Consider the following 56,023-nt stretch of genomic DNA (forward strand, 5'->3'; position numbering starts at 1 on the left):
GCACCTGGGAGGTGCGCCGGGGCCGCGGCCGGGATGTGGGTGCTCAGCCCATCATCGAGCCGGTGGCACCGCTCGCCAGGGCGGCCAGACCGGTCGGGTCCTGGCAGTCGTCCGTCGGCGGGACGTGCGGCGGCGGGGGCAGCTCCGGCGGGCAGTCGTCGACCGGCGGGGCCGGCGGCGGACAGTCATCGGTCGGCGGGACCTGGTGCGGCTGCGGGGCCTGGTGGCCCGGGTGACCCGGCTTCGGCAGCTCCACTCCGTCACCGTTCACGCAGGTGTTGCCGAACGTCGGGTTGATCGCCGCGATGACGTTCACGGTGTTGCCACAGACGTTGACCGGCACGTGCACCGGCACCTGGATGTTGTTGCCGGAGAGCACGCCGGGCGAGTCGACGGCGGCGCCGTCCGCCTGGGCGGACGCGAACGCCTGGCCCCCAACCGAAACCGAACCGCCGAGAATGGCGGCGGTGACGACCGCACCCTTGGTGAGCTTGTTCACTGGTAGTTATTCCCATCGATCGATAGACAGTGGAACCGGGGTTCCACGACGTCCAACGCGCGAGGGGGATACCGGTGACGGGGGGCGCGCGGTCTTCCCTCATAAGTAGCAAGCCGCGCAGGCGAGAACGCCGGACCGCACCGACACGGGGACCGCGGACGTCCGCGGTCGGTTCAACGAGCCGGACGGCGATCGATCACGCGATCACGCGCCCGCGATCGCCTTGTGGTGGTGAATCACCTCGGCGACCAGGAAGTTGAGGAACTTCTCCGCGAAGTCCGGGTCGAGCTTGGCGCTCTCGGCCAGCGCGCGCAGCCGGCGGATCTGTACCGCCTCGCGCGCCGGGTCGGCCGGCGGCAGCCGGTGCTCGGCCTTGAGCACGCCGACCCGCTGGGTGCACTTGAACCGCTCGGCCAGCAGGTGGATCAGGGCCGCGTCGATGTTGTCGATGCTGTCCCGCAGGTCCAGCAGCTCGGCGGGCTTGTCGGGCGCCTCGCCCGACCTTTCGTCAGTGGTTCCGTTGGCCATAACGGGTGACCCTACCCGGCGGCCTCGCGCGTGCGGAGGCACGCACGCCGACGGGCCCGCGCCGGCTCCCCGACACCCCGTCCCCGGGCCCACCGAGCGATCCGAGGAAAATGTCACCACCTGTCATCTCTCGTTCTGCCAGGTGTCACATCGCCACCTGCGGGGGACCCTTTGAGTACGGTCCGCGCCGTCGGCTGTCCCTGCCGTGTCGCGACGACCGTTCGGCCGTACTCGTGGGATGCGGGCGGAACTGCGGTAGGGGGCGAACGACATGATGGAGGAAGTGCGTCTGACGCCGAACGAGCGGCGGATGCTGGAGGAGATCGAGTACGAGCTGCGCAAGGACGAGGAGTTGGACCTCGCGCTGCGCACGATGCGTCCTTCCCGCAACCGTCGGCGCGGCGGTCCGCGCGGCCGGGTCGTCCCGGGCGCGGGCTCGATGCCGGCCTCGGGGCGCGCCCGCCGAAGGATGCGCCGACCGACACTCTCCGGCACCTGGCACGTGCTGTTGCTCGTCGTGCTGTTCGCGGCCGTGTTCGCGGCGCTGATCACCACGTCCGGCGCCTACCTGGTGGTGATCGCGTTCGCGCTGATCATCATGGGCTGCACCACCACGCTGGTCTGGCTGTGTGTGTCCTTCCTCCTGCGCCGCGGAGGCGGCGGCCGGACCTAGGCCCTGTCCGTCGCGGGAGGCGAATCACCGGGCACGATGGTCGCGGCCGGCGGCCGTGCGGCCGAGGCCGCGACCGCGGGCCGCGACCGTCAGCGTGCCCGCCGGAGCGGCCACACCGAGCAGCAGCGCGGCGTCCAGCGCGCCCATCCCGCCCCGCCCGATCGAGTAGAACACCAGCGCGAGCGACGCGAACATGCACATCAGCACCGCGGCCGTCATGCGCTCGGCGCGGCGCGCCCGGGTGAGCAGCCACAGGCAGCCGCCGAGGCCGACGAACAACGTCGCCAAAGCGGCGATCGCGGTGGTGGTCATCGCGTCTCCTGTCTTCCTGCTGCGTTCGAACGGGTCCTGTTCCGGCGGTCTACCCGAGGCGACCGCGATGATGCGCGACCCCACCGGAATCGAATCCTAACCGGCATGTACCCCCATGGGGTATACGATCGGGGCATGACACCCACCACTGCCCCCTGCGGCGGCATCGCGCGCCTGGACCTGCTCCGACGCGCGGGGTCCGCGACCGTTCGAGTGACACTCGCCGTCGAACGTTGCCGACGCGCCTGCGCCCGGCGACGCGGGTGATACCGCCCACCCGGGACCCGCGCGGGATGGATCGGCCCGCGCCGGCCACCGTGCGTAACATCGTCGTTACGCTCACGTCGAAAGCCGGAAACGGTCGGGCTGTTCACTCCGGGTGAGATCGGTTCCACTCCCGGGACCGGGCCCCCGACCCAGGTGACGGCGCGAGATGACGACACAGGACCGTACGACGGCGCCCCCGCGCCCCGGCCGACCGCCGTGCCCGGGGGTGATCCGATGACGCCGGACTCGCCGGTGGCCGACGTGGTGATCGTCGGGTCCGGCCCCGTGGCCATGGCGATCGGGTACGCGTTCACCCAACGCGGGATGCGCGACGTGCTGGTGTGCCCGGCCGGGAGCGACGACGCGGCGGCGCTCGGCGTCTTCGGAGCCTTCGGGGCCTTCGGCGGCCCCGGGCCGGGCGGCGGCGCCGTGTACCGCCCCGCGACCGCGCCCGCGCTCGCGGCGATGGCCGAGGCGGGCATCCGGCTGTTCGAGAACGCCTCGGACGAACTCGGCGAGGACGTCGGATTCCGTCGCTGCGGTCGACTGGTCGCGGTGGCCGCCGCGGATCCGGACGCGCCCGACGCGGGTGTCGGGACGCCCGGCGCCCTCGACATCGGCGTGCGGCGAATGTCGCCCGGGGAGGCCGGTACACACTGGCCCGAACTGATCGTCGACGCGTGCACGGGCTTCACCCACGACCCCGGCGCCGGATACGCCGACACCCGACGCACCGCCCACGCCTTCGCCCGCGCGGCCCGCCGCGCCGGCGCCGCGTTCCTGCCGCGCGCGCCGGCGGTGGGCCTGTCGGCGCGCCGGGACCGGATCACCGGGGTGCGCCTGGGCGACGGCCGCGAGGTGGCGTGCGGCACGGTCGTGGTGGCCGCCGGGGTCGACGCGCCCGCGCTGCTCGCACCGCTCGGGGTGAGCCTGCCGCTGCGCTCCGCCCGTGAGGTGGCGGTCCGGGTCCGGGTCGGCCGGGCGCTCGGCGAACGACCGGTCCTGGTCGACCCGTCCGGCCACTGGCTGCGCGCGGACGGTCCGGACCGACTGCTCGTCGGCACCCCCGACCCGGGCGCGGCCGGCGCCGACCCGGCCGCGCACGCCCTCGCCCACCTGGCGGCCCGGCTGCCGGGCCTGCCCGACCCCGTCCCGGAGGCCGTGTTCGACATCCGGCGCGACGCCGGGCCCGATCACCTGCCGTTGATCGGATCGACCGGACCCGACGGGCTGTTCGTCGCGGCCGGCTGCGACGAGCACGGACTCGGCGTGGTGCCGGCGGTCGGCATGCTGACGGCCGATCTGCTGTGCGACGGCGCGAGCGGCCGACCGGACATCCCGGCCGGCGACTTCCGCCCGGACCGCCCGGCGGGAGTCCTCAGTCCCGGTCGGGCGTGAAGAACGGCAACACCCGTTCCTCCCCCGTCGGTCGCAGGTCCACCCGCACCCGCATCCCCGAATGGATCTCCGCCGGTTCGACCTCGACCAGATTGGTGAGCATGCGATAGCCCTCGTCCAGATCCACGATCGCCACCGCGTACGCGCCGCCGAACGAGCGCGTCTCGGGCCGGCGCACCACGGTCCAGCTGTACACGCTCCCGCGCCCGGCGCTGGTGGCCCACTGGAGCGCGCGCGACGAGCAGCCCCGGCACATCTCGGTGGGGGCGAAGTTCGCCGTATCGCACGCACCGCACCGCTGATAGCGCAACTCGCCCGATTCGGGCGGGATCCGCACCGACGCGGCAGGAGAGACGGGTACACCGATCTGCGGTCCCAACACGGGTGTCACGGCCTTTCTGGTCGAACATGCCTCGTCGAGTTCTGCGGGCCCGCCGGCGGTCGAACACGAGCCCCGGCTGCATGCTCGCGCACCAAGCGCCCGGTTGCCGAATCGACCGCCCATCCGTTCCCGTTCCGAAATCGGGCCACTCGAAGAGAGGACGTCGACAGGACTTCTCGGCCAAGTCGAAGACATGGCTTGCGTGATTGGCGCAGGATGGGTAGCGCAAGTGATCCGCCACGGCGCGTAATCGATCCGCGCGGGCTCGGGGTGGGGACGCACGGCAGAGAGGTTGCGCGATGACGGCAGGACGCACGGCAGCGCGCCCGGAAGGCACGGGGCGCGAGCACACACCCGACTCCACCTCCCCGGCGGAGCCCATGCCCCTGGTCGAGCGCGATCTCCTGCAACACGAACTCCGCGAACAACTGGCCGCGGTGCGGGAAACCGGCACGGGCCGCGTGGCGATCGTCAAGGGTGTGGCCGGCATGGGCAAGTCGGCCGTGCTGGAGTGGGCGAAGCTCACCGCACGGGCCCAGGGCTTCGACACGCTCGTGGTGACCGGCTATCCGCTGGAGCGGGTTCGTGTCTACGGCCTGGTGAAGCGGCTGTTCCAGGATCTGAACGGGATCGCCCAGCACACCGCGAGGGAACGACTCGGCGAGTGGTACGGGATCATCGCGCCGATCTTCGGCATCATCCCGCGCCAACCGGCGGAGCCACCGGACCCGGAGAACGTCCTCAACGGCCTCGACGCGGTCATGCGCGGCTACCTGACGTCGGATCGCGGGCCGCTGCTCATGGTGGTGGACGACGCGCACTGGGCCGATCCCTCCTCGCTCGCCTGGCTGGCCAAATTCGCCGTGCAGATCACCGAGTTGCCAATCCTGATCATCGTTTCGTATCGGCACGACGAGGTCGACGAGCAGCTGTGCGAATCGCTGGACACGCTGGAGCGGATCGCGGTCGCCGGGCTCGGCAAGCTCGCACCGCTCACCCTCGAAGGCGTCACCCCGCTGATCCGGCAGCGCTTCGCCGGCCGCCGGGTCGACCCCGAGTTCGTCGAGCACTGCCACCGCTGCTCCGAGGGCCTGCCGCAGACCCTGCGCGAACTGTTGCGCTTCGTCGAGGAGAAGCGGATCCCGCCGACCTCCGACGCGCTCGCGCAGCACGGCCGCGCGATGAGGCAGCACGCCGTCTACGCCTACCACAAGGGTCAGTTCGACGAGCGGTTCGGGCGCCTCGCGCCCGATTCCCGCAAGGTGGCGCTGGCCGCGGCGATCCTGACTCCGCATCTGACGGTCGGGCGTGTCGCGCGGTTGGCCGGACTGAGCGGCGACGCCACCCGCGCCGCGGCCGCGGACCTGCGCAGGCGGGAGATCCTGACCGCCGTCGACGACGAGGATCTGCCCTGGGGCTTCACCCACTCGTTGGTGCTGCGCGCGGTGTACGACCACTGCTTCGAGGCGAACGACCGTTGTGTGATGCACGCCCAGGCGGCCCGGGAATGTCTCGCGTCCGGTGTCCCGAAGGCCGGTGTGACGTATCTCGAACACGCCCTCGCCGAGGTCGCGCCCAGGGAGATGCGCCCGCTGATCCACTACAACATCGGCCGCGCGCACTTCGTGAACGATCCGCCGGCGAGTCTGGAGCCGCTGCAGCAGGCCCTCGAAGGCTGCCCGCCCGGGGATCTGCGCACCAACATCATTTGTGAGCTGGGCCGTTCGCTGGCCTTTTGCGGTCAGCTCGACAAGAGCATCGAACTCCTGGACCGGGAGATCAGGAAGACCCCGGTCGGCCAGACCCGACAGCGGCTCTACGCCGACCTGTTCATGTGGGCCGCGTTCTGGGAGAACGACGCGAGTTTCGCGTCGCGGGCGCACGACCTCCAGCGGTTGACCGTGCGGCTGAACACCGAGAGCGCCACCACCCGCACGAACTACTCACTGTTCGCGCTGGTCGCCTGGTACGGCGTGCTCAGCGGGCGCCGGCTCCAGACCACCACCAAGTTCGCCCGGGCGGCGCTGGGTCCCGAGCTGCCGAACAAGGAGCGCAACGGCTTCAGTTGGGTCGAGGAGGGCTGGGGCTTCGAGATCCCGATGGTGCTCACCCTGACGTTCATCTACTGCGACCTGTTCAAGGAGGCCCGCGAACTCCTGGAGCGCGGCATGGCCGAACTGCGGGCCAACGGCCGCCAGCGCTCGCACCTTTCCTACGGCCACGCGTTCCGGGCGATGCTGCACTACCGGATGGGCCGGCTCAAGGAAGCGCGCCAGGAGGCGGAGACCGGCCTGGCGATGGCGATGGACCTCGGGGAGAACACCCCGTCGAAGTGGTACGCGGCGGGTGTGCTGATCCAGACCCTGATCGCCCAGGGCGATCTCGAAGGGGCCGAAGACACCTGCCATCGCATCGGTTTCGACGATCCCGCCAAGGTCGATCAGTCGGCCCGCGTGTTGCCGGTGCCCGCGATCGTGCTCGCCGAGTTGCGGATCGCCCAGGGCAGGCACCACGAGGTGATCCGACCGCTGACCGAACTCGGCGAGCGGCTGCGTGCCCAGGGCATGGACAACCCGGCGTGGTGCCCGTGGGGCCTGCTGCTCGCGGAGGCGTTGAACGCCGAGGGCCCGCAGCAGGACCAGGAACGGGCCAAGGAGGTGGCGAAGCAGGCGGTCGCCCGCGCCGACACCTTCTACGCCCCGGTGGCCGCCGGCCAGGCCAAGCGGGTGGCCGGGGAGGTCGAGGACAACGTCAACGCGCAACAGGCGCTGTGGGACGCGGCGGTCGCCCTGGAGGGCGTCGGCGCCGAGTACGAATACGCCAAGGCGCTGCTCGCGTACGGCGACCGGCTGCGCAAGGACGGTCACAAGCCGGACGCGATCGGCGAGTTGGAGCGGGCCCGGATCACCGCGGCGAACTGCGGCGCGATCCCGCTGCAGACCCGGGCGACGAAGATGATCGAGGCCCTGGTCGGCGGCAACACGCTGCCGGCCGACCACGGACGGGCCGACTCCGAGGAGTGGGTCGAGGAGTACACCGGCGGCTACAGCCCGTTCGGCATCCCGCACCGCGACGACTCCCGCCCGGACGCGGACGCGGATCGCACCGAGACCTGGCCCTTCCGCGGCGGCCCGACGCGCGGCTCGGAGCTGTAGCGGGCCGCGCCGTAGCGGGCCCGCGATCGGGGTGGGCGGCCCGCGATCCGGGCCGCCGGGAGCCGCCGCGCGGCTCGCTCCGAGCCGGATCGACGCCCGGTCCGGCCCCGGCTCGACGCGTCGGGGCACGGTCGACCGGCGCTCGGTGTCGGCCCGGGCCTTCGGTACGGTAGCGGGGTGATCGACACTGCTGCTTCCTCCCCCGTTGGTGCCGTCGCCGCCGGCCTCGCCACGATCGCCGCCGATGGCACCGTCCTGGACACCTGGTACCCCGCGCCCGAGCTGACCTCGGGCGACGCCGACGGCAAGACCGAGACGGTGCGGCTGTCGGCCGACGAGGCCCTGGCCGCGCTCGGCCCCGACGCGATCGCGGGCCTCGGCGCCGACGCGGTGCGCGGGGTCGAGGTCGTCGCCGTGCGCACGGTGATCGCCTCGCTGGCCGCCGCGCCGGTGGACACCCACGACGCGTACCTGCGCCTGCACCTGCTCAGCCACTGCCTGGTCCGCCCGCATGGGCAGAGCCTGGAGGGCCTGTTCGGCCTGCTCCCGAACATCGCCTGGACCAACCTGGGCGCGGTGCCGGTGGACGGCCTCGCCGCGGCCCGGCTGCGCGCCCGCGCCGCGCGCGTGCCGTTCGAGGTGGCCGGGGTGGACAAGTTCCCCCGGATGACCGAGTTCGTGGTGCCCGCCGGCGTCCGGATCGCCGACGCCACCCGGGTCCGCCTGGGCGCGCACTTGGCGCCCGGCACCACGGTGATGCACGAGGGCTTCTGCAACTTCAACGCGGGCACCCTCGGCGCGTCCATGGTCGAGGGCCGGATCAGCGCCGGCGTCGTGGTCGGCGACCACAGCGACATCGGCGGCGGCTCGTCGATCATGGGCACGCTGTCCGGCGGCGGCAAGGAGACCATCTCGGTCGGCGAGCGCTGCCTGCTCGGCGCCAACGCCGGCATCGGCATCTCGCTCGGCGACGACTGCGTCGTGGAGGCGGGCTGCTACATCACCGCCGGCACCCGGGTGACCACCCCGGACGGCACGGTGGTCAAGGCCGCCGAACTCTCCGGTCGCGACGGCCTGCTCTTCCGCCGCAACTCGGTCACCGGCACGATCGAGGCGATCGCCCGGACCAAGTCGTGGGGCGCGCTGAACGAGGACCTGCACAAGAACGACTGATCCGGCGCCGTGTTGCGCGGTGGTGGTCCCGAGCGGGGTCGGCGGCGAACAACGGCCGCCGGCCCCGCTCGCGTCGTTCACTCCTCGACGAGGTCGGCGGGGCGGCCGCCCGTGGCCACCGCGCGGATCACCTTGCCGGTCGGCGTCCGGGGCAGCGGCTCGGCGCGCAACTCCCAGTGCGCCGGCACCTTGAAGTGGGCCAGCCGCTCGGCCACATAGGCGCCCAGCTCGGCTGCGGTGATCGGGCTGCCCTGGGCCGGGACCACGATCGCCTTGACCTCCTCGCCCCACTCCTGGTGCGGTACGCCGACCACCACCGACTCGGCGACGTCCGGGTGTGCGTCCAGGCAGTGCTCGATCTCGGCCGGGTAGACGTTCTCGCCGCCGCGCAGGATCAGGTCGCTGCGCCGAGTGGCGAGGTGGAAGCGGCCGGCGCGGGCGAAGCCGAGGTCGCCGGTGCGCAACCACCGGTCCGGCGTGAGCGCCTTCGCGGTGGCGTCCTCGTTGCGCCAGTAGCGGCGCATCACCAGCGGGCTGCGGATCCACAACTCGCCCTCGACGCCGTCGGGCTGTTCGGTGCCGTCCTCGTGACGGATCGTCACCTCCACCGTCGGCACCGCCGTCCCGATCGCCCCCGGCTCGCCCTCCAGTTGCGCGGCGCCCGCCGTGGTGGCCACCCCGCCGGACTCGGTCAGCCCGTACCCGACGCCGAGCGCGCCCTTGGCGCTCGGGAACACCTCCTGGAGCCGGCGCACCAGTTCGGGCGAGAACGCCGCGCTGCCGCCGCCGAGGCGCACGATCGAGGACAGGTCGTGCCGCGCGGTGTCGGGATGGTTGACCACCCGCCAGCCGAGCGTGGGCACCAGCGACCACGTGGTGCACCGCTCGCGCTCGATCAGCTCCAGGAGCCGCGGCACCTCGAAGCGCCCGGAGTAGAGCACCATCGTCTGCCCGCCGGCCAGCGCCGCCACGGCGCCCGCCAGCAGGCCCGAGACGTGGAAGAAGGGGCTGTTGACCAGCCATCTCCCGGGCGGCGCCTGGGCCCGTGCGGCGGCGGGCAGGTGCGCGCTCGCCCGGGCGGCGAGCAGCGCCTGGAGGTTCTGCATGGCCACCACGTTGCGATGGGTGAGCACGGCGCCCTTGGGCCGGCCGGTGGTGCCGGAGGTGTACAGGATCAGCGCGGGGTCGTCCTCGTCGGCGGCGCCCGGCGGCAGGTCGGCGTCGGGGGCGTACTCGGTCAGCGCGGCGAAGTCGCCCTCCATCTCCACCACGGGCAGGCCTGTTTCGCCCGCGGCGGCGACCGCGCCGCCCAGCCGCTCCAACCGGCGCCGGTCGGCGATCAGCACGGTGGGCGCGCAGTCCGCGACGGCGTAGCGGATCTCGTCGGCGGCCCACCACCCGTTCATGCCCACCGCGATCGCGCCGAGCGCCGCGGCGGCCTGGAAGGCGGTCAACCACTCGGGCCGATTCGCCGCCAGGATCGCCACCCGGTCCCCCGGACCGACCCCGAACCGCTCGCGCAACGCGTGCGCGGTCGAGGCGACGTCACGCACGTGTCGAGTGAAGCTGATCCGGCGGTCCTCGTGGACCAGATACTCGCGATCCCCGTATCCGCGTGCCCGCTCGACGAAGGCGGTGATCGAGCGGGGCCGTTCGGCCAGGACGCGCAGCGGGACGCCGAGCACGTCCTCCTCGACGAGCGCGAACGGGCCGTCGGGGGCGGTCAGGGCGGCGAGTACGGGATCGGGCGCGGCTGCCGCGGACCCCGCGGAACTGGAGGTGGCCATGGCGGGGACCCTAGAATCCTTGACCGAGTCATTCAAGCGATCCGCGATGTGATCTGCGCATGGATGCGACGAGCCCGCGACAACGCACGAGGGCGACCCGCCCCTCGGCGGATCGCCCTCGTGCCCCCTCCCCCATCCCCCCGGATGAAAGTTCGTCGGCCCGAAAGACTCGAAAGACTCGACACAGTCGAATGAGTCGAATCGACCCGGAAGACCGGATCGGGCCCCGGCCTCAGCCCACGTTCTCGATCCCGGCCATGCCCTTCTCCACGTCCAGCACCTCGACCGAGGAGACCTTGCGGCCGGTGTTGCTCTGCGCCCACTGCTTGGCCTCGTTGGCGAGCTTGCCCGCCTTGTCCATCCGGGCGCTCTCGGCCGTCGGGTTCTCGCCGAGCGAGACCTCGGCGGGCAGTGTGGTCATGACGGCGATGTCGTAGCCGGAATACGTCTTGGCGATCCGGACCTTGGTGACCAGGGAGCCGTAGGTGGTGGTCTTCAGCTTGGCCAGCATGTCGGCGGCGTACTTCTCCGAGCCGGCCCTGTCGCCGTCCTTCTCCGCGCCGTTCTCGATCCCGGCGCTGCCCTTCTCCTTGTCGAGCACCGACACCGACGAAATCGTCAGCGTGGCCGAGTCCTGGGTCCACTGCAACGCCTCGACGGCGAGTTTCCGCCCCTTGTCCATGCGGGCGTTGGCGCCCTTGATGTCCTCGGTGATGGAGACCTCGGCGGGGAGTGTGGTGTTGATGGTGACCTCGTACCGCTCGTACTGCTTCGCGATCCGTACCTCGGACACCACACCGCCGTGCTTGGTGGTCTTCAGGTAGGCCAGCAGGTCCTGGGCGACCTTGTCGGTGCCGCCCTTCGGCTCGCTCTTGTCGCCCTTGTCGCTCTTCTCCGTCTTGGCCGGCCCCGCGCCGGGCGCCGCGCTCGCGTCCGCCGCGCCGGTGGTCTTCGGCGACTCGACCGTCGCGCTGGACGCCCTGCCCTCGTTCTTCTTCGGGCCGCACGCGGCGAGCGAGCCGGTCAGGGCGATCGTCGCGGCGACCGCCACGGTGGTGATCAGGCCCCGGCGCCGGCCCCGCGGGGTCGCGGTCGATGCGGACTGCCGGAGAACGGTCGGCCGGGGAGCGATCGGGGACATCGGGTTTCCCTTCGGAAGCACTGCTCGGAGTCACTGCTTGGCGTCACTGCCCGGAGGCACTGCGGAGGCAGGCGGCGGTGCGGGTGTTTCCGGGGATGCACCGTGCTGCCTGGGTCAATAGAAACAGTAGCTGTGAACGCTGTCAACACGTCTTCTGGCTCGTCATCCCGTTGCTTCTCTATGATTGACTTCTCGTGGTTCACACCCCAGGTCTGAGGAGGAGACGGTGCCCACCAGCCCCCAGGTCACCGCTGCCGAGATCGCCCGCATCGCGGGTGTCGGGCGCGCCGCCGTGAGCAACTGGCGTCGGCGCTTCGACGACTTCCCGCGACCCGTGGGCGGCAGCGACGCGAGCCCCACCTTCGCGCTGGCCGACGTGGAGGGCTGGTTGCGCGCGCAGGGCAAGATCGCCGAGGTCGCGCCCGAGGAACGGCTGTGGCGCCTGATCGCGGCCGACGGCGACGTGGCCGACCGGCTCGCCGACATCGGCGAATACCTGCTCGCGGGCGCGCCCGCGCCGATCGGCCCGCACGCCGATCGACTCCGCGCCGCCGGCGACCTCGCCGCGACCCGGGGCGCGCCCGCCGTGTTCGCCGACCTGTACGCCCGCTTCGCCGAGTCGCCCGCCGGCCCCGGCGGCGCCACCCCCGCGGCCACCGTCGCGCTGATCGCCGAACTCGCGGGCGCCGGACGGGAGAAGCCGGTCACCGTACTCGATCCCGCGACCACCCACGGTGACCTGCTGCTCGGCTTCGTCCGCACGGCGCGCACACTGCGCGGGCAGACCGAGGCACCGGCCCTGGCCCGGTTGATCCGGGTTCGCCTGGCGCTGCGTCCGGACGCCGCACCGGACACCGACGTGGCCATCGCCGAGGGCGACGGACTGCGCGCCGACGCGTGGCCCGGCGCCCGCTTCGACACCGTCGTGGGCAACCCGCCGTTCAACGACCGCAACTGGGGGCACGACGAACTGGCCTACGACCAGCGCTGGGAGTACGGCCTGCCGCCGCGCACCGAATCCGAGCTGGCCTGGGTGCAACACGCGCTCGGGCACACCGAGGCGGGCGGGCGGGTGGTGCTGCTGATGCCGCCGGCGGTGGCGGCCCGCGGCTCCGGGCGTCGGATCCGGGCCGAACTGCTGCGCCGGGGCGCGCTGCGCGCGGTGTTCGGCCTGCCCGCCGGCGCCGCGCCACCGTTCGGGGTGGCGCTGCACCTGTGGATCCTGGAGCGCCCCGGCGAGCACATGCCCTCACACTTGCTGTTCGCCGAGCTCGACGACCTGGCGGACCCCGTCGCGGCGGACACCGCGCTGCGCGCCTGGCGCGACTTCCGCGCCGATCCGGCGGGCCTGGCCGAGATCCCGGGCCGACACCGCGCGGTCCCGCTGATCGAACTCCTCGACGACAACGTCGACCTGACCCCGGCGCACAACCTGCCCGCGCAGACCGACGTGAACGTCGCCGAGCGGGTACAGGACACCCGCGCCCGGCTGCTCGCCCTGCTGGCCCGGCTGCCGCACCTGGTGCCCGCCGTGCCGGCCGCCGAGGAGGGCGCCGGGACGTGGCGCTCGGTCGCGCTCGCCGACCTGGCCCGCACCGGCGCGGTCACCCTGTACCGCAGCGCGTCGCGGGCCGGGCGGGTCGGCCACGAGACGCCCCCCGGCCCGACCGTGCCGATGCTCACCACCACCGACCTGGCCGCCGCCGTGCCGCCCAGCGCGCGCCTGTCCGCGGCCGAGGCGGACGAGGCGCAGCACCCCCGGATCCACGCCGGCGACGTCATCGTGCCGACCCTGCTCGGCGGCGACGAGCACGGCTGGGCGAGCGCGGTCCGAGTCGCCGGGGCGGCCGAGCAGGGCGCGGTCCTCGGGCCCAACCTGCACCTGCTGCGCCCCGACCCGGCCGCGCTGGATCCGTGGTTCCTGGCCGGATTCCTGACCGACCCCGCGCACGCGCGGCGGGCCGGCTACGGCTCCAGCATCGTGCGCGTCGACGTGCGGCGGATCGAGATCCCGCTGCTGCCGCCGGACCGGCAGCGCGCGTACGGCGAGACCTTCCGCGCGCTGCGCGCGTTCGTCACCGACCTGCGCGGCGCCGCCGCGCTCGGCGAGGACCTGGGCCGGGGCCTGCTGGAGGGCCTGACCGCGGGCCTGCTGCGACCGCCGGGGTAGCCGGACGGCGGGCTCTCAGCGCCCCTCCAGGGCCCGCAGCACGCCCCGGGAGCGGTCGGCGGGCTCGGCGGCGCGGAGCGGGCCCGACGGGGTCAGCCCGGCCGCCGCGGCGGTCCAGTCGGGGCCGGTGTAGCAGCGCACCAGGGCCTCGGCGGCGGTGCGGTGCACATCGCCCATCGAGTACAGCTCCTCGCCCGGGACGATGCGATGCCGCCGCCGCCCGGCCGCCCGCGCCTCCCGCTCCGGCCACCGCGCGTGCACCACCACGCGCGGCTCGTCGACCGGCTCCGGCGCGGCCAGCGTGGAGAAGGACAGCGTGTACGGCAGCAGCGGGCCGACCAGGTCGCACAGGCCCCACAACACCGCCTCCGGGTCCGGCACGCCGTCCGCCTCGGACAGCGCGAAGGTCTCGTCGGGCCGGGCGAGCACCGCCGCGACCACGTCCGTCAGCACGTCGGCGTGTTTGCCGGCACGGGCCCGCAGGCGGGGCGCGCAGCGGGCCAGTTCGGCGTCGAGCACCTTCGGGTCGATCCGCGGCGAGGGCCGACCGGTGGGCTGCTCCAGGGCGCCCGGATCCCCCGAGGCGGCGAGCGCGAGCGTGTGCCGGGGCCCGGTGAGCGAGACCGCGGCGGGGTCGGAGCGGGCCGGGGCCATCAGCACCAGCGCCCGGCCGGGGGTGCGCCGGATCAGCGTGGGCCGACCGCCGAGCAGGCCGAACCGGACCGCGGGCCGGTCCGCCGTGCGCCCTCCGCCCGGTTCGGGGTCGATCATCGGCGCCAGCACCGGGTGCCACCGGCGCAGGTCGGCGTCGGCCAGGGACGAGGCGAGCACGCCGGCCGGTCCCGCTCCGGGCAGGTCGTAGAGGATCCGGTCCAGCATCGGCGCCCGCGCCGACCGGTACGGCTCGCGCGTGTAGGGCCGGGTGGGCGCGGGCGCGGGCATCGGCCGGGTCGGCTCGGCGGGCGACGGCCGGTCCGGTGCCGTGCGATGGGCCCCGCCCGGGCGCGGCCGCTCGGGCGTGGGCGCGCGCACCGCCTCGGGCTCCGGCGCGGGGCGCGGGGCGCGCGGCCGGGGCGCGTCCACGGCGGGCCGGATCCGCCGCTCGTGCTCGTGCAGCAGGTCCAGCACCGGCCGGGGCAACCACGCGGCGGCCTCGTACGGGCGCCGGCGGCCGGTCAGCAGCTCGGCGAAGTCGGCCACCACCCGCTCCGGCGTCGGCCGACGATCGGCCCGGCGGCGCAGGCACGACTCGACCAGCGGCAGCAGCTCCGGCGGCAGCCCGCTCAGGTCCGGGTCGCGGTTGCGCACGGCACTCATCACCCGCATCGCGCTGCCCTGGTACGGCGCGTGCCCGGTGCCCGCGAACAGCAGCGTGGCGCCCAGCGCGTACACGTCGGAGCGGACCGTGCCGGATTCGCCCTCGACCTGCTCGGGGGCCATGTACGCGATCGTGCCGACCAGGTTGACGGTGTCCTGGTCCTGGGCGAGGGCGAGCCCGAAGTCGATCACCTTCGGCCCGTCCAGGGTGACCAGGATGTTGCCCGGGGCCAGGTCACGGTGCACCAGACCCGCCCCGTGGATCGCGCCCAGCGCCTCGGCCACCCCGGCGGCCAGCCAGCGCACCGCGTCCGGCGGCAGCGGGCCGCACTCGTCGACCACCTCGCGCAGCGACGGCGCCGGCACGTACGCGGTGGCCAGCCAGGGCCGCGCGGCCGCCGGGTCGGCGGCCACCACCGCGGCCGTGAACACCCCGCTCACCAGCCGCGCCGCGTGCACCTCGCGGGCGAACCGCCGACGGAAGTCCTCGTCGTGGTCCAACTCGGCCAGGATCGTCTTGATCGCCACCAGTCGACCCGCCGGCGACAGCCCCAAAAAGACCCGGGCCATGCCGCCGCGGCCCAGCCGGGACAACACCCGGTAGGGCCCGATCCGGCGCGGATCGTAGGCGTCCAGGGGCGCCGGCCCCCGTCGTCCGTCGTCGGTCACGCAACGTCCCCCCGGCTGCCCGATCGTGTGCCCTCATCATGACGCCGCATGGGTGACCCCCGAAGCGGGAAGCCGAAACACAGGGCACCGTCGCGACCCGAGCCGGCGGTGACCAAGGGCGTTGCGACCCGGCACCCTGGGTCAGGTGACGCGGCTCACGGTTTGTCGCCCAGGTGGGAGGTGGCTGCGAGGCCGCCTCGTGCGCCTGCTATTCGTACTGATGCACACATGTCACAAAGACCGGAACCGCACGGACACGATCCGGGTGGCTGCCGGAGCCTGAGCCGAGAAGTAGGGGACCCCCATGAGCGAGGACTCGGTAGTACTGCGCCACCAAGGAAACGAGCACACCTTCCCGCTGATCGAGGGCACCATCGGCGACACCGCCATGGACATCTCGACTCTGCGCGCCAAGACGGGGCTGGTGACCTACGACGGAGGGTTCGTCAACACCGCCGCGTGTAAATCGGCGATCACCTTCATCGACGGCGAGGAGGGCATCCTCCGCTACCGCGGCTACCCGATCGAGCAGATCGCGGAGCAGGGAACCTTCCTGGAGACGGCGTATCTGCTGATCTACGGCGAGTTGCCGTCGGTGAGCGCGCTGGACAACTTCCGGGACGAGATAACCCAGCACACGCTGCTGCACGAGGACGTCAAGCGGTTCTACGACGGCTTCCCGCGCGACGCGCACCCGATGGCGATGTTGTCGTCCGTGGTGTCCGCGCTGTCGACGTTCTACCAGGACAGCCACAACCCGTTCGACGAGGAGCAGGTCCGGCTCTCGGCGATAAGGCTGCTGGCCAAGCTGCCGACGATCGCGGCCTACGCGTTCAAGAAGTCGGTCGGCCAGCCGATGCTCTACCCGGACAACTCGCTCGGCTACGTCGAGAACTTCCTGCGGATGACCTTCGCCGTCCCGGCCGAGTCCTACAAGGCGGACCCGGTCGTGGTGGACGCGCTGGACAAGCTGCTCATCCTGCACGGCGACCACGAGCAGAACTGCTCGACCTCGACGGTGCGCCTCGTCGGCTCCAGCCAGGCGAACATGTTCGCGTCCATCTCGGCCGGGATCAACGCGCTGTGGGGCCCGCTGCACGGCGGCGCCAACCAGCAGGTGCTCGAGATGCTGGAGCAGATCAAGAACGACGGCGGCGACATCGACGCCTTCGTGAACAAGGTGAAGAACAAGGAGGACGGCGTCCGCCTGATGGGCTTCGGCCACCGGGTGTACAAGAGCCGCGACCCGCGCGCCACGATCATCAAGAAGGCCGCCGACGACGTCCTGTCCCGGATGGGCAAGAAGGACGAACTGCTCGACCTCGCGATGCAGTTGGAGGAGCGCGCGCTGGCCGACGACTACTTCGTCGAGCGCAAGCTCTACCCGAACGTGGACTTCTACACCGGACTGATCTACCGGGCGATGGGCTTCCCCACCGAGATGTTCACGGTGCTGTTCGCGATCGGCCGGCTGCCGGGCTGGATCGCGCACTGGCAGGAGATGATCGCCGACCCGAAGGCGAAGATCGGCCGTCCGCGCCAGGTGTACACGGGCGTCGCGCTGCGCGACTACACCCCCATCGGTGCCCGCTGACCCGGATCGAACACCCGACGACGATCCCGGAGTCGAAGGTCGCGAACCGCGGTTCGCGAGCGGCGGCTCCGGGATCGTCGCGTGTCCGAGGTGTCGAGGGTGTCGGGGCGGGCGCGTTCGCCCGCCCCGCGCTCAGCCGTTGGTCCCGACCGACGGGCCCTTGCCGGTGACCGCGTCCAGGACGTACAGGTGGCGGTCGGCGCTGCCCACGAAGAGCAGGCCGTCGGCCACGATCGGCGAGGTCACCCGACCGCCGGTGGTGAACCGCCAGCGGGGCTCGCCGCCCATGCCGACCGCGAGCACCGAGCCGTTGCTGCTGCCCGCGTACACCATGTCCTCGGCGACCACGGGCGAGGTCACCCAGCCCTCGGCGCCGTAACGCCACACGCAGCGCGTGGTGTTGACGTCGACCGCGTACAGGCCGCCGTCGCCGCTGCCGAAGAAGGACAGGTTGCCCGAGGTGGCCGGTTGGGCGACCGGGCCGCCCGCGCCGAACCAGCCGCGCATCGCGCCGTCGCCGGCGTTGAGCAGGTACAGGTACTGGTCGGTGCTGCCGACGTGCACGATCCCGTTGGCCACCGTCGGCGAGGACACCCAGCCGCCGGTGGGGAAGCGCCAGCGGCACCAGCCGGTGGCCGCGTCCAGCGCGTAGACGCAGCGGTCGCTGGAGCCGAAGTAGACCGTGCCGTCCACGACGGTGGGCGAGGTGGCCCAGCCGCCGGTGGGGAACCGCCAGCGACAGCGCCCGGTGGCCGCGTCCACGGCGTAGAGCGCGTTGTCGCTGGACCCGAAGTAGACGGTGCCGTCGGCGACCACGGGGGCGGCCACGACCTCGCCGCCGGTGGGGAAGCTCCAGCGCCACTGCCGCGAGGTCAGCTCCAGGGCGTAGACGTGGTTGTCCTGGCTGCTGAGGTACATCAGCTCGCCGTCCACGGCCGGCGGGTGCGACCAGCCCGAGGAGTCGAACCGCCACTCGCGCGTGGCCAGATGCAGGGTGTGCAGCCCGTTGTCGTTGCTGTGCACGTGTACGCGGGCGGTCCGTCCGGAGCCCGCGCGCACCGGCGGGGTCAGGATCTCGCCGGTCGCGGCGAACCGCCACACCGGCGCGGCCTCCATGCCGCCGGTGGGGGTGCGCGGCGGCGTGGGGTGCTGGCGGGGCACGTCGGGGCCGCTCTCCGGCCACGTGACCGGAGAGTTGGGTATCGGGGCGGGCGGCCGGGCCACCCGCTCGGTGGGCAGCGCCGGCGAGGGGGAGGACGTGGACACCGGTCGTCCCGAGACCGGTCGCGAGCCGCCCGGCGGGCCGCCCGTCGGCGAGTTCGTCGGCGGGGCCGGCGGCCGGGGCGGCGGCTTGCGGGTCGGGTTCGTCGGGGGACGCTGCGGCGGTGGCGGCCGGTGGGTCTCCGGGCGCGGCGCCGGACGCGGCTCCTGGCGGACCTGGTTGGGCAGTTTGCCCATGTTGTTCGGGTCCGGGCGCACGTTCTCCGGCAGTTCGGGCCGCTGCTCGCCGTCGGGCTCGACGAGTTCGCGGACCGGCGGCGTGCGCGGGCCCATCGTCGGCCGGTACTGGCTCTCGAACCGCTGCACCATCGCCGACGCGTTGTCGGGCAGCTGGCTGTCCGCGTCGCTGTCGTCCAGGAGCGGGGCGAGCTGGTTGAGCAACTGGGTCGGGCTCGGCCGGTGTTCGGCGGCGCGCTGCATGCACAGGTTGACCAGGCCGGTCAGCTCGGTCGGCAGCCCCTCCAGGTCCGGCGAGCCGGTGACCAGGCGCAGCAGCGCCTCGGCGGGCTTGCGGTCGGGGTAGGGCGAGTGCCCGGTGGCCGCGTACACCAGCGTGGCGCCGAGCGAGAACATGTCGCTGGCGGGGGTGATGTCGCGCACACCCTGCGCCTGTTCGGGCGACATGTACGCCGGGGTGCCGACCGCGACGCCGGTCATGGTGAGCGAGCCGAAGTCGGCGGCGCGCGAGATGCCGAAGTCGATCACCTTGGGGCCGTCGCTGGCGACCAGCACGTTGGACGGCTTCAGGTCGCGGTGCACCAGGCCGGCGGCGTGTACCGACTCCAGCGCCTCGGCGATGCCGGCGGCCATCCAGCGCACCGCGCGCGGCGGCAGCGGGCCGCAGGCGCGGACCAGCGACTCCAGCGAGGGCGCGGGTACGTACGCGGTGGCCAGCCACGGCACCGCGGCGTCGGGATCGGCGTTGACCACGGCAGCGGTGAACACGCCGCTGACCCGGCGGGCCGCGGCCACCTCCTGGGCGAAGCGCGCGCGAAAGCCCGGGTCGCCGCCCAGCTCCGAGCGGATGGTCTTGATCGCGACCAGTCGCCCGAAGGGCGAACGCCCCAGATAGATACGGCCCATGCCGCCGGCACCGAGTCGGCCGAGCACCGCGTAGGGGCCGATCCGCTCCGGATCCCCCTTGGCCGGTGGCTCACCCGGCCATCCGTGTTCCGTCACAATCCCCCCGAAGTCGCTCCACCGCCCATCATCCCCGCCGAGCGGCTGTTTCGACAGGAACAGGCGGGAGGAGTGCCACGGCGCCGGTCGTCCCGTCGTCGCGATAGAGGTGCCCCGGGGCGGAGCACCCGCTGCCTGTCGCAGGGTACCCGCCTGCTCGCTCTGCCGCCCACGCCGCGTCCCGCTTGGACCGAAACACGGGGGAATCCCCCAGGCGTCGATCACGAAGAGTGGCCGCCGAAGCGGAAATTACTCTACCGATCGGTGCTTTTCGGACGTGTCGCACCTCCGGACCGCGAACACCCGGGCCGGTTCGCGGGAACCGGTCCGGGTGTCGAGGTGTCGACGGGCGAGCGGAGGACCGCCCGGCGACGACGTCCGATGCCGTCCTAGTGCAGACCGCCGGTGGTCTCCGCGGGCAGCTCCGACTTGTCCACCCGCAGTACCGCGACCGCGATCACCGCGGCGACCGCGAGCAGGATGCCGGCGGTCGTGAAGCCCGCCGTGTAGCCCTCGGTGAGGGCGACCTTGATCGCGTGCAGGTCCGGGGCCTTGCCGCCGAGCTTGGCCACCTCGTCCCGCAGCTTGTCGTCCTTGGCGCTGGAGTAGATCGTGGTCAGCACCGCGATCGCCACGGCGCCGCCCACCTGCTGGGTGACGTTGAGCATCGCGGAGCCGATGCCCGCGTCCTCCGGGGCGATGCCGGCCACCGCGGTGGCCATGATCGCGACGAAGATCAGGCCCATGCCCAGACCGAAGATGATCATCGCGGGCAGCAGGCCGGCGACGTAGCTGGAGTCGACGTCGAGCATCGCGTAGTAGAACAGGCCGACCGCGGCCAGGATCGGACCCACGGTCAGCAGCACCCGCGGGCCGATCTTCGGCAACATCACGCTGGTGAACTGGGCCGAGACCATCACGCCCGCGCACAGCGGGAGATAGGCGAGACCGGACTTGATCGGCGAGTAGCCCGCGACGAGCTGCATGTAGAGGGTGATGAAGAAGAACGAACCCATCATGCCGCCGGCGGCGAGCGCCATCACCACGTAGCTGGCGGAGCGGTTGCGGCTGTGGAACAGCCGCATCGGCATGAGCGGTCGCTCGACCTTGAGTTCGATCACGATGAAGGCGGCGATCAGCACCGCGGACAGGGCCAGCGAGCCGATGGTCAGCCCGTCGCCCCAGCTCTTGTCCGCGGCCCGGATCACGCCGTAGACCAGCGCGGTCACACCGAGCGTGGAGGTGAGCGCGCCGGGGATGTCCAACCGGCCGCGCCAGATCGCCTTCTCGCCGGTCTTCGCGTCGTCCGGGATGGCCAGCGGCAGCGCGGCCACCAGGGCTATGCCGATCGGCACGTTGACGAACATGACCCAGCGCCAGGACAGGTACTCCACGAGCAGGCCGCCCATGAGCAGACCGACCGCCGAACCCATGCCCGACACCGCGGCGTAGACGCCGAACGCCTTGTTGCGTTCCGGCCCTTCCTCGAAGGTGGTGGTCACCAACGACAGGACCGCGGGGGCCACCATCGCGCCGCCCACGCCCTGGAGGGCGCGCGAGGCGAGCAGCATGGCCTCGTTGCCGGCGAACCCCCCGAGCAGGCTCGCGACCGTGAACACGATCAGGCCGAGCGCCAGGAGCCGGCGTCGGCCGAAGAGGTCACCGAGTCGACCGCCGAGCAGCAGCAGGCCGCCGAAGGTCAACATGTAGGCGTTCATCACCCAGGAGAGCGATGTTTCGCTGATGTCGAGCGCCTTGCCCATGTCGGGAAGGGCGATGTTCACGATGGTCGCGTCGAGCACGATCATCAACTGGGCCCCTGCGAGCAGGGCCAGGGCCAGTCCGCGACGCGCGTGCGGCGCCTCGGCGGACGGGGATCCGGTCGAACCGGCCACCTCGGGAGGTGCCGTCGTCATGGATTGCCTCGCATTACTAGTGGACGTGAGCGTTCTCTACGTGAATCTAGAGGTTATGCCTTAGAGAACGCAAACGTTTTCTGTAGCATGGCAGTCGGAGGTGACAGTGAGCACAGGAGTACGCGCCGGTCACGTCGAGACAGCCCTGCTGGTCACCGACTACCGACAGCGCCCCCGCAAGCGTGGCGTCACGCTGGAGCGGGCGATCACCGACGCCGTGGTCGCCGAGCTGGGCGAACGCGGCTACGCCGGGGTCACCTTCGAGGGCGTCGCGACCCGGGCCGGGACCGGCAAGTCGGCGCTGTACCGGCGCTGGCCGGACAAGGTGGGCATGGTCGCCGACGCGCTCTCCGCCACGCTGCCCGACCCGGAATCCCTGTCCTTCCCGGGCACGTTGCGCGGCGACCTGATCGTCTACCTGGAGGCCATCGCGCGCAGCATGCTCGGCCCGCTGGGCCTGGGCACGCGGATGTTGTGCGGCGAACTGAGCCGGCATCACGAGTTCGCCGAGATGTGGGAGCAGCGGGTGGTCGGCCCGTGGACGTCGCTGCTGGCCGACGTGCTCGCCGACGCCATCGCCCGCGGCGAGGCCCGCCAGGGTGCCCTGGCCCCGGAATGTGTGCTGGCCGGACCCACGTTCCTGTGCCAGCGCTTCACCGTCACGGGCGTGCCGATGACCGGCGCCGAGATCGAGTCCCTGGTGGACAACGCGCTGATCCCGATGCTGGCCTTCCGCGACTGAGGACGGGCTCGCTCCGACGCACGCGGGCCCGGCGATCGTGGTGTTCGCGTCGCTCGGTGTCGCGACCGGTGGTTGCTACTCCCAGGGCAGGTCGGCCAGGGCCGGGGCGGCGTCGTCGCGCAGGACCGTGCCCTCGATCAGGCCGTACGGCCGGTCCGTGACCTGGTACACCTCCCCCGGGTTGGTTTGGCCGAACGGACTCAGGTCGACCTCGACGTGGTGGCGGTTGGGCAGCGTCAGGCGTACCTCGGCCAGGTGCTCCTGCTCCGCCAGGACCGCCTCGCCCATCGTGTACAGGGTGTGCTGGAGCGAGAGGCTGTGCGTCTCGGCGAAGGTGCGCAGCAGGGTGTCCCGGGCGGCGCGGAACGAGACGTCCCAGTCGGCCGGTGCGCCGCCGTCGCGGCGATGGCGCCAACGCGCCCGCACGGTGGTGGCCAGGACGCGGTCCCGGGTCGGCGCGAGCGTCGTGTAACGGTCCGTCGGGAAGCCGTGGAACTCGGATCCGGTGGACTTGAGCACGGCCACGTCCGCCACGCCGGAGCAGACCTCGACACCCTCCGGCCCGTGCACGACCCCGGCGCAGCGCACCCCCGCCGCCCGGGTCCACGCGTGCGGGTGCGGACCGTGCGTGCCGGCGATCCGGACCCAGGGGTATTCGCGCAGACGCACCCGTGCGGTGTCGATCGAGGTGTGCGCGTCGACGAAGTGTCCGGCCAGGCGCAGGCCGAACTCCTCGATCGAGGGCAGGGGTCGGTCCTGGGCGAAGGCGTACACCACGGCGCGCATCGTGTCCGTGGGCACCACCCGGGCGTTGTCGCCGCGCAGATGGGTGTCGGCGAGGTCGCCGGACAGGGACACCGAGACGTCGAGGTCGCACAGTTCGTGGTCGCTCGCGGTGGTCCGGGTCACCCGGGCAAGGCGCACCTCCGCCTTGCCATATCGATTCGGCCCCAGAACGATCGCCATCGGTCCGACTCCCTCGTCATATCGGGGTGTGCTCGCCGCGAAACCAGTGTGCCCACACGGTCCGGCAGAACGTCGGAATGCGGACATGTCCCGGTGTTCCGGCGCCCGTCCGGAGTCGGTAACAGGAGATCGACGGGGCGGTCCGGGTCCTCGGTGACACCCCGACCGAGGGGTAGGCTGCGGCGAAGTCCGCGGGGAGGCGAGACCGACAGGGCCGTCGGCGTGCCCTGGGGCCACTCCCTGCCTTGGCACAGAACGCACGTACGTGGAGGGGGCGGCAGTCATGGATCCGCTGAAGCCGGGCGATCCCGGGGTTGTCGGGCGGTACCGACTGTCGGCCCGGCTCGGTCGGGCCGGCCTGGGGACCGTGTTCCTCGGTCGAGCGCCCGGTGGTGAGCAGGTCGCGGTCAAACTGGTGCGGTCGGATCTGGCGGCCGACAAGAAGTTCCTCGAACGGTTCCGTACGGACATGGCGGCCGCGCGCGAGGTCGGCGGCACGCATGTCGCCCACGTTCTGGACGCCGACGCCGACGGCACGCCCCCGTGGCTGGTGGTCGAGCATGTCGCGGGCCCGTCCCTGGAGGCGGCCGTCGAGGCGCACGGGGCGTTTCCGGAGCGGACGTTGCGGGCGCTGGGCGCCGGGTTGGCCGAGGGCCTGGCGGCCGTGCACGAGGCGGGTCTGACGCACCGTGACCTGAAGCCGGCGAACGTCCTGCTGGCCGCCGACGGGCCCCGGGTGGCGGACTACGCGCTGGCCCGGGCGCTGGGTACGGCCGGGCTGAACCGGACCGGCGTGGTGGAGACACCGGGGCTGCCGGCGCCGGAGCAGGTCACCGGCGGGTCCATCGGTCCGGCGATCGACGTGTTCGCCCTCGGCGGTGTGCTCTGCCATGCGGCGGGCGTGGCTCCGTTCGGTACGGGGTCGGCCGCCGAACTGGCCCAGCGGGTGGTCCGGGAGACGCCGGACCTGACCGAACTCCCGGACTGGCTGCGCGAGATCGTCGCCGACTGCCTGAAGAAGCGGCCCACCGCGCGACCCACCGCGGCCGACCTGGTGGCCCGCTTCGCGGCGGCCGACTCGGCGAAGGACTGGCTGCCCAAGGCTACGGCGGCCCTGCTCGCGACCCACGCGGCGGAGGCCGCGGCGGCCTCGGCCAAGCGGGTGGAGATACCGGACGCCGACGAGGCGGACACGGTGGAACCGGGCGACGCGGACGGCACGGACGCGGACGGCACGGACCCGGCGGAGGAGTCGGAGACGGCCGAGGTCGCGGCATCGGCCGCGCTCGCGACACCTGCGGCGGCGCCGGCCGCCGGGGCCAAGGCGACCAGGAAGACCGAACCGCGCACCGGCGCGGCGGCGGCTCGGAAGACGGGCGACGAGGCGGATCGGCCCGATGGGGCGGCCGACGACACCGAGGCGAAGCCCGCTCGACCGGCGGCCAAGGCCACGAAGCCGAAGCCGGGCAGCGCGGCGGCCGACAACAACGACGACGCGGACGACGCGACGCCCGTCGCCACCCCGGCAGCACGAGGCGGCAAGGTCGGCAAGGCCGCGCCCGCCACCGATGTGCCTTCCGACGCAAAAGCCCCCGAGGACGACGCGACCACCCCCGTGGCCGTGCCCGCCGCCCGCGACGACAAGCCGAAGGGCGAGGCCGGAGCGAAGGGCGCGCCGAAGGCCGCGGACGACGACGCGACCACCCCCGTGCCCGCCGCCCGCGTCGGCAAGGACGAGGACGACGCGCCGGCCGCCGAACCCACGCCGCCCGCGCCCGAGTCGGGCAAGCCGAAGGGGGGCTACGACGGCGGCGAGCCGGTCAAGGTGCCGGTGGTCCGGCGCGGCGACAACGCCGAGACGGTCAAGGTCCCGCGCAAGCCCGACGGCCCCGCGCCGGCGGGGGCCGGCGCCGAGACGGTCAAGGTCGAGCATCCGGCCGCGAGCCCGGTCGGCGCGACCACGGTGCTGCCCGCCCCCGCGCCACCGGTCGCCGCACCGCCGCTCCCGACCGCGACCCCCGCCGCCGCCGCCGCGACACCGGCCGCGCAACCGGGCTCCGGCCTGCCCTTCCCGCTCGGCCTGACCGAGCAGCGCCCCACCCCCGAGCAGCGTCCGGCCAATCCGCTGCTCTGGCACGCGGTGATCGCGCTGCTCGGCGTGACCGCCGTCGGAATAGGGCTGTTCCGGCTCACCGACTCCGCGTGGCGCGACGCCCAGAACACGATCCTGGGCATGGTGCTCCCCGGCGTCTCCGTACTGGCCGGTCTCGCCGGCCTGGGCACGCTGGTCCTCGCCGTCCTCGACGCGCGCAAGCCCGCCCCCCAGGGCGCACCCCCGCTCGGCGCCACCCCGCACCACCACCACACCGAGGCGGACTCGCCTCGCTAGATCCCATCACGCGGCACCGTGGTCCGCCGGTCGTCCACCCGACGGCCGGCGGACCCGGTTCCGGGCTCGGTACGACCATCGTGGGCAACTCCCGCACCGTCCCCGCCCGTTCAGGCGCGGGCCGCGCCCGTGGGCCACACCACGTGGACCTGCTTGCCGGCCGCGCGGGCCCGGGACACCGCCTCGGCGGTGCTGCCCCGGTTGTCGTCGGGCCGGCCGTCCCAGACGGCGAAGAGCACGTCGGCCGCCGCGATCAGGTTCTCGTTGGCCGCCGCGTAGGCGTCCCGCGAGGCGTGGGGGTACGGCATCACCCGAACCTCGTCGGCCTCCGCCAGCAGGTGGTCGAAGGTCGTGCGATAGGCCGCGCCGACCCTGGACTCGCCGTAGTCGGCCGACGGCAGCAACACCACCAGCCGGCCGCCCAGGTCGAGCACGGCCCGGGCGAAGATCGCGTCCGCACCGGCCGCCAGGCAGCTGTAGCCGACCAGTTCGTCCGCCGCGACACCGGCGAGCAGATCCCGGAGCGCACGGTCGACCAACGGCGCCGTTCCCGCCGCGAGGTTGATGTGCCCGGTGATGCCATAGCTGGTCACACGCGCTCCAAAGTTGAACGATCACACCGAGGGAACCCCCCATTATTTGGGCAGTCGGTCCCGATTTCCGGCGGATCCGATCGATAATCGGACCGCACCGGCACTCGGAACACCGGCCCACGGGGAGTGGCATGCACTGGGGAGCCCGCCGCACGGCGACCGCGGCAGCAGCCGTCGCCCTGGCCGCCACGCTGGCCTCCTGTACCGGTTCGTCGGGCGCGCCGCCGGCCGAGGTCCGTACCGCCGCCGAACCGGTCGTCTCGGGAGCACATCCGGCCGGCCCGGAGGACTACCCGAAACCGTCCACCGCCGCGCCGTGCGACCCGCGCCGGAGCCTGACCCCGCCCGACCCGCTGCCCGCCGGCGGTCGCATGCCGGCCGGGTCCACGATGGAGACCATCCAGCGGCGCGGCTACCTGATCGTCGGGGTGGACCAGAACACCCGCTACTTCGCCGAGTTGGATCGGCGCAGCGGCCGGATCCAGGGCTTCGACATCGAGATGGCCAAGACCCTCGCGCGGGCGATCTTCGGCGGCCCCGACGACCCCGCGCACATCCGGTACAAGGTGATCACCCAGGCCCAGCGGCCCGAGGTGCTCCAATCCGGGGTGGTCGACGTGGTGATCGACACGATGACCATCACGTGCGAGCGCAAGCACGAGGTGGCGTTCAGCAGCGACTACTACACCGACGGCCAGCGGGTGCTGGTCCGCAGCGACTCCGATGTGCGTACGCTCGCCGATCTGCGCGGCAGGCGGGTGTGTACGGTGCGGGCGACCACCTCGATCGTGTTCCTGCGCGACGATCCGGCGGGCGTGCTGCCCTACGCGGTGGAGAACTGGACGGACTGCCTGGTCGCGTTGCAGCAGGGCGAGGTGGACGCGGTCTCGACGACCTCCGCGCTGCTGCACGGACTTGGTGCGCAGGACTCGGACACCGTCGTGGTCGGGCCCGCGTTCAGCGACGAACCGCACGGCATGGCCTTCCCGTTGGCGCACGAGGACTTCGTGCGCTTCGCCAACGGGCTGCTGGAGCGGATGAAGCGCGACGGTTCGTGGCAGCGGTTGTACGACACCTGGCTGGCCGGGCCGCTGGGCCCGCAGTCGCCGCCGGCCGCGTCCTACGCGGACTGATCGCGCCATCCGGATCCGCGGTGTCCTACTCGTCGACGAGCGTCGGCCGCAGGGCGTCGAGTACGGCGGGATCCTCGATCGTGGACGGCGGTTCGGGTCGTTTGCCGTCGGCGATGTCGCGCATCGTGCGGCGCAGGATCTTGCCGGACCGGGTCTTGGGCAGCGCGGGGACCACGTCCACCCGACGCAGCGCGGCCACCGCGCCGATGGTGTCCCGGACGCGGCGGACCAACTCCGCGGCCACCTCGTCCGGTTCCCGGTCCACGCCGGCCTTGAGCACGACCAGGCCGCGCGGCACCTGGCCCTTGAGTTCGTCGGCCACCCCGATCACCGCGCACTCCGCCACGTCCGGATGGCCCGCCAGGACCTCCTCCATCGAGCCGGTGGACAACCGGTGTCCGGCCACGTTGATCACGTCGTCGGTGCGGCCCATCACGTAGACGTAGCCGTCGGCGTCCTTGCGTCCGCCGTCGCCGGTGAGGTAGTGGCCGGGGAAGGCGGTCAGGTAGGAGGCGACATAGCGCGCGTCGTCGCCCCACAGGCCGGTCAACGTGCCCGGCGGCATGGGCAGTTTGAGCACCACGGACCCGTCCGTGCCGGGCGGCACCTCGACGCCGTCCGGGTCCAGGATCCGCACGTCGTAGCCGGGTACCGGCAGGGTCGGCGAGCCGGGCCGGGTCGGTTGCGGCTCCAGGCCGATCGGGTCGGCCACGATCGGCCATCCGGTCTCGGTCTGCCACCAGTTGTCCACCACGGGCACGCCGAGCAGGTCGCCGGCCCAGCGGTAGGTCTCCGGGTCCAGGCGCTCGCCGGCCAGGAACAGGGCGCGCAGGGCGGACAGATCGTGTCCGGCGAGCAGCTTGCCCTCCGGGTCCGCCTTGCGGATCGCGCGAAACGCGGTCGGCGCGGTGAACAGCATCGTGGTCCGGTGCTCGGCGGCCACCCGCCAGAACGCGCCCGCGTCCGGGGTGCCGACCGGTTTGCCCTCGTACAGCACGGAGGTGCAGCCGGTGAGCAGCGGCGCGTAGACGATGTACGAGTGGCCGACCACCCAGCCCACGTCGGAGGCGGTCCAGCTCACCTCGCCCGGCCGCACGCCGTAGATGTTCTCCATCGACCAGCGCAGCGCCACCGCGTGCCCACCGTTGTCCCGGACGATGCCCTTGGGCGGGCCGGTGGTGCCGGAGGTGTAGAGGATGTAGAGCGGGTCGGTGGCCGCCACCGGCACACATTCGACCGGCTCGGCACTCGCCATCGCGGTGTCCCAGTCGAGGCAGGTGTCCGTCGACTCGGCGACCAGCTGCGGGCGTTGCAGGATCACCACGTGGTCCGGGCGGTGTGTGGCCTCGGCCAGGGCGGCGTCCACGAGCGGTTTGTAGGCGATGGTGCGGGTCGGCTCGATGCCGCAGGACGCGGCCACCACCACGGTGGGGCGGGCGTCGTCGATCCGCACCGCCAACTCGTGGGCGGCGAAGCCGCCGAACACCACGGAGTGCACCGCGCCGAGCCGGGCACAGGCGAGCATCGCCACCACCGCCTCGGGCACCATCGGCAGGTAGAGCACGACCCGATCGCCCCTGCCGACCCCGAGGCCGCGCAACACGCCGGCGAACCGTGCGGTCAGGTCGAGGAGTTCGGCGTAGCTCAACCGGCGCCGGGTGTCGGTGACGGGCGAGTCGTAGACGATGGCCGCCTGGTCGCCGCGGCCGGCCGCCACGTGCCGGTCGAGGGCGTTGAAGCAGGTGTTCAGCACGCCGTCGGGGAACCAGCGGTACAGCGGCGCGGCGGAGTCGTCCAGGGCCCGGGTGGGTGGGGTGACCCAGTCGATCGCCTCGGCCGCGGCCAACCAGAATCCGTCCGGGTCGTCGAGGCTTCGCCGATACGCCGACGCGTACGCCCCGCCCTGGTCGCGACTCATCCGCGGTTCCTCTCGGTGGTTGCGGCGGGGCGCGGTGTGACGATGCCGCCCCGCCGGCAGGATCCCGACGGAGCGGCACGAAGTCAAGACGCGCGAACGGGCGTTCGGACGCGCGTCGGCGGGTCGGGGCGGTCGGTTCGGGCGACCGGTTCGGGTCGCCCGTGCGGGCCGCCGATGCGAGCCGCTTCGGGTCGCCGGTTCACGCCGCCCGGTTCACGCCGCCCGGTTCAGGCCACCGGGTTCAGCGTGGTGACGATGCCGGACGCGGTCGGCATGGCGTCCCGGCCGCTCTGTTTGCCGGCGTCGATCGCGGCGTCCAGGTCGTAGCCGTTGCGCGCGCCGAGTTCGTTCTCCACCAGTTGGGACAGCAGTTCGTTGGCGGTGCCTTCGAGGGCGGCCACCGCGGGTGCGGTGGCTATCTCGATCACCCGGGCCATCAACTCGTCCTCGAGTTCCTTGAAGATGCGTTTGACCGCGGTGCGCACGATGCCGACCTCGGCCAGGCCGGCGATCGCGGACAGGCCGAGGGTGAAGGTGGCCGCCGCCGCGGCGGCGGCGATCGCATCGGCCAGGATGATCAGTTGGGCGATGGCTCTGCCCTTGGCCACCTCGATCACCACCGCCGCCGCGTCCAGCGCCTTGGCCAACATGCGGGCGCCCTCGGCCAGATCGTGCAGATGCTCGTTGTTCAGTTTGCCGTAGTGCGCCTCGAACGCCTCGGCGGCCATCCCGCTGGTGCCGGAGAGGATCCACGCCGCGCCGTTCTTGCCGTCCGCCCGTGCCTCGTCGATCTCGTCCGCGAACTCACGGTAGGCGACCGCCAGTTCCTTGAACTCGTCCTCGTCGAGGTTGGGCCAGTCGATCCCGATGACGTCCAGTGCCGTGTCCAGGTAGCCCGGTACGGTGATGCCCACAGTCGACCCCCGTCGTCGTCGCCCACGCCCGAAACGGCGGGGCGCCCGCTGTCGACGCTACGCACCGATTCCGGCCTTGTACACGCCTTTCGGGCCCGGTCGGCCCGTCCCACGCCTGCGCCGAACATCCGAACGACTCTCATCCGACGGGGCGTTCGAGGCGCAGTCCGATCACCCCAGCGGCGGTGCCCAGCACGATGTGGCCCTCCACCGACACCGCGATCCCGGTCACCGGCAGACCCGGGTTCAGGTCCACCGTCGTGTCGTCGCCCGGTCGGCGCAGTCGGACCGGGCCGTCCGCCCAGGCCACCGCGATCAGCAGGCCCTCGGTGGTCTGTTCGCAGGCGAGCGCGGTCACCGGGGCGGCACGCGCGTCCAGCGCGTCCGGGCCCGGCTCGGCGCCCGGGCTCCACATCCGCACCCGGCCGTCGCGCCCGCCGCTGATCACCAGCGTCGGCGCTCCGGCGGTGCCGGTGCGGACCGCGCCCAGCGCGGTGACCGGGCCGGTGTGCAGCGGCGCGGAGAACACCCCGCGCGGCGGCGGCTCGTCGCCGGCCGGGGCCGATGCCGAGGTCGGCGCCGGGGCGTAGCACCACACGGCGCCCTCGGCGTCGCCGAGCGCGGGCAGCGGGTGTGCGCACAGCACGGTCGGCTCGGCCCCGCAGGTGTTGACCAGGCGCTGGAATCCGGCCTCCAGGGCGCCGCGCGGGCCGTGGTAGGCCGCGTCCAGGACGTCCACGCCGCCCCATCGGTTCAGCGTGGCGACCCGGCCGCCGTACGTGCTCGCGAGCGCGCGCAGCGGAATCGGCCCGAAGGAGGCGCCGACCCGGCCGACGATGCCGCCGTCGGCGCCGCGCACGGTGCGGATCGTGCCGGCGTCGTCCACCAGGAGCGCCTGTCCCGCCAGCGCGCCGCGGCCCGACGCGGCGGCGAGCACCGGTCCCGGCCACCGGTCGGGCCGCTGCGGGTCGCCCTCGCCCCACCGGGCCCACGCGGCCCGCCAGCCCGGCGCCGCGGCCCGGGCCGCGAGTCGGCGCGCGGCGTCGTCGTCGCGACCGAGTCGGTGCATCGCGAGCAGGGCCGCCCGCGTCCCCGGCGCGGGCTGCGCGACCAGCGTGCCGTACGCGCCGCGAAACGCCGCCTGCGCCGGGTCCGCCCACTGCCCGGTGGCCACCAGCGCGCCGGCCACCACGTGCGGCCGGGCCAGTGCCTGCACGATCGGGTCGGCCGCGAGCGCCGCCGCGTCCCCGATCCGCACGCTGTGCTCCAGGATCGCCGACAGCCGCTCCTCGCCCGCGTCGTAGAGCCCGGACAGGTCCACGATGCCCGCGTCCGCGTCCCGCCGCAGTGCCGCGTGCACCCGGGCCGCCCGGCCGGGATCGCGGCATTCCCGGCGCTGCCCCGCCACGAAGTCGGCGAGCGGCCCGGCCGGCAGCGCCCAGGTGTCGCCGCCGTCGAGCAGCGGGGGCAGCGCGCGGGCCGCCGCAGCGATCGGCACGTCCGCCGCCGCGCCGCCGGGGCCCGGCGCCGGGCCCGGATACAGGGTCGAACAGGCGATCGCCCACTGCCGGGCGGTCAGCGGCAGGTCGAGGCCGTACAGGGCGGCCACGGCCGAACGCACGTCCTCGCCCAGGCCCGCCCACCACGCCCGGTGGATCCGGGCGAACCGCTCCGTCGTGCCGCCCGGGTCGACCGCCGAGACCGCGGAGGCGGCCGAGGCGGGCGACGCCGAGGCCCCGTCCACCCGCGCGGCGAGCCGGGCCAGGCCGGGGTGCGGGTAGGCGACATCGGCGGCCGGCGGCGCCGTGCCCGGTGCGGCGGCGAGCAGTTCGGCGTACCAGCGGGCGAACCGGCCCGGGTGGGTCCACCTGGGTTCGTCCAGGTCCAGCGCGGCCGGCCCGGCGACCCGGGTGAACGCGGCCCGGGTCGCGGCGTCCGCGCACTCCACGAGCAGCCGTACGTGCGGCAGGTCGAGCAGCGGGTCGAGCAGGTCGGTGACGATCCGGGCGCCCTCCCCGGGGCGGCCCGGCACGCCCGCGTGGTCGAGATCGGCGATCGTGATCACCGTGCGCCGGGGGTCCAGGGCCGCCCAGGCGACCAGGTGGCGGGGTGTCCGCGCCGCGACCCCCAGGTGCCGCGCCAGTTCGACGGTGACCCCGGGCAGGGTCGATCCGCCGGCCGGGACGAACGCGTGCAGTCGGCGCGCGGGCGGCGTGTCCTGCCCGGCGGTGGCCGCGTACAGCCAGGCCAGCAGGTGCGACTTGCCCGCCCCCGGCGAGCCGCCGACCAGGCACAACCGGGGCGAGCGCGGATCGTCGAGCCACCCGAGCAGCGCGCGGGCGGCGAGGTGGCGCCCACCCGTCATGTGCGGCAGCCGATGCCCGTCCTGGTCGACCACGGTCTCCGTCCCCCGATTCCCACCACTCGTATCGCTGTGTGCCGCTCGTACCGTGCCCGGTCGCGGTGGCGCTCCGTCAGCGGTTTCCCGCCTGCTCGGCGATGTGCGTCATCAGCGCCCGTACGCCGTCCTCCCGGGACTGCGCGGTCTCCCCGTAGCCGAAGCCGTGGGTGAACTCGGCGTCGGGGAACAGGCGGCCCATCCAGAGCGCGCAGTAGTGGCCGGGCATCAGGCAGGGTTCGAGTTCGCAGTAGACCCGCCGGACGTCCTCGGCGTCCACTCCCCCGGCCGCCAGCCGGTACCACAGCAGTTCCTCCGGATGCGGCAGCCCCGGGCGCGACGACTCGGTCAGGATCTTCGGTTCACCGCCGGCGTCCACGATCTCGAACGCGGCCGAACTGCCGATGTTCAGCGGGAGTCGCACGTCGTCCAGGACCCTGGGCCACCACGCCTCGCGCTCGACGAACGCGGCGGGATCGGCCGCCGTCAACGCCTCGCGCAGCTCCCGGTACAGCGGAAAGCCCTCCGTCGGCTCGTCCACGGCGGCGATCCGGGGCAACATCTGATCGAGCGTCAACAACCCGTCGGCGAACGCCTCCACGCTGCTCGCCACGGCCATCGCGGGCAGGTCGACGCCGAGGAACAGGGCCCGCACCGACCCGTCGCCGGCCACGTACAGCTCCGCCCCCTGGTCGGTCCCGAGCCGAACCCGGTCCCGAAGCCCGGCATCGGGCAGCAACTCACCGACCGCGTCGGCGAACGCCCCCATGGTGAGCGGGTGTTCGTCCTCCGCGGCGATGAAGTACGCGCCGACCTGCACGGGCAGCGGCAGGCCGTCGAGATCCGGCGACGCGTACGTGCGCAGCCCGTCCCGGCCGAAGCGCTGGTGGAGGGCGGCGGAGAGGTCGACGTTCATGGTGGTGCGGGTTTCCTTCCCGATCGCTCGGCTCGATCGCTCAGCTCAGTGGATACAGGCCGTCGACGTACGAGCCGAAATAGAAGACCCACAGGCCGTCCCCCTGGAAGGGAAGCGGGTCGCGCGGCTCGATCCGGGCCCGAACGGAGTCGGCCACGTGCGCGTATTCGTCGTTGCCCGGGCCCCGGGTTCCCGGTGCCGTGCGCGGGGTCTCCCGCTCCAGCAGGCACAACATGGTGCACAGCGAGGACAGGTCCCCGTTGATCGTGCAGTAGTCCGCCCCGTCCTGCGCAAACGCGTGGATCCGGCCGGTTTCCAGGTGCAGGAAGACGTACCAGTGCTGGATTCCCCCCAGCAGGAGTACCGGGCCGACGCCGTCCAACTCGGGCAGGTCCACACCCTCGTCCGGATCGCCGAGATCCAGCAGCCGCGACGGTTGCGCGCCCGCCTCGCCGGCCAGCGCGGGGGCGATCTGGAACAGCCCCTGCGGCAGGCCCACGTCGCACAGGAAGTCCAGATCCTCGGCCCGACCCTCCACCTCGGCGAGTGCGGCGCGCGAGGCACGCACGACCCGCCGCTCGGGAAACGCCTCCAGGAGCCGGCCCCGGTCGATGTCGAAGATCATCCGTTACTCCAGCGTCGGGCTCAGGGATACCGGTACGTGTATACACCGGCGAGCGGACTCGTGTTGCCGGCCCGGTGCTGTTGCTCCAGGTCGAACATGTACAGGTTGAACGGACCGTTGCGGTCCGCCCCGTCGAGCCGACTCGAGTCGAAGTCCGCGACGTGGCCGACCTCCAGCGGGGAGCTGCGACCCGGACCGTTGAGATGCATGTCGACCCACAGGTCGCAGCCGGCCCCGCCGGTCTGCGGGAAGACCTGGCAGGGCGCACGTTCGGTATACAACCGGGTCACGTCGTTCTGCATGCCGTTGTGCACCATCGGCAACCCGATCGCTCGTTCCGAGTGACCGCCGTTCTGGCCGCTGCTGCCGACCAGGATGAAGTCCCCGCCGGCTTGTCCGGAAGGATCCCGATAGTACAGCGACGCATAGTTGTTCCCGCCGTAGTCGTTGCCCGCGCGGCGCACGTCCTCCACCGCCTGGGACAGATCCGTGGGGTGTTCCAGGCGCTGCGATTGCACGGGCGTGCGCGGAGCGGCGCCGTCGTTGTCCGCCTGCTCCTTCTTCGAGAACCGGTCGTATCTCCCCTTGCCGCCCGGCACCGGGACCCGTTTCGGTTTGCCCTTGGGGGTGAGCTCGGGGTTGCCGTCGTCGTCGGTCTTGATCTTGACCTTGATCGTGCCGTCGGGATTGAGCACCCGGTCGATGCCGCTGTTCGTGCCTCCGGGGGTGACCGGTACGAGTTGGCCGTTCACCAACTGGTGGACCCGGCCGTTCTCGTCGACGAAGTACACCGGGGTGCGGTTCGGGCCGGGCTTTTGCGCGGCATTGCCCGACGGGCCCCTGCCATCGCGCTCGGCGTCGCCGATCTTCTTCGGGTCGCCGTCGATGCGCTGCCCGAACTTCTTGAGGTTGGCCTCCTCGGTGGCGGCCGTCTTCTTGGCGCTGACGCGCACGTTCCCGGCGGTCTTGGCGACCGCCTGCTGGAGCGCCCCGCCGGCCCGGGAATGGCCGGTGGACAGCGGCTCGAAGACCTTGCCGAAGGTCTGGCCCAGGCTGTCCTTGTTCCAGAACGAACCCTTGGCCTGGAGTACGCCGCTCAACTTCGTGTGCGCGGCCTCGATCCGGGCGGCGGAGGCGTCGATGCCCCGGGCGCCGGACTCCACGTGTTCCGGCTTGTGGCTGAAGCCGTTGCCGCCCCTGGGCGGCGGTCCGGCGGGCGCGCCGGTCTTGGAGGTGGTGGTCGCCGGCGGACCGCCGGGGGCGCCGCCGGTGTCACCGCCGGGGCGTTTGGGTGCCTTGGGCACGGTCGCGGTCGGCGCTCCGCCGCTCGGCCCGGTCGTGTCGTGGCCGGTGCCCGAGGCGCCCGAATCGCCGCCTTTCGGGCCGGTCTTCGTCTTGCCCATCCCCGATCGCCTCCCCGTAGGACGTCGTGTGCGTACGACGTTCCGGGAGAAGGCGAACCGATGCCGCCGAGGCCGACGCGAGGCGCGCCCGCCCGTTCGATGCGGGGCGACCCGCTCGCGGTCGCCGCGCGCCACTGCCCCCGTAGTGATCGAACGACGCCGACCAACCTACGTTCGATGCGCGGGGGAACCAACCGGATTCGGGTCAAGTAATGGAAATCCTGGGGCAGTCGAGGGTGTTTCCGCACGGACGTGTCGGCCGATCGAGCCGGGTCGCGACCTCAACCGCGCTCTCCTGCCGCACGGTTCGTCGGCACCAGGGCCGCCGCGACGGTGGCCGCGCCGATCAGGACGACCGCGAAGGTCGTGGTCGCGGTACGCAGGCCCACCGCGTCGCCCAGGTAGCCGGCGGCGACCGGGAGCAAGCCGGCGGGCAGGTAACCGCCCACGTTCAGCGCCGCGTTGGCCTCGGCGGCGCGCTCGCGCGGGACATGCGTGCCGAGGAGGGTGAGGCCGCCGAGTTGGCCGAGGCCCTGACCGGCGCCGGCGAGGATCGCGGCCGTGATCAACAGGGGTGCGGACGCGAGGGATACGGCGGCGATCAGCACGATCATGCCGGCGGCGATCGCGGCGGCCCCGGCGAGCAGCACCGTGCGAACCGCCCACCGGCGCACCGCGAACTGCACGCCGGTCGCGGCGGCGAACATCACGAACGCCGTGGAGCCCGCGACGATCCGGCTCGACGTGTCGAGGAGGTCGGCCAGGAGGGCGGGGCCGAGCGAGAGCACGAACGAGGTGGCTGTGATGCCGGGCGCGAACACCGCGATGCCCATGAGCAGTTGGCCCCGATTCGCGGCGGGCACGGACGGCACCCGCAACCATCGGGCGGCGCCGGGTGCGGCGGCCGGTCGGGCGAGCGGCAACCGGTACACGACCACGAACGCGGTGGCGAGCAGCACCGCCTCGACCACGAACACGGTGGTGGTCGGCCCGGGCACGGTCTCGGACAACACGCCCGCGAGCATCGGCCCGAGCCCGGCGCCGAGCACCATCGCGGACGAGGCCGCCAGCGCCCCCAGCCGCCGGTGCGTCGACCCGGCGACGTCGGCGACCGCGGCCATTCCGGCCGATACGGTCGCGCCGACGGCGATGCCGGTGAGCAGGCGCGCGACGACGAGCGCGGGCACCGAGGCGGCGGTGGCGAAGACGAGGCACGCGAGCGCGGCCAGACCGAGGGCGGGCAGCAGTACCGGCTTGCGGCCGATTCGGTCGGAGAGCGCGCCGGCGACGGTGAGCGCGCCGAGCAGGCCGACGATGTAGGCCGCGAAGATCACGGTCGACGTGCCGGAGGAGAAGCCGAGTTCGCGCCGCCAGACGACATAGAGCGGGGTCGCCGCGTTGGAGAGCACGAAGACGGCGGTCACCGGCCAGGCGGCGAGCCGGATCCGGGCGGGCGATACGGGCGCGGGCGGGGACGGGGCCGAGGTGGGCGCGGCGGGCATGGGCGCAGGGCGGACGTCGGTCGGTGACATGGAACCCCCAGGACACGGCTGTACGAATCGAGTCGTACTGACTGTACGAGTCGATTCGAACATGAAGTGCAGTACGATGCAACTCGTACAGCAGCGGCCGGCGCCGGCCGCCCACGGCGAGGAGAGATGCCCAGTGGCCCACAACGCGGTCGTCCGCCCGGTCCCCGACGACGCCCCCGAGCCGCTGCCGGAGCCCGCGGTCGGGGAGTTGCGCCTCGAAGCGGTCATGGGCGCGCTGAGCACCCCGCTCCGGATGGGCATCGTGCGCACGCTGCTCCTGGACTCGACCGAGTTCGACCACACGTGCGGCTGGTTCGGCCTCGGCCAACCCAAGTCCTCGCTCACCCACCACTTCCGCGCCCTGCGCGAGGCCGGCCTGATCCGGCAGCGCCAGTACGGCCTGGAACGCCGCAGCCACGTCCGCGTCGACGACCTGGACCACCGCTTCCCGGGCCTGCTGGACCTGGTCGCCGCGTGGACCGCCGCCCTCGAACCGACCGACACCTGAGCGCGGCTCCCGAACCGGGCCGGGACCGGTCGGGCGCTAGAGGCGGTCGTACCAGCCCGGGTGGCTGTTGTGCAGGGCCGCGAGGGCCAGGAGTATCCGGCAGTCGGTGTGGCCCGGCGGCAACTCGTAGGAGTCCGTGGTGCCTACGCTGCCCAGGTATTCGAAGACGCGCCTGCCGTCGTGGCGCCAGATCGTGCGCAGCGGCAACCTCGGTGCCTTGCCGCCCAGTACGGCCACGGCCATCATCAGCCCCCACAGCGGGGACAGCGCCCACCACGCGATCCAGCCGAACGTGGTGCCCTTGGCCGCGTGCAGCGTCGGCCCCTCGGCCGGGCGGATCGTCCAGGACGTGCGGCGCAGTCGACGAATGCTGCCCTGCTCGCGGTGCACCGTCGCCAGGTGCTCCCCGGCCGGTCCGGTGACGCTGTAGACCGCGTAGTCGGGCGCGGCGGAGTAGGTCCCCACCGCGGCGATCCGCTGTCGGCGGGCGCGGTCGGCCCACAGGACCAGATGCCGCGAGGGGGAACTGCCCATGCCGTCGGTGGGCGCCGCGTCGATGTACGCGACGTCCTCGTAGTGCCGTTCGCCCTGCGGGCGGACCCGGACGATCGGGCCGACCCACGTATGGGCGGGCACGTCCCTGGCTTCATCAGCCTGGAGTGCGCGGCGTACCTCGATTGCGGCACCCGCGCCGGTGTGAAGCGCGACGGTCATGTGCGTCCAGAGTTCGGTAAACGGCCGGTCTGGACAGCAGGGTAGACAGCACGGAGGCCCCGTGGGGAACGTGGGAGCGAGAACCCCACCAAAGCGTGCACCGGTCGGGCGGAATGTCCGTCCGACCGGTGGGTCCGGGCCCATGTGGGGCTCTGTGCAGGGGACTTACCCGCGCGGGGCGGCGAGTTCGGCGAAGTCCTCGCGGTGGTCCAAGACCCAGGCGCGGAAGCTGCGCCCCGGCCGGCCGGTGATCGCCTCGGTGACGCCGGAGACGGGCTCGGGGTCGACGGCGTGCCGCCACAGGTCGAGGAGGGCGTTGGCGTAGCCCTCGTTCATGTGCCGGGTCAGGCCCGCCAGCGCCTCCTCGCGGCTCACCTCGGCGAACGGCAGCGCGTGGCCGAGGACATCGGACAGGATCGCGATCTGCTCGGCGAAGGACATCGATTCGGGGCCGTTGAGGTCCAGCGTTTCGCTGAGGTGGTCGCCGGACAGCAGCACGGCGGTGGCGACGTCGGCGATGTCGTCCTCGTGAATCGGGGCCGACTGGGCTTTGGGATAAGGGAGTTGGATGCCACCGGCGCCGAGCACCTGGTACTTCCAGCCGATCGTGTTGCCTGCGAACGCGCCGGGGCGCAACACCGTGTACGGGAGGCCGGATTCGGCGACGGCGACCTCGACCGCGTGGTGGCTCGCGGCGAGCGGGTTGACGGCGGGGTCGGGCGCGGCGGCGGCGGCCGAGGACAGCAGCACGATGTGCCGGACCCCGGCGGTGCGCGCGGCCGCCAGGAAGTCGGCGATGCCGGCGGCCTCGGCGTAGAGGAAGACGTTGTGCACGTCGCGCAGCGCGGCGGCGGCGTCGGCGGCGGGCTCGCGCAGCGACAGCCGGACCACTTCGACGCCGGGGGCCGGGTCGAGGGCGGTCGGATCGCTGCTCGCGATCCGGACGTCGCGGCCGGCGGCGAGGAGGCGGGTGACGACGCCGCGGGCGACACTGCCGCGGGCGCCGGTGACGAGGGTGGTCATGGTGATCGATGTCCTTGCGTGTGCGTGTGTATGGGGCCGCCGTGGCGCGTCGGCCTGGGGCCCGTGCGTTCCGAACGGTGTTCGTCACGAACAACGTATGTTCCGAACAGTGTTCCGTCAAGGCGTTATGCTCGGACCATGTCGAACCCTCCCGGCGCACCTCGACGGTCCGCCCCCGCCGCCCCGGTCAGCCGCCGCACCCGCCCGGCCAAGGCCGCGCTCAGCGCCGACGCGCTCGTGTCCGCCGCGCTCGCGATCCTGGACGCGGACGGGCTGGACGCGGTGACCATGCGGCGGGTCGCGCAGGCGCTCGACACGGGCGCGGCGTCGCTGTACGTCTATGTGGCGAACCGGGACGAGCTACTGGCGCTGGTCTACGACCGGGTGGTGGGCGAGATCCCGCTGCCCGCCGTCGGCCCGGTCGGCGCGCCGGTGCCGCACTGGCGGGCGGAGCTGACCACGCTGATCGGCAACGCCGTCACCGTCCTCGGCGACCGGCGCGGCATCGCGTCGGTGGCCCTGGGCGACGTCCCGACCGGCCCCAACGCCCTGGCCCTCGCCGACACGATCCTGGCCCTGCTGGCCGGCGCGGACGTCGACGACCTCACCCGCTCGCTCGCCCTGGACCTGATCAACCTGTACATCACCGCCGCCGCGACCGAACAGTCCGCCTACGCCGCCAAGGGCGAACATGGTCAAACGGAGGAGGGCGCGGTGGCCGAAATGAACGAAACCTTCGCCCGCCTGTCCGCGACCGAATACCCCCACCTGGTCGCGATTCGCCCCACACTCACCGAGGGCTCCGGCGACGAACGCGACGCCTGGGCGATCGAGGTCTTGCTCAACGGCATCCTGTGCACCCCGGCCCGACCGGCCTGAACCCACGCCCCGCCGAACACCCATCGGCCGGCGATCTCCGGTATAGCTGACAGGTCGTCGGATCGCCCGCCCTTCCGGTGACGCCGCCCGTGTCGATTCGCCACGTCCCGAGGTTGCCCGTGTCCGATGCCTGGTCCCTCGCGCTGATCATCGGCGCGATCGTGCTGCTGGGCGCGACCGTGCAGCGGCTCAGCGGGATGGGGTTCGCGCTGGTGGCCGCGCCGGGCCTGGTGCTGCTGCTCGGGCCCGCGCAGGGGGTGGTGCTGTGCAACGCCGGGACGTGCGTGATCAGCGCGATCGGCCTGGCCACCTCCTGGCGACGGGTCCGGCCCGCCACGATGGTGCCGTTGGTGGTCGCGGCGGCATGCACCGTGCCGCTGGGCGCGTGGATGGCCGCACACCTGCCGGAGCCGTGGTTGCTCACCGGGATCGGCGCGGCGGTGTGTCTGGCCGTCGTCCTGGTCATGCACGGTGTCCGGGTACCGGCGCTGCGGGCCCGGCGCGGCGCGGTGGCCGCCGGCGCGGCGAGCGGCTTCATGAACTCCTCGGCCGGCGTCGGCGGCCCCGCGGTGTCCCTGTACGCCCTCAACGCCGGCTGGACCGCGGCCGAGTTCGTGCCCAACGCCCAGTTCTACGGCGTCGTGGTCAACGTCTTCTCCCTGGCCGCCAAGACCCCACCCCACCTGACCGCCCCGGCCTGGACCACGACGATCACCGCCCTCCTCGTCGGCGCCGTCCTCGGCCGCCTCCTGGCCGCCCGCACCCCCGAACACCGGGCCAAACGCACCGTGCAATGGCTCGCCCTCGCCGGCGGCACCACCACCCTCACCAAGGGCCTGTGGACCCTGTGACCCCGGACCGACACCGACCGCGCGCGACGGCCCGGCCGGCGAATCGGCACCGCGTGCGGTCATGGCGGTGTCGTGGGACGCGGCGACACCATCGGATGATCAGAATGGGCGTCATGGTTGATGTCGCCGACTCCACGCCCACCGCCCCACCACGTCCGGCGCCCAGCGGCGCCGGACGCACCGCCGCCGAGGTGGAGAAGTTGCGTGGGGTACGGCGGATGAAGGTGATCGCCACCGGGTTTCTGGTGTTCGCCGTCGTGTTGTTCGTATTGGCGCGGTGGGCCGAGTCTCGGGGGGCCGGGGCGTGGGCCGGATACGTACAGGCGGCGGCGGAGGCCGGGATGGTCGGCGCGATGGCCGACTGGTTCGCGGTGACCGCGCTGTTCCGGCGCCCGCTCGGGCTGCCGATCCCGCACACCGCGATCATCCCGACCCGCAAGGACGCCCTCGGGCGCAACCTCGGCGAGTTCGTCGGCGAGAACTTCCTCTCCGACGCGGTGGTGCGGCAACGCCTGGCCCGCATGGACGTCTCCCGACGCGCCGGCACCTGGCTGGCCGCCCCCGGGCACGCCGAACGGGTCACCGAACAGCTGGGCGCGCTCGCCCGCGCCGCGCTGACCGTGCTGCGCGACGAGGACGTGCAGAACGTGTTCGGCCAGGCGATCACCCGTCGGGTCTCCGCGCAGGCCGTCGCCCAGCCGATCGGCGAACTGCTCGACCGGCTCGTGCGCGACGGCGCCCACCACGGCCTGGTCGACCTGGTGGCGACCAAGGCGCACGACTGGCTGGAGACGCATCGCGAGGCCGTGCTGCGCGTGGTCAGCGAGGAGTCCCCCGGCTGGTCCCCGCGTTTCCTGGACCGACAGATCGCCAACAAGGTGCACCGCGAACTCGTGCGCTTCGCGGGCGCGGTGCGCGACGACCCGGAGCACACGGCCCGACTCGCCATCGACACCTTCCTCGCCGACGTGGCCCGCGACCTCCAGCACGACCCGGCGATGATCGCGCAGATAGAGCGGCTGCGCGACCGCACCATCGCACACCCGGCCGTGCAGGACCTGATCGCGTCGGTGTGGGGCGCCGCCCGCGCGATGCTCGTCGAGGCCACCGAGGACCCCGACAGCGCGCTGCGCAATCGGGCGACCGACGCGATCCGCTCTCTGGCGACCCGGCTCGCCGAGGACCCGCGCGTGCGCGGCAAGGCCGACCGTTGGATCGAGCAGGCCGCCGCCTACGTGGTGACCACCTACCGCGACGAGATCACCGCGCTGATCACCGACACCGTCGGCGCCTGGGATCCCAAGGAGACCAGCCGCAAGATCGAGATCAACGTCGGCCGCGACCTCCAGTTCATCCGGATCAACGGCACCGTCGTCGGCGCGCTGGTCGGCCTGCTGATCCACACCCTCACCCAGGTGCTCGGCTGAACCGACCCCGACCCCGGCGACGGCGCCGCCGCACTCAGCTGCTCGGCCGCGCCGACTCCGACAACTCCTCCGCCCGCGCCTTGGCCGCCCGCAGGTCCACCTTGCCCGCCGCCGTGCGCGGGATCGACTCGACGAAGTGGATGCGCTTGGGCGTCTTGTAGCCCGCGATCCGGGTCCGGGCGTGCGCGGTGATCGCCTCCGCACCCGGGTCGGCGCCCTCGCGCAGCACCACGAGCGCGGTGACCGCCTGGCCGAAGCGCGGGTCGGGGACTCCGACCACGACCGCGTCGAACACGTCCGCGTGCGACTTGAGCGCGTCCTCCACCTCGTCCGGGTACACCTTCTCGCCACCGGTGTTGATGGTCGCGCTGCCCCGCCCGAGCAGCAGGATGCCGCCGTCCTTGTCCAGCTGTGCGTAGTCGCCCGGCAACACCCACCGCCGCCCGTTCGCGTCCCGCACGAACGTGGCGCGCGTCTTCTCGTCGTCGCCGTGATACCCGAGCGGGATGTGCCCGCCGACGGCCAGTCGGCCCACGTCGCCCGAGCCCGGCTCGACCGGCACCAGGCGATCGTCCAGGACCGTCGTGGTCTCCGAGGAGGCGAAGCGGGTGGCCGTGCCCGGCGCGCCGGTCTGCCGCATGGCGGCGCCGGTCTCCGACGCGCCGAAGCTGTCGATCACGAACATCCCGGCCTGTTCGAGCGCGGTCCGCACCGCCGCGCTCATCGGCGCCCCGCCGTTGCTGATCGCCTTGAGCGCGGACAGGTCGTAGGTGTCGGGGTTGGCCGCCAGCCAGTCCGCGAGGGGCCGGCCCATGCCGTCGCCGACCACGGCCATCGACAGTGCCTTCTCCCGCGACGCCAGCGCCATCACCGCGTCCGCCTCGAAGGCGCGCCCGGTCCACATCAGGAACGTGTTGCCCATGTAGAAGGTGTTCCACATCGACCACTGCCCGCCGCCGTGCATCATCGGCGCCAGGCCGAGCGTGGTCATACCGGCCGACTCGCGCACCGTCTCCGCGAGTTCGCCCGGCGTGCGCAACTTCGGCCGGGCGCCGCGCCCGGCCTGGAGGGCGGCGAAGAAGATGTCCTCGCCGCGCCACAGCACACACTTGGGCATCCCGGTGGTGCCGCCGGTGTACAGGCCGTACAGGTCGTCGTCGCTGCGCGCGCCGAAGTCGCGCGCGGGCGAGGCCGCGGCGAGCGCGTCCTCGTAGCCCACGGTGTCCTCGGCCGGTTCGGTCGAGCCGTCCTCCAGGATCACCACGTGCCGCAGCGTCGGGAAGTCGGCTCGGATCGCCGCGGTCGCGCCGGCGAACGAGCGCTCGGCGATCACCGCGACCATGCCCGAGTTCTCGTACAGGTAGCGCAGTTCGGCCTCGACGTAGCGGTAGTTGATGTTGATCGGTACCGCCCGCGCCTTGTAACAGCCGATCATCGCCTCGACCCACTCCGCGCGGTTCCACGCGTGGATCCCGACGAAGTCCCCGGGCTCGATCCCGGCCCCGAGCAGGTGGTGCGCGACCCGGTTGGCCCGCTCGTCCAGTTGACGGTATGTCAGGCGTACCTCGCCCGCGATCATCGCGGTGCGGTCGGGGATCGCGTCCACCACGATCTCGAACAGGTCGGCGAGGTTGAACGACGGGCTGACGGGCGTCATGGTCGGCTCCCACGGCGGATGTACGGATGCTCCCGAGGCCGGGGATCCGGGGCCGAGGCGGGGATCCCATCCGGTCGGAAGCAGGGTCGGGCCAACTTACCCTTGACTCGATCAAAAGAATAGCCGCGCCATGATCCGGCGAAGCACCGTCGGAACCCGCCCACCCGGCGGTGATTTCTCGCCACGAAGGCCCGGCGTATGTCCCCGAACAGCCGGTTGCTCCCCGCTCGCGCGGCCACGCCCGACCCACGACCGAAGTGCGCTCCCGGCGCCCGGCCGCGACATCGCCGAAATTTTCCGATCGATCGACGCAACCCGCGCGGCCGCACACGCGTCGAGATGATGAGGACCCGCCGGGGGATTGCCGTCCCTGACCCGGCGGGCCCGTTTCATGCCGAAGTTTTCCGATGGCACATCACGTGCCCTTGAACTCCGGGGTCTTCTTCTCCGCGAAGGCTCGCGGACCGATCTTGGCGTCGTCGCTCATGAATACCCGCATTCCGATCCGCGACTCCAGCTTGAACGCATCTTCCTCGGTCAACTGGTCGGTTTCACGCAGAACGCGCAGGACCGCCTGAACGGCGAGCGGACCGTTGGCGGCGATCTGGTGGGCGATCTCCTTCGCCTTCTCCAACGCGCCGCCGTCGGGTACGACATGCCCGATCAGACCGAGCTCCTTGGCTTCGGGCGCCTTGATGTGGCGGCCCGTCAACAGCAGGTCGGCGGCGACAGTGTACGGAATCTGCCGGCGCAGGCGCACCGCCGACCCGCCGAGCGGGAAAAGACCCCAGCGCACCTCGGAAACCCCGAAGCGGGCCGACTCGCCGGCCACCCGGATGTCGGTGGCCTGGAGGATCTCGGTGCCGCCCGCGATGGCCGGGCCCTCGATGGCGGCGATCAACGGCTTGGTGAGGGTGAAGCCCTTGAGACACCACTTCATCACGGACATGTCCATGGCCGGCCTGCCCTCGCCGCCCTTGAACGCGTCGCCGGGCGCGCGCCGGCTCATCGCCTTCAGGTCGGCGCCCGCGCAGAACGCGCCGCCGGCGCCGGTGAGGATGGCCACCCGGATCTCGGGGTTGTCGTTCACCTCGTCCCAGGCGGCCTCCAGGATCTCGACCATCTCGCCGGTGACCGCGTTGCGGGCCTCGGGGCGGTTCATCGTGATGACCAGGACGGGGCCGTCCCGCTCGACCAGGGCGTGCGGTTCGCTCATGTCTGTTCGTCTCCAGAAGATCCGGGAATCACGGGATGCGGCGCCGGCGCGACCGCACCTGGGGTGGGCCGGGACAGGCCCCGGGGCGAGCCGGTCAGGCGAACTCCCCCGCCGGCGTGGCCGCGAAGCCGGCGCCGATCCGCAGCGCCTGCTCGGTGGCGCCGCCGAGGGAGAGTTCGAGCTGCTTGGCGTGGTTGAAGTAGCGGTGCACGAAGTGCTCCTCGGCCACGCCCATCCCGCCGTGCACATGCACCGCGGCGTGCGCGACCCGGTGGCCGCCGTCGGCCGCCCAGAACTTCGCGGTCGCGATCGCCTCGGCGGAATCCAGGCCCTCGGCCACCCGCCAGGCCGCCTGCCAGGTGGTCAGCCGGATCGCCTCGACGTCGATGTACGCGTCGGCGAGCCGGTGCCCCACCGCCTGGAAGGAGCCGATCGGCCGCTTGAACTGGACCCGCTCGCTCGCGTACTTTGCGGTCTCGCGCATCGCCTTCTCGGTCACCCCGAGCTGGGTCGCGCACAACGCGAGTGTGGCCAGCTCGCGCAGGTGCACCGCCGCGTCCGGGCCGGCGAGCGCGGTGCCGACGGCCCGCTCAAGGGTGACCAGGCCCGCTATCTCCTTGGCCGTGGTCAGCTGGGCCTCGATCCGCACGCCGGGCGCCTTCGGGTCGACCAGGAACACCCCCGCGTGGCCGTCGCCGAGGTCCGCGGACACCAGGATCAGGTCGGCGACGGTCGCCGCCGGGACCCCGGTCTTGACCCCGTCGAGGTGCCAGACCCCGTCCGTGCACACCGCCTTCGTCGCGGGCGCGGCGCCGTCTCGGCCGTACGGCTCGGCGAGCGCGTAGGTCAGGATCCGCGAACCGTCCACCGCGCCCGGCAGCCAGGCCGCCTTCTGCTCGTCGGTGCCCATCCGGCTCAGCAGCGACGCGGCGACCACGATCGAGGGCCCGAACGGCACCGGTGCGAGCGTGCGGCCGATCTGTTCCAGGATCAGACACTGCTCGAACACGCCGTAGCCGGAGCCGCCGAACTCCTCCGGCAGGCCGATCCCGAGCAGGTTGGCCTTGGCCAGCTCCGCCCACAACTCGCGGTCCAGGCGCGGCGCGCCGTCCTGCTCGACCCGCTTGTCCAGCGCGGTCAGCGCCTCGTGGGTGACCCGCTCACCGAGGATCCGCCCCGCCAGGCCCACCAGGTCCTGCTGTTCTTCCGTGTAACCGAAGTCCATTTCACCTGTCCTTGTCAGCGTGGTGACGGCGGGTCAGCGCGGCGGCCGGGGCAGCCCGAGGCCCAGCATCGCGATCATGTCGCGCTGTACCTCGTTGGTGCCGCCACCGAAGGTGAGGATGAGCGCCGTGCGGTGCATCTTCTCCAGCCGGCCGCGCAACACCGCGCCCGGCGAGTCCTGCTGGAGGTAGGCGTCCTCGCCCAGGCACTCCATCAGCAACCGGTAGGCCTCGGTGGCGAATTCGGTTCCGAAGATCTTGGTCGCCGAGGCGTCCGACGGGCCGACCTTGGCACCGTGGTCGACCGCCCAGGCGATCTTCCAGTTGACCAGCTTGAGGAACTCCACCTTGGCGTGCACCCGGCCGAGGTTGGCCTGGACGTGCTCCCGGTCGATCACGCGCGAGCCGTCCGGCAACACCGCCCGCTCGGCCCAGCGCCGGGTCTCGTGCAGCGCGAGCTGGATGCCCGCGGCCGAACACAGCGCCACCCGCTCGCGGTTGAGCTGCCCGGTGATCAGCTTCCAGCCGCCGTTGAGTTCGCCGACCATGGCCGACGCGGGCACCCGGACGTTCTCGTAGAAGGTCTGCGAGGTGGTCTGGCCGCCCATGGTCTTGATCGGGGTCCAGGAGAAGCCCTCGGCGTCGGTGGGCACCAGGAACATGGTCAGCCCCTTGTGCCGGGGTGCGTCCGGGTCGGTACGCGCGGCCAGCCACACGTAGTCGGCGACGTGGATCAGCGAGGTCCACATCTTCTGCCCGTTGATGATCCAGTCGTCGCCGTCGCGGACCGCCTTGGTGGTCAGCGCGGCGAGGTCGGTGCCCGCGCCCGGCTCGGAGTAGCCGATCGAGAAGTGCATGTCGCCGGCGAGGATCTTCGGCAGGAAGAAGTCGCGCTGCTCCTGCGTGCCGTACTCCATCAGGGTCGGGCCGACCGTGTTGATGGTCAGGAACGGCACCGCGGCGCCGGCCAGGGTGGCCTCGTCGGTGAAGATCAGCTGTTCGAGCATGGTGCGGTCCTGGCCGCCGTACTCCTTGGGCCAGCCGATGCCCAGCCAGCCGTCCTCGCCCATGCGCTTGACGACGCGGCAGTACGCGCCGTCCTTGCCCATCAGGCTGGTCTCGCCCGCTGCCTGCTCGGCCCGGATCTCGGGCGTCATGATCCGCGCGAAGTATTCGCGCAGTTCCCGTCGCAGGTCCTCCTGCTCGGGTGTGTAGGCGATGTGCACGTGGTCTCCCTGATAGCCGTGGGCCTGGTTGGCCGTGGACCTTGCCGGCCGTGGACGCTGTCTGTCGGTCGCGGGACGCGGGGTCGAGGACCCCGGGCGGTCGCCGGGTTCACCCCCGGGGCAGGCCCAGGATGCGTTCGGCGACGACGTTGAGCTGGATCTCCCGGGTGCCGCCGCCGAGCAGGACCGCGGGCAGCGAGAGGTAGTCGGTGATCGGTTCGCCGGCGGGGCCGTCGAGGTGTGTGCCGCCGGGGCCGAACCGCTCCAGGCGCGCGGTGACCACGGCCCGCTGGTGCTCGGTGACCGCGAGCTTGAGCACGCTGGAGGCGGCGCCCGGGTTGAGCCCGGACAGGCGCTGGAGGGTCGAGCGCAGGGTGAGGGCGCGCAGCGCGAAGTTCTCCGCCGCGAAGGCGCCGAGCCGGCCGAGCAGCGCGGGGTCGTCGGCGGCGGCCTCTCCCGCGAGGTCGGCGACCAGCTTGCCGAACGCCTGCATGCCCGGACCGCCGGCGATCATCACGCGCTCGTTGGCCAGCGTCGTGCGGGCGATCCGCCAGCCGCCGTTCACCTCGCCGATCACCTGGTCGTCGGGGACGAACACGTCGTCCAGGTAGACCTCGTTGAACTCGGACCGGCCGTTGGCCTGCTTGAGCGGCCGCACGTCGATCCCGGGCGTGGCCATGTCCACCACGAAGTAGGTGATGCCCTTGTGCTTGGCCGCGTCCGGGTCGGTGCGGGCCAGGCAGATGCCGAAGTGCGCCTCGTGCGCCTTGGAGTTCCACACCTTCTGGCCGTTCAGCCGCCAGCCGCCGTCGACCTTGGTGGCCCGGGTGGCCAGCGCCGCGAGGTCGGAGCCGGCGCCCGGTTCGCTGAACAGCTGGCACCAGACGATGTCGCCGCGCAGGGTGGCCGGCACGTACGCGTCGCGCTGCGCCTCGGTGCCGTGCGCCATGATCGTGGGCAGCGCGAACTCGCCGATGACGGTGCTCGGCGGGGTCAGTCCGATGCGGGCGAACTCCTGCTGGATGACCACCTGTTGGGCCGGGTCGGCGGCGATCCCGTACGGCCTGGGGTAGTGCGGCGAGACGTAGCCGAGTTCGGCGAGGCGCTGCCGGCGGGCGGGCTCGGGCAGCACGTTCGCCGCCTCCAGGTTCGCCGCCGCCTCGGCCCGGAAGGCGCCCGTGTCGCCCTCGTCGAGTTCGAGGTCGAAGCGCCGGGTGGGGCCGCCCGCGAGCGCGGCGCGGCCGAGCCGTTCGGTCCACTCCCCCGCCGGGCCGAGCCACTGGCCGAGGAAGACGGCCCGGCGCCAGTACAGGTGGATGTCGTGTTCCCAGGTGAAACCGATGCCGCCGAGCATGGTGATGCAGTCGAGCGCAGTCTCGCGGGCCAGGGGCAGGCAGAGCACGGCGGCCTCGGCGGCGGCCAGGGCCAGTTGTTCGTCGGCGTCGGGGGCGGTGTCGTCGGCGGCCCGGGCCGCGTCCCAGGCAGCGGCGCCCGCGAGTTCGAGCCGGGTGAACAGGGTGGCGGCCTTGTGCTTGATCGCCTGGAACGAGCCGACCGCGACGCCGAACTGCTCGCGGATCTTGACGTAGGCCAGCGCGGTCTCGAAGCACCAGCGGGCCACCCCGACGGCCTCGGCGGCGGCCAGCACGGCGGCGAGTTCGCGCACCCGGGCGGTGGTGACGCCGGCCAGTACCTGGGACGCGGTGATCTCCAGGCCGTTCGCGCGCACCCGGGCCACGCCGCGGGCCAGGTCGAGCGGGCCGAGGGCGGTGACCTCGACGGCCGCGCCGGGCTCGGCCACGAACCAGACCTCTTCGGCCGAGGCCGGGTCGGCGTCGGTGCGGGCACCGAGCAGCAGGTAGGTCGCGCCGATCGCGCCCGGGACCGGTTCGACGGCGCCGTGGATCTCCCAACCGACCTTGGTGGCGCGCGCGGTCAGGCCCGGTACGACGGCGACCGCGCCGCGGGCGCCCTCGGCGAACGCCGGCAGCAGCGCCTTGGCCGGTTCGGGGCCGGCGTGGCGGGCCAGCACGGCGCTGGTGAGCACGCTGGGCAGGTACGGGCCGGGCAGCAGGCCGCGGCCGGTCTCCTCGACGGCGACGGCCAGTTCGAGCAGCCCGGCGCCCGCGCCGCCGTACTCCTCGGGAAGGTGCACGGCGGTCAGGCCCTGGCCGACCAGCGCGGCCCAGCAGTCCGGCAGCGCGCCGGCGGACAGGTGTTCGGCGGCGCGGCGGGTGCTCTCGATCGAGGCGTGGCGAGCGACGAAACCGGCTACCGATTCCGCGAACGCCTGATGCTCGGTGGCGAATCCGATCGGCACTGTGTACTCCCTCACCAATACTTGTCTCGATCAAGTAAGCAGACAGGCTACCTGACTGGATCCTGGGTGGCCAGATCCGCGCGGCCGGCCGGCGGCGTGTGGCGGGCGGGCGCGGGTGCGCCGGGGTTCAGTTCGGGCGGGTGGACGGCAGGCCCAGCTTGCGGTGGTCCCAGGAGACGATCCGGTCCGGGACGACCTTGATCACCACACGCTTGTTCAGCATCATCTCCACGGCCGGGCGCAGCTCCTCGGTGTACGGCGCCGCGTAGCGGCTGAACACGCTCACCCCCAGCTCCCAGATCCGCTCCGGCTCCTCGACCACCTCGGCCCTGCCGACGATGGACACCCCGCGCAGTTCCTCGTAGTACTCGCCGGTCTCGACCAGGCAGGTGATGGTCGGATTGCGCCGCACGTTCAGCACCTTCTGCGCACGGGCCTTGCTCTCCAGGGCGACGTCGCCCTCCAGGAAGCCGTACCACATGCCGATCGAGTGGATGCTGCCGTCGGCGTTGAGCGTGGACATCGTCATCGAGTGCCGCCCGGCCAGGAACGCGGCGACCTCCTCGTCCGTCATCCGGACCCGGTCCCGCTGCTTGACGCCGTGGCCCATGTGCTCGCCCATACCGCCCTCCCCTTTTGATTGCCTGAATCAACCATTTGTACACTGCCATGCCCGGGGCTCGATTGACAGACCGTCAGTTTTGGCACCACGCAGGCCCGGAACGATGATTGACACTGCGTCAGGTCCTGCCTAGCGTCGGCGCCATGACCCGAACCGACGACTCCGAGGTCCCCGACTACCCGGCCCGGTTCCGGCTCGACGGGCGCGGGGTCGTGCTGCTCGGGGCGGGCCAGGGCATCGGCCGGCAGACCGCACACGCGCTCGCCCAGTGCGGGGCCCGGGTGTTCGCCGTGGACCGCGACCCGGAGCTGGCAGACGACATCGCCGGCGAGATCGACGGCATCGCCTGGTCCGGCGACGCCACCTCCCGCGCCGACGCCACCCGCATGTGGGCAGACGTCGAGGCGCGCCTGGGCCGCGCCCACGCGATCGTCGACATCATCGGCATGAGCCGCTACGCCGACCTGCTGTCCATCACCGACGAGGACTGGACCTGGCACCAGGACGTGGTGCTGCGCCACGCCCTGCTCGCCCTGCAACTGGGCGGCGCGCACCTGGCCGCGCACGGCGGCGGCGCGATCACCTTCGTCGCCTCGGTGTCCGGCCTCACCGGCGCCCCGATGCACGCGGCCTACGGCGCCGCCAAGGCGGGCCTGATCTCCCTGGTCCGCTCCGCCGCGGTCGAACTGGGCCCACACGGCGTCCGCGTCAACGCGGTGGCCCCCGGCGTCGTCTGGACCCCGAGGGTCTCCGCCTACCTGGGCGAACCGGGCCGCAAGGCCAACACCGCCAACGCCCCCCTGAACGACGTGGCCCTCCCCGCCGACATAGCCGGCCCCCTGCTCTTCCTCACCACCGACCTGTCCCGCTACCTCAGCGGCCAGGTCCTCACCGTCGACGGCGCGGTGAGCGCCAAGTTCCCGTACCCCCTCCCGGACATGGACGCGGCGCCGCACTGAGCGAGGCACATTCACCCACACGGTTGATTCCCAAACCCACCTGGGACGCCATGGGTGGCAAATTTGAGCCGGCACGAGTGCGCAGGCCCCGTGGATCTCGTGGTTGCCGTGACGGCACGTCACCATGGGCTGACGCTGTTACATCTCGACCGCGACTTCGAGGTCGTCGCCAAGCTCACCGGGCAACCCGTCGAGCGCATCGACGCCCGCCGACCCCCGCCTGAGAGGATGCCGGGGAGGCTGACGACGGTAGCGAGTAGTGGAGCGAGGAGTACGCGGTGAGCGATGTACGGCGCGTAGGGGTGGTAGGGGCCGGGCTGATGGGGTCCGGGATCGTCGAGGTGTGTGCGAAGGCCGGGCTCGACGTGCTGGTGGCGGAGACCAACGCGGCGGCGGCCGAGGCCGGGCGCGCCCGGGTGACCAAGTCGATCGATCGTGGGGTGAAGGCGGGCAAGCTCGCCGAGGCCGATCGTGACGCCGCGCTGGCGCGGGTGACCTACACCACCGATCTGGGCGAGTTCGCCGATCGTGACCTGGTGATCGAGGCGGTGGCCGAGATCGAGGAGGTCAAGACGCAGATCTTCGCCACCCTGGACAAGGTCGTCACGCGCGAGGACGCGATCCTGGCGTCCAATACGTCCTCGATCCCGATCATGAAGCTGGGCATGGCCACGTCCCGGCCGCAGCAGGTCGTCGGGATCCACTTCTTCAACCCCGTGCCGGTGCAGAAGCTGGTCGAGCTGGTGCCCTCGCTGCTCACCGACGAGAGCACGGCGGCGCGCGCCGAGGCGTTCGCGTCCGAGGTGCTGGGCAAGACGGTGATCCGCTCGCAGGACCGCGCCGGCTTCGTGGTCAACTCGCTCCTGGTGCCTTATCTGCTCTCCGCGATCCGGATGTTCGAGTCCGGCTTCGCCTCGGCCGAGGACATCGACAACGGCATGGTGCTCGGCTGCGCGCACCCGATGGGCCCACTGCGGCTGACCGACCTGATCGGCCTGGACACGATCAAGGCGGTCGCGGACAGCCTCTACGACGAGTTCAAGGAGCAGCTCTACAGCTCGCCGCCGCTGCTGCTGCGCATGGTCGACGCCGGGCTGCTCGGCAAGAAGACCGGGCGCGGCTTCTACCAGTACTGAGCCCGGCCCCACACGCACCGCGAGGGCGGTCCCGATCGGGGCCGCCCTCGCGTCGTGTGTGGTCGGACTACGGCGTGCGCGCCTCGACCTTGTCGATCCGTACCGGCTCGCGGCCCTGTGCCGGGACCGCCTCCGCCCCCGGCGCCCGCTGGTCGGCCTTGGCCACCACGACCGCCTGGCCCGTCTGCAGCGGGACCTCCTTGATCAGCAGCACCACGATCAGCGCGAGCAGCCCGAACGGCGCCGCGAACAGGAAGATGTCGCCCACCGCGTGGCCGTAGGAGTTCTCCACGATGCCGCGCGCCGGCTCCCGCAGGTGGTGCACGTTCGGGATCCCGCCCCCGCCGCCGGCGCCCGACTTCAGTCCCGCGTCGGAGAGGTAGCCGGTGACCTTGGTCGCCATCACCGCGCCGAGCGCCGAGACGCCGACCGCACCACCCAGGCTGCGGAAGAACGCGACGACCGAGCTGGCCGCGCCCAACTGGTGCACCGGCACCGCGTTCTGCACCGCGAGCACCAGGTTCTGCTGGAGCGCGCCGACGCCCATGCCGAGCAGGAACATGTACACCCCGAGCACCCACAGGTTCGTGTCCGCGCGGGTGGTGCTCATCAGGGTCAGCCCGATGGTCAGCGAGACGCCGCCCATCACCAGGTAGCGCTTCCAGAACCCGGTCGCGGTGATCAGCTTGCCGACCACCGTCGAGGCGATCACCAGACCGCCGATCATCGGCAGCGTCATCAGGCCGGACACGGTCGGCGACTTGCCGCGGGCGATCTGGAAGTACTGGCTGAGGAAGACCGACGAGCCCATCATCGCCAGACCCACCGCGAGGCTGCCGAGCACGGCCAGCACGATGGTGCGCTGCTTGAACAACCACAGCGGGATGATCGGCTCCGCCGCCCGACCCTCGACCCGGATGGCCAGCACGATCAGCAGCAGCGAGCCGAGCACCATGGCCGCGGTCTGCCAGGAGACCCAGGCGTAGTTCTTGCCCGCCAGCGAGACCCACACGAGCAGCACCGACACACCGGCGCTGATCAGCGTCGCGCCCAGGTAGTCGATGGTGACCTCACGCTTGACCACCGGCAGCTTCAGGGTCTTCTGCAGGATGACGATCGCGGCCACCGCGAACGGTACGCCGACGTAGAAGCACCAGCGCCAGCCCAGCCACGGGGTGTCCACGATCACGCCGCCGATCAGCGGCCCGCCGACGGTGGCCAGCGCGAAGGTGGCGCCGAGGTAGCCGCTGTAGCGGCCCCGCTCGCGCGGCGAGATCATCGCGGCCATGATCACCTGCGCCAGGGCGGTGAGACCGCCGACGCCGACGCCCTGGATGACCCGACAACCGATCAGCATGCTCGTGTTCTGCGATAGGCCGGCCAGCGCGGAGCCCGCCACGTAGATCACCAGCGCGAGCTGGACCAGCAGCTTCTTGCTGGTCAGGTCGGCGAGCTTGCCCCAGATCGGGGTGGTCGCGGTCATCGCGAGCAGCGTCGCGGTGACCACCCAGGTATAGGAGGTCTGGCTGCCGTGCAGGTCGGAGATGATCCGCGGCAGGGCGTTGGACACGATCGTGGACGACAGGATGGCCACGAACATGCCCAGGAGCAGCCCCGACAGGGCCTCCATGATCTGCCGGTGGGACATCGGCTCCGCCGATGTCTGCGCGGCCGGTGCGTTGCTCATACCTACCCCTTCTGCTGCGGATGCTCTGCGCCCGGACGCGGCTTCCCCACCCCCGACACTCGTTGCTTGGTACAACCATAGCAATCTTTGTTGCTGCAAGCAACTTTCAAGAGATGGTCAAGTCGGCGCGCCTCAAAGTGACCGGGCGACTACGCGGATAGGATCCGCGCTATGGCAAAAACCCCTCAATCGGGCACTTCGGGCGGCAATATCGGCGGTGTCTCGTACCGCACGATCGGCATCGCGGTCGTCGTCGTCCTGAGTGTCTGGTTCGTGCTGGCCAACACCGGCTCGGTGAGCATCCGATTCTGGATCCCGACGCTGGAGGCGCCGCTGTGGATCGTCCTGGTCGGGACGTTCGCCGTGGGCATGTTGACGGGGTGGTGGGTCAGGGCCAACCGGCGCTGAGCCGCCGGATATCCTGGGCCGCATGCTTCGCTCCAGGCTGCGTCCGGCCGTACACGTGGCAAGCCTGTTGACCGCCGGCGTACTCGTGGCCGGCTGTTCGAGCTCCGCCTCCCCCTCCGCCGAACCGTCCGCGGTCACGCCCACGGGATCGAAGACCACGCCCGTCGGCGACACGGTCTGCGCGGGTCTGCTGCCCACGTCGGCGGTGACCGCGCTGCTCCCGGCGGCGCCCGCGTTCACCGGCAAGGACCATGAGCCGCTGCCGCACTACCCCGTGCTGCGCTGCCAGGTGACGGCGGGCGAGCGTTCGTTCGTCGGCTCGGCGTACCTGTTCAACATGGCCGGCGCCGAGCGGGTGCAGTTGCCGGGGCTGACCACCACGGGGTCGGCGCCGCTGGGCAACGGCAAGGACGAGCTATACGGCATGGCCGGTGCGGACGACGCCTGGTTGGTGCAGAACTGCAAGGTGCAAAACGTCGAGAATCCGGTCCCGATGCTGGTCCGGGCCCGCACCCTCGCCCCGGCCGGTGCACCGGACCAGCCGGACCAGCGGCAGCAGTTGGCCGACCTCGCGGTGGACCTGGCCAACGGCGTGGCCAAGGCGGCCGGCTGCGAGTCGGAGCCGGCCCCCCGGCCGGACCGGATCAAGCCCGCGGAAAAACCCGAGCCGATCACCGACGCCCCCGTCTGCGGCATGCTCGACCCCGCCGCGCTCGGCCCCCAGGCGGCCGGCGATCAGCGCGCACGCTGGACGGCCGCCGCGACGCCGCCGGGGGCCGGCGCGATCCAGGGCTGTGACCTGTTCCTGGACAACCGGCGGGTGCTCTCCTTCGCGATCGTGCACGGCTACCTGGCCCCCGGCACCGAGGCCCCGGGTGAACGCGCCGTCCTGTCCGAGCGGCTGCCCACCGGCGGCATCGCCAACGACGCGCAACTCGCGGGCACCGTCGAGGGCAAGGTCCTCGGCATGTGCGACGGGCACACGGTGGCCTACCAACTCAGCCGCCACAACGGCGAGGATCCCCCGGGTCGAACCCTGGGCCAGCCCACCGAACAGTTCTTCCGCGCCTTCGCCGACGGCGCCTCGAAGTGGGGCCTCCGGTGCGAACCGATCAACCCCACCAAACCCGAGGAAGACTGGAAGTTCCGCTCCTGACCCGACGCGGGCCGGCAACGTGAAGGAGGGCGCCGCGCGAA

The 56,023-nt window shown here is 72.5% G+C and carries 45 protein-coding genes; 18 read left to right on the plus strand and 27 right to left on the minus strand.

Features of this window, described 5'->3' with window-relative positions; genetic code table 11:
* Positions 1 to 43 precede the first annotated feature (43 nt).
* Together ACFRCG_RS38145 and ACFRCG_RS38150 are read right to left on the minus strand one after the other, a co-directional pair.
* Positions 44 to 499 carry a chaplin gene (locus tag ACFRCG_RS38145; protein WP_380040168.1) on the minus strand — a complete coding sequence of 152 codons (456 nt, stop codon included), beginning with the start codon at positions 497 to 499 and terminating at the stop codon, positions 44 to 46.
* A gap of 204 nt (positions 500 to 703) precedes the next feature.
* Positions 704 to 1,027, minus strand: coding sequence for a chorismate mutase (locus ACFRCG_RS38150; RefSeq protein ID WP_126642106.1), 324 nt, complete (start codon positions 1,025 to 1,027; stop codon positions 704 to 706).
* A gap of 271 nt (positions 1,028 to 1,298) precedes the next feature.
* Between ACFRCG_RS38150 and ACFRCG_RS38155 the strand changes: the two genes are divergently transcribed.
* Positions 1,299 to 1,700, plus strand: coding sequence for a hypothetical protein (locus ACFRCG_RS38155; protein WP_380040170.1), 402 nt, complete (start codon positions 1,299 to 1,301; stop codon positions 1,698 to 1,700).
* 24 nt (positions 1,701 to 1,724) lie between these two features.
* Here the strand turns inward: ACFRCG_RS38155 and ACFRCG_RS38160 are convergent, their stop codons facing one another.
* Positions 1,725 to 2,012: a hypothetical protein gene (locus ACFRCG_RS38160; RefSeq protein ID WP_380040172.1), complete on the minus strand. Its 288-nt coding sequence runs from the start codon at positions 2,010 to 2,012 to the stop codon at positions 1,725 to 1,727.
* Positions 2,013 to 2,513: 501 nt separating this feature from the next.
* Here ACFRCG_RS38160 and ACFRCG_RS38165 point away from each other — a divergent pair.
* On the plus strand, positions 2,514 to 3,677 hold the full coding sequence (locus ACFRCG_RS38165; RefSeq protein ID WP_380040174.1) for an NAD(P)/FAD-dependent oxidoreductase: 1,164 nt from the start codon (positions 2,514 to 2,516) through the stop codon (positions 3,675 to 3,677).
* On the opposite strand, the gene ACFRCG_RS38170 is transcribed toward ACFRCG_RS38165, so the two are convergent.
* A complete protein-coding gene (locus ACFRCG_RS38170) occupies positions 3,658 to 4,068 on the minus strand; it encodes a Zn-ribbon domain-containing OB-fold protein (RefSeq protein ID WP_380040176.1) in 411 nt (136 codons plus the stop codon). The genes ACFRCG_RS38165 and ACFRCG_RS38170 overlap by 20 nt on opposite strands.
* Before the next feature lie 290 nt (positions 4,069 to 4,358).
* Between ACFRCG_RS38170 and ACFRCG_RS38175 the strand changes: the two genes are divergently transcribed.
* Together ACFRCG_RS38175 and dapD are read left to right on the plus strand one after the other, a co-directional pair.
* The gene (locus ACFRCG_RS38175; RefSeq protein WP_380040178.1) at positions 4,359 to 7,214 is read left to right on the plus strand and encodes an ATP-binding protein; all 2,856 of its coding nucleotides are present in this window, start codon (positions 4,359 to 4,361) and stop codon (positions 7,212 to 7,214) included.
* Positions 7,215 to 7,391: 177 nt separating this feature from the next.
* Positions 7,392 to 8,387 (plus strand): 2,3,4,5-tetrahydropyridine-2,6-dicarboxylate N-succinyltransferase, encoded by a 996-nt coding sequence (dapD, locus tag ACFRCG_RS38180; RefSeq protein ID WP_380040180.1) that lies wholly within the window; start codon positions 7,392 to 7,394, stop codon positions 8,385 to 8,387.
* A gap of 77 nt (positions 8,388 to 8,464) precedes the next feature.
* On the opposite strand, the gene ACFRCG_RS38185 is transcribed toward dapD, so the two are convergent.
* Both ACFRCG_RS38185 and ACFRCG_RS38190 read right to left on the minus strand, forming a co-directional pair.
* Entirely contained in the window at positions 8,465 to 10,174 is a 1,710-nt protein-coding gene (locus ACFRCG_RS38185; protein WP_380040182.1) for a class I adenylate-forming enzyme family protein, read from the minus strand.
* A 232-nt stretch (positions 10,175 to 10,406) separates the two neighbouring features.
* Entirely contained in the window at positions 10,407 to 11,315 is a 909-nt protein-coding gene (locus ACFRCG_RS38190; protein ID WP_380040184.1) for a hypothetical protein, read from the minus strand.
* 226 nt (positions 11,316 to 11,541) lie between these two features.
* On the opposite strand from ACFRCG_RS38190, the gene ACFRCG_RS38195 reads away from it, so the two are divergent.
* Positions 11,542 to 13,485, plus strand: coding sequence for an N-6 DNA methylase (locus ACFRCG_RS38195; RefSeq protein WP_380040186.1), 1,944 nt, complete (start codon positions 11,542 to 11,544; stop codon positions 13,483 to 13,485).
* 15 nt (positions 13,486 to 13,500) lie between these two features.
* Here ACFRCG_RS38195 and ACFRCG_RS38200 read toward each other — a convergent pair whose 3' ends face one another.
* Positions 13,501 to 15,471 (minus strand): protein kinase, encoded by a 1,971-nt coding sequence (locus ACFRCG_RS38200; RefSeq protein WP_380040188.1) that lies wholly within the window; start codon positions 15,469 to 15,471, stop codon positions 13,501 to 13,503.
* Between the two features lie 304 nt (positions 15,472 to 15,775).
* On the opposite strand from ACFRCG_RS38200, the gene ACFRCG_RS38205 reads away from it, so the two are divergent.
* On the plus strand, positions 15,776 to 17,065 hold the full coding sequence (locus ACFRCG_RS38205; RefSeq protein WP_380008331.1) for a citrate synthase: 1,290 nt from the start codon (positions 15,776 to 15,778) through the stop codon (positions 17,063 to 17,065).
* Positions 17,066 to 17,197: 132 nt separating this feature from the next.
* Here ACFRCG_RS38205 and ACFRCG_RS38210 read toward each other — a convergent pair whose 3' ends face one another.
* Positions 17,198 to 19,525 (minus strand): PQQ-binding-like beta-propeller repeat protein, encoded by a 2,328-nt coding sequence (locus tag ACFRCG_RS38210; RefSeq protein ID WP_380008334.1) that lies wholly within the window; start codon positions 19,523 to 19,525, stop codon positions 17,198 to 17,200.
* A 389-nt stretch (positions 19,526 to 19,914) separates the two neighbouring features.
* Complete coding sequence (locus ACFRCG_RS38215; protein WP_380040190.1) at positions 19,915 to 21,441, minus strand: MFS transporter; 1,527 nt, start codon at positions 21,439 to 21,441, stop codon at positions 19,915 to 19,917.
* A gap of 106 nt (positions 21,442 to 21,547) precedes the next feature.
* Here ACFRCG_RS38215 and ACFRCG_RS38220 point away from each other — a divergent pair, with 106 nt between their 5' ends.
* Complete coding sequence (locus ACFRCG_RS38220; protein ID WP_380040192.1) at positions 21,548 to 22,183, plus strand: TetR/AcrR family transcriptional regulator; 636 nt, start codon at positions 21,548 to 21,550, stop codon at positions 22,181 to 22,183.
* A gap of 75 nt (positions 22,184 to 22,258) precedes the next feature.
* On the opposite strand, the gene pucL is transcribed toward ACFRCG_RS38220, so the two are convergent.
* Entirely contained in the window at positions 22,259 to 23,149 is an 891-nt protein-coding gene (gene pucL, locus ACFRCG_RS38225; RefSeq protein WP_380040194.1) for a factor-independent urate hydroxylase, read from the minus strand.
* Positions 23,150 to 23,432: 283 nt separating this feature from the next.
* Between pucL and ACFRCG_RS38230 the strand changes: the two genes are divergently transcribed.
* Positions 23,433 to 25,538, plus strand: a complete 2,106-nt coding sequence (locus ACFRCG_RS38230) for a serine/threonine-protein kinase (protein ID WP_380040196.1) — start codon at positions 23,433 to 23,435, stop codon at positions 25,536 to 25,538.
* A 110-nt stretch (positions 25,539 to 25,648) separates the two neighbouring features.
* On the opposite strand, the gene ACFRCG_RS38235 is transcribed toward ACFRCG_RS38230, so the two are convergent.
* Positions 25,649 to 26,131 carry a hypothetical protein gene (locus ACFRCG_RS38235; RefSeq protein ID WP_380040198.1) on the minus strand — a complete coding sequence of 161 codons (483 nt, stop codon included), beginning with the start codon at positions 26,129 to 26,131 and terminating at the stop codon, positions 25,649 to 25,651.
* 131 nt (positions 26,132 to 26,262) lie between these two features.
* Between ACFRCG_RS38235 and ACFRCG_RS38240 the strand changes: the two genes are divergently transcribed.
* Entirely contained in the window at positions 26,263 to 27,264 is a 1,002-nt protein-coding gene (locus tag ACFRCG_RS38240) for a glutamate ABC transporter substrate-binding protein (RefSeq protein WP_380040200.1), read from the plus strand.
* 25 nt (positions 27,265 to 27,289) lie between these two features.
* Here the strand turns inward: ACFRCG_RS38240 and ACFRCG_RS38245 are convergent, their stop codons facing one another.
* From ACFRCG_RS38245 to ACFRCG_RS38275, 7 genes are all read right to left on the minus strand, one after another.
* Positions 27,290 to 29,182, minus strand: a complete 1,893-nt coding sequence (locus ACFRCG_RS38245; protein ID WP_380040202.1) for a propionyl-CoA synthetase — start codon at positions 29,180 to 29,182, stop codon at positions 27,290 to 27,292.
* A 227-nt stretch (positions 29,183 to 29,409) separates the two neighbouring features.
* Entirely contained in the window at positions 29,410 to 30,096 is a 687-nt protein-coding gene (locus ACFRCG_RS38250) for a hypothetical protein (protein WP_380040204.1), read from the minus strand.
* A 139-nt stretch (positions 30,097 to 30,235) separates the two neighbouring features.
* On the minus strand, positions 30,236 to 32,494 hold the full coding sequence (locus ACFRCG_RS38255) for a hypothetical protein (RefSeq protein ID WP_380040206.1): 2,259 nt from the start codon (positions 32,492 to 32,494) through the stop codon (positions 30,236 to 30,238).
* A gap of 76 nt (positions 32,495 to 32,570) precedes the next feature.
* Positions 32,571 to 33,410, minus strand: a complete 840-nt coding sequence (locus ACFRCG_RS38260) for a nucleic acid/nucleotide deaminase domain-containing protein (protein WP_380040208.1) — start codon at positions 33,408 to 33,410, stop codon at positions 32,571 to 32,573.
* A gap of 40 nt (positions 33,411 to 33,450) precedes the next feature.
* The gene (locus ACFRCG_RS38265; RefSeq protein ID WP_380040210.1) at positions 33,451 to 34,035 is read right to left on the minus strand and encodes an SUKH-4 family immunity protein; all 585 of its coding nucleotides are present in this window, start codon (positions 34,033 to 34,035) and stop codon (positions 33,451 to 33,453) included.
* A gap of 20 nt (positions 34,036 to 34,055) precedes the next feature.
* Positions 34,056 to 35,438, minus strand: coding sequence for a hypothetical protein (locus ACFRCG_RS38270; protein ID WP_380040212.1), 1,383 nt, complete (start codon positions 35,436 to 35,438; stop codon positions 34,056 to 34,058).
* 281 nt (positions 35,439 to 35,719) lie between these two features.
* On the minus strand, positions 35,720 to 36,940 hold the full coding sequence (locus ACFRCG_RS38275) for an MFS transporter (RefSeq protein ID WP_380040214.1): 1,221 nt from the start codon (positions 36,938 to 36,940) through the stop codon (positions 35,720 to 35,722).
* Between the two features lie 91 nt (positions 36,941 to 37,031).
* Here ACFRCG_RS38275 and ACFRCG_RS38280 point away from each other — a divergent pair, with 91 nt between their 5' ends.
* Positions 37,032 to 37,478 (plus strand): ArsR family transcriptional regulator, encoded by a 447-nt coding sequence (locus ACFRCG_RS38280; protein ID WP_380040216.1) that lies wholly within the window; start codon positions 37,032 to 37,034, stop codon positions 37,476 to 37,478.
* A gap of 36 nt (positions 37,479 to 37,514) precedes the next feature.
* On the opposite strand, the gene ACFRCG_RS38285 is transcribed toward ACFRCG_RS38280, so the two are convergent.
* Positions 37,515 to 38,192, minus strand: coding sequence for a hypothetical protein (locus tag ACFRCG_RS38285; protein ID WP_380040218.1), 678 nt, complete (start codon positions 38,190 to 38,192; stop codon positions 37,515 to 37,517).
* 165 nt (positions 38,193 to 38,357) lie between these two features.
* Positions 38,358 to 39,215: an SDR family oxidoreductase gene (locus ACFRCG_RS38290; RefSeq protein WP_380040220.1), complete on the minus strand. Its 858-nt coding sequence runs from the start codon at positions 39,213 to 39,215 to the stop codon at positions 38,358 to 38,360.
* A 138-nt stretch (positions 39,216 to 39,353) separates the two neighbouring features.
* Between ACFRCG_RS38290 and ACFRCG_RS38295 the strand changes: the two genes are divergently transcribed.
* From ACFRCG_RS38295 to ACFRCG_RS38305, 3 genes are all read left to right on the plus strand, one after another.
* Entirely contained in the window at positions 39,354 to 40,094 is a 741-nt protein-coding gene (locus tag ACFRCG_RS38295) for a TetR/AcrR family transcriptional regulator (protein WP_380040222.1), read from the plus strand.
* A 119-nt stretch (positions 40,095 to 40,213) separates the two neighbouring features.
* Positions 40,214 to 40,945: a TSUP family transporter gene (locus ACFRCG_RS38300; RefSeq protein WP_380040224.1), complete on the plus strand. Its 732-nt coding sequence runs from the start codon at positions 40,214 to 40,216 to the stop codon at positions 40,943 to 40,945.
* A 113-nt stretch (positions 40,946 to 41,058) separates the two neighbouring features.
* Positions 41,059 to 42,372: a DUF445 domain-containing protein gene (locus tag ACFRCG_RS38305; protein WP_380040226.1), complete on the plus strand. Its 1,314-nt coding sequence runs from the start codon at positions 41,059 to 41,061 to the stop codon at positions 42,370 to 42,372.
* A gap of 34 nt (positions 42,373 to 42,406) precedes the next feature.
* Here the strand turns inward: ACFRCG_RS38305 and ACFRCG_RS38310 are convergent, their stop codons facing one another.
* From ACFRCG_RS38310 to ACFRCG_RS38335, 6 genes are all read right to left on the minus strand, one after another.
* Complete coding sequence (locus ACFRCG_RS38310) at positions 42,407 to 44,029, minus strand: acyl-CoA synthetase (protein WP_380040228.1); 1,623 nt, start codon at positions 44,027 to 44,029, stop codon at positions 42,407 to 42,409.
* Positions 44,030 to 44,444: 415 nt separating this feature from the next.
* A complete protein-coding gene (locus tag ACFRCG_RS38315; protein WP_380040230.1) occupies positions 44,445 to 45,245 on the minus strand; it encodes a crotonase/enoyl-CoA hydratase family protein in 801 nt (266 codons plus the stop codon).
* Positions 45,246 to 45,339: 94 nt separating this feature from the next.
* A complete protein-coding gene (locus ACFRCG_RS38320) occupies positions 45,340 to 46,470 on the minus strand; it encodes an acyl-CoA dehydrogenase family protein (RefSeq protein WP_380040232.1) in 1,131 nt (376 codons plus the stop codon).
* A 33-nt stretch (positions 46,471 to 46,503) separates the two neighbouring features.
* Positions 46,504 to 47,694, minus strand: coding sequence for an acyl-CoA dehydrogenase family protein (locus ACFRCG_RS38325; protein WP_380040234.1), 1,191 nt, complete (start codon positions 47,692 to 47,694; stop codon positions 46,504 to 46,506).
* Between the two features lie 109 nt (positions 47,695 to 47,803).
* On the minus strand, positions 47,804 to 50,014 hold the full coding sequence (locus ACFRCG_RS38330) for an acyl-CoA dehydrogenase (RefSeq protein ID WP_380040236.1): 2,211 nt from the start codon (positions 50,012 to 50,014) through the stop codon (positions 47,804 to 47,806).
* Positions 50,015 to 50,141: 127 nt separating this feature from the next.
* Entirely contained in the window at positions 50,142 to 50,636 is a 495-nt protein-coding gene (locus ACFRCG_RS38335) for a pyridoxamine 5'-phosphate oxidase family protein (RefSeq protein ID WP_380040238.1), read from the minus strand.
* A 143-nt stretch (positions 50,637 to 50,779) separates the two neighbouring features.
* On the opposite strand from ACFRCG_RS38335, the gene ACFRCG_RS38340 reads away from it, so the two are divergent.
* The 3 genes from ACFRCG_RS38340 to ACFRCG_RS38350 are packed head-to-tail and all read left to right on the plus strand — an operon-like array spanning position 50,780 to position 52,731.
* Positions 50,780 to 51,595 carry an SDR family NAD(P)-dependent oxidoreductase gene (locus tag ACFRCG_RS38340; protein ID WP_380040240.1) on the plus strand — a complete coding sequence of 272 codons (816 nt, stop codon included), beginning with the start codon at positions 50,780 to 50,782 and terminating at the stop codon, positions 51,593 to 51,595.
* A 54-nt stretch (positions 51,596 to 51,649) separates the two neighbouring features.
* Entirely contained in the window at positions 51,650 to 51,877 is a 228-nt protein-coding gene (locus ACFRCG_RS38345; protein WP_380040242.1) for a PIN domain-containing protein, read from the plus strand.
* Entirely contained in the window at positions 51,874 to 52,731 is an 858-nt protein-coding gene (locus tag ACFRCG_RS38350; RefSeq protein ID WP_380008426.1) for a 3-hydroxybutyryl-CoA dehydrogenase, read from the plus strand. Before ACFRCG_RS38345 ends, ACFRCG_RS38350 begins: the two co-directional genes overlap by 4 nt.
* Before the next feature lie 67 nt (positions 52,732 to 52,798).
* On the opposite strand, the gene ACFRCG_RS38355 is transcribed toward ACFRCG_RS38350, so the two are convergent.
* A complete protein-coding gene (locus ACFRCG_RS38355) occupies positions 52,799 to 54,418 on the minus strand; it encodes an MDR family MFS transporter (RefSeq protein WP_380040244.1) in 1,620 nt (539 codons plus the stop codon).
* Positions 54,419 to 54,589: 171 nt separating this feature from the next.
* Here ACFRCG_RS38355 and ACFRCG_RS38360 point away from each other — a divergent pair, with 171 nt between their 5' ends.
* Entirely contained in the window at positions 54,590 to 54,826 is a 237-nt protein-coding gene (locus tag ACFRCG_RS38360) for a LapA family protein (RefSeq protein ID WP_380040246.1), read from the plus strand.
* Between the two features lie 22 nt (positions 54,827 to 54,848).
* Entirely contained in the window at positions 54,849 to 55,982 is a 1,134-nt protein-coding gene (locus ACFRCG_RS38365) for a hypothetical protein (RefSeq protein ID WP_380040248.1), read from the plus strand.
* The last annotated feature ends 41 nt before the right edge of the window (positions 55,983 to 56,023 follow it).

This window comes from Embleya sp. NPDC056575 (assembly GCF_042793325.1).
GTDB lineage: Bacteria > Actinomycetota > Actinomycetes > Streptomycetales > Streptomycetaceae > Embleya.

Excerpts from the sequence above, each read along its gene's own strand:
- ACFRCG_RS38280 (WP_380040216.1), top strand. The coding sequence starts at position 37,032 with ATGAAGTGCAGTACGATGCAACTCGTACAGCAGCGGCCGGCGCCGGCC.
- ACFRCG_RS38260 (WP_380040208.1), bottom strand. The coding sequence starts at position 33,410 with ATGAACGTCGACCTCTCCGCCGCCCTCCACCAGCGCTTCGGCCGGGAC.
- ACFRCG_RS38245 (WP_380040202.1), bottom strand. The coding sequence starts at position 29,182 with ATGAGTCGCGACCAGGGCGGGGCGTACGCGTCGGCGTATCGGCGAAGC.
- ACFRCG_RS38175 (WP_380040178.1), top strand. The coding sequence starts at position 4,359 with ATGACGGCAGGACGCACGGCAGCGCGCCCGGAAGGCACGGGGCGCGAG.
- ACFRCG_RS38275 (WP_380040214.1), bottom strand. The coding sequence starts at position 36,940 with ATGCCCGCCGCGCCCACCTCGGCCCCGTCCCCGCCCGCGCCCGTATCG.
- ACFRCG_RS38355 (WP_380040244.1), bottom strand. The coding sequence starts at position 54,418 with ATGAGCAACGCACCGGCCGCGCAGACATCGGCGGAGCCGATGTCCCAC.
- ACFRCG_RS38160 (WP_380040172.1), bottom strand. The coding sequence starts at position 2,012 with ATGACCACCACCGCGATCGCCGCTTTGGCGACGTTGTTCGTCGGCCTC.
- ACFRCG_RS38285 (WP_380040218.1), bottom strand. The coding sequence starts at position 38,192 with ATGACCGTCGCGCTTCACACCGGCGCGGGTGCCGCAATCGAGGTACGC.
- pucL (WP_380040194.1), bottom strand. The coding sequence starts at position 23,149 with ATGGCGATCGTTCTGGGGCCGAATCGATATGGCAAGGCGGAGGTGCGC.
- ACFRCG_RS38310 (WP_380040228.1), bottom strand. The coding sequence starts at position 44,029 with ATGACGCCCGTCAGCCCGTCGTTCAACCTCGCCGACCTGTTCGAGATC.
- ACFRCG_RS38335 (WP_380040238.1), bottom strand. The coding sequence starts at position 50,636 with ATGGGCGAGCACATGGGCCACGGCGTCAAGCAGCGGGACCGGGTCCGG.
- ACFRCG_RS38320 (WP_380040232.1), bottom strand. The coding sequence starts at position 46,470 with ATGGACTTCGGTTACACGGAAGAACAGCAGGACCTGGTGGGCCTGGCG.
- ACFRCG_RS38290 (WP_380040220.1), bottom strand. The coding sequence starts at position 39,215 with ATGACCACCCTCGTCACCGGCGCCCGCGGCAGTGTCGCCCGCGGCGTC.
- ACFRCG_RS38150 (WP_126642106.1), bottom strand. The coding sequence starts at position 1,027 with ATGGCCAACGGAACCACTGACGAAAGGTCGGGCGAGGCGCCCGACAAG.
- ACFRCG_RS38190 (WP_380040184.1), bottom strand. The coding sequence starts at position 11,315 with ATGTCCCCGATCGCTCCCCGGCCGACCGTTCTCCGGCAGTCCGCATCG.
- ACFRCG_RS38205 (WP_380008331.1), top strand. The coding sequence starts at position 15,776 with ATGAGCGAGGACTCGGTAGTACTGCGCCACCAAGGAAACGAGCACACC.
- ACFRCG_RS38155 (WP_380040170.1), top strand. The coding sequence starts at position 1,299 with ATGATGGAGGAAGTGCGTCTGACGCCGAACGAGCGGCGGATGCTGGAG.
- ACFRCG_RS38240 (WP_380040200.1), top strand. The coding sequence starts at position 26,263 with ATGCACTGGGGAGCCCGCCGCACGGCGACCGCGGCAGCAGCCGTCGCC.
- ACFRCG_RS38305 (WP_380040226.1), top strand. The coding sequence starts at position 41,059 with ATGGTTGATGTCGCCGACTCCACGCCCACCGCCCCACCACGTCCGGCG.
- ACFRCG_RS38365 (WP_380040248.1), top strand. The coding sequence starts at position 54,849 with ATGCTTCGCTCCAGGCTGCGTCCGGCCGTACACGTGGCAAGCCTGTTG.
- ACFRCG_RS38360 (WP_380040246.1), top strand. The coding sequence starts at position 54,590 with ATGGCAAAAACCCCTCAATCGGGCACTTCGGGCGGCAATATCGGCGGT.
- ACFRCG_RS38215 (WP_380040190.1), bottom strand. The coding sequence starts at position 21,441 with ATGACGACGGCACCTCCCGAGGTGGCCGGTTCGACCGGATCCCCGTCC.
- ACFRCG_RS38315 (WP_380040230.1), bottom strand. The coding sequence starts at position 45,245 with ATGAGCGAACCGCACGCCCTGGTCGAGCGGGACGGCCCCGTCCTGGTC.
- ACFRCG_RS38340 (WP_380040240.1), top strand. The coding sequence starts at position 50,780 with ATGACCCGAACCGACGACTCCGAGGTCCCCGACTACCCGGCCCGGTTC.
- ACFRCG_RS38165 (WP_380040174.1), top strand. The coding sequence starts at position 2,514 with ATGACGCCGGACTCGCCGGTGGCCGACGTGGTGATCGTCGGGTCCGGC.
- ACFRCG_RS38185 (WP_380040182.1), bottom strand. The coding sequence starts at position 10,174 with ATGGCCACCTCCAGTTCCGCGGGGTCCGCGGCAGCCGCGCCCGATCCC.
- ACFRCG_RS38270 (WP_380040212.1), bottom strand. The coding sequence starts at position 35,438 with ATGGGCAAGACGAAGACCGGCCCGAAAGGCGGCGATTCGGGCGCCTCG.
- ACFRCG_RS38295 (WP_380040222.1), top strand. The coding sequence starts at position 39,354 with ATGTCGAACCCTCCCGGCGCACCTCGACGGTCCGCCCCCGCCGCCCCG.
- ACFRCG_RS38230 (WP_380040196.1), top strand. The coding sequence starts at position 23,433 with ATGGATCCGCTGAAGCCGGGCGATCCCGGGGTTGTCGGGCGGTACCGA.
- ACFRCG_RS38265 (WP_380040210.1), bottom strand. The coding sequence starts at position 34,035 with ATGATCTTCGACATCGACCGGGGCCGGCTCCTGGAGGCGTTTCCCGAG.